This is a genomic window from Leeuwenhoekiella nanhaiensis, from assembly GCF_002744755.1.
Classification (GTDB): domain Bacteria; phylum Bacteroidota; class Bacteroidia; order Flavobacteriales; family Flavobacteriaceae; genus Leeuwenhoekiella; species Leeuwenhoekiella nanhaiensis.
The window spans coordinates 57,672-113,454 of record NZ_KZ319295.1 but is presented as its reverse complement, the minus strand read 5'-3'; the positions used below and the strand labels follow the sequence as shown (position 1 = coordinate 113,454).

The window sequence follows — 55,783 nt, the reverse complement described above, 5'->3', positions numbered from 1 at the left end:
GGTCGTACCGACCGCACGAACGCTAGTTATTGTAAGCAGTTTTTATTCCTTATTGCTCAAAATGATTCTATTATTCGGAAGGACAGGAACCATTTGGACATGCCCTTTATCATTATATACAAATGTCAACAGTATGAACCAATTTTTTGGGTTGTCCAAATCCTTCTCATTAATTCTTTCATATTTTATTTCCGTTAATTTCAAATCCAATGCATTGAATCTAGTTTTCAAATGCTTTTTAGAATTATCTATTATTTTATTTACATCAATTTTATTTAAGTCAAATTCGGGCAGTTCCGTGTAATAATTTTTGTCGATACCATAAACTTCGTCTATTTCATTTTGAGTTCCAGAACTTAAGATTGTATAATAATTTCCCTTTTTATAGTCGCATTTATAATAAAAAGTCTTATCCGCCTGAATATAGGTAGGTAAAGAATTAGTTGCGAACAGAAATAGTATGATGATTATGTATTTCATTTCAAATTGGTGCCAACTTGTTATATCAAAACAAATATAGTCGTTTATAAAAGCGATTGGCGGGATATCAACACTTTTTTAGGTTGATTTTCAGTACTTTTTATCTCGTATACACGCACATCCGGTGGGTTTGTAACGCTCTTTTTAAAACACATGGCTAAATGCGTGCGTAACTAGTTGTTTAAGACCAAAAAAAAAGCCCTGAAATTTCTGTTAGAAAAACCGGGGCTTTACAAATACTGAAAATAGGGCAACAAATCAAACTCAAAAAACCGGAAGAAAACAGCCCAACTTAAGCAATACCCGCTCTCCAACGGGTCCACTCATTTTTCATTCCGGCTTAGAAATTACTGAAAGTCTTTTACCGCGTCGCCCAGATCGTAAACCCTAGCCTGTGGTAAGGCAGTCTCGAGAACGCTGCTACCGGCTGCGCTGCGGTATCCGCCCGCACAATGCACCACGATGGGTTTATCAGCAGGGACTTCGCCGCTGCGTTCCCGCAATTCGTGAAGGGGTATTGTGATCGCGTGGTCAAAGAATGTTCTGGCTTCGGTCTCGCTGCGGTTTCTGATGTCAACTACGGTATAAGCTTGTGGATTGGCTTTAAAGGCGTCTAAATTCAGTTTGGAAGAGCTTACTCCGGTAGGTTCCCGCAAGCTAATGACCCGCTTTACCTGTGTTTCATAACCTATTTTAGCAATTCGGTCTAAAACCTCGTGAGCTGCAGCCGCATTAGCAACCACCACGCTGAATTCTTCTTCAGGCTTTACAATGGCGCCAAGCCAGGTTTCAAACTTATGCGCTTCCTTGCCGGCCATAATATTGATGCTGTTGCGCTTGTGTCCTTTTTTGTAAACGGCTTCATCGCGCGTATCAACAACCAGAGCGTCACCGTTAACTTCAGTTTCAAACAAATTAAAGGGGATATCGGCTACAGCGCTTCTCAGGGTAGGGGCCCCTGTTTTGTTGAGATCTACGTTATAGCCGAAGTAATACGGGATGAAAGGTTGCGAATCAAGCAACTGATTGATAAATGCTTCTTCTTCGTGCATTTTGAACGCCCAGTTGGTTTCCCGCTGTTCCCTTAATGTACTGCTGGTTTGATCTGCACTCATGCCTTTGCCGCAAAGCGAGCCGGCACCGTGTGCGGGGTAAACCATCGCCCCATCGGGCAGATTCTTAAATTTTGTGGTTATGGTCTGAAACATCGCTCTAGCGAGATCCCGGCGTTTTGCGGTCTGGTTTCCGGCTTTTTCACGCAGGTCGGGACGGCCTACATCACCAATGAATAAGGTGTCACCGGTAAATAAAGCCGTTTCTTCTTCCGCTTTTGCGACAATCGTAATGCTGTCCGGGCTGTGTCCGGGAGTGTTTAAAGCGGTAAAGTCAATGCTTCCCATTTTGAAGTGATCGCCTTCGTCAAAATGCTGATGCGTATAACCTGCACCGGTCTTTTCGCTGTTATAAATCGTTGCACCGGTTTCTTTATGTATCTGCAAGTGACTGCTAATGAAATCGGCATGGGGATGGGTTTCAAAAACGGCTACGATCTCTGCACCGTGCTCTTCCGCAAAGGCATAGTATTGCGCGGGGTCACGCTCAGGGTCAACCAAAGCTACTTTTCCCTCGCTTAAAATAGCATAGGAAAAATGGGCTAGTGGTTTATATTCGAATTGTTTGATAAGCATAGCTGAAATTTTAAACGAAATTAAAAGCTTTAGTTAAAGATGGCTGTAACTTTTGATACAGAAGCGTGGCTTCAAGATATTTCGCTTCGCAGCAATCGGTTTGCGCCTTAAATTTCTAACTTTAATAGCTGTTCCGAAACTATAAACTAAAGGTTATGAGGTGTATTTGGGTTTGCTGTTTTACAATTTTAGTAGTCTTCACTTCCTGTAAAACCGGAAGCCCGTCTGTTTTTGAGCAAGCCTTGCAATCTTCAAACCCAAAGATCAAAAATGTGATGCAGTCCCCTGCAGGTCACGAAATCCAGATTCTGTACACCGAAATAAAACGGGATAGTCTCAACAGGCCCCAATTCACCGAATATGCATTCAATCTTGATGAGGACAATTATTTTTATCCCGCCAGTACCGTTAAATTACCCGTTTTGCTCCTGGCACTTGAAAAATTGAGTACAGATCCCTTGCTACGGGATCAGGTGGATTTAAATACACCGTATAAAATCCCGGGTGACACAGTAGTTCATCAGCTTGCTACAGATTTGGTTGAAATCATAGCAGTTAGCGATAATGAGGCCTACAATCATTTGTTTGAATTTTTAGGTCGTGACAGTATCAATGCGCTCGTAGCCCGAAAGCGCCTGGGGCCTTTTCAAATCAATCACCGCCTGAGTACGCCTGACAGTGATGCCGCGCTAAGTCGCGGTCTGGTGTTTTATCCTCAAAATGCCGATTCGATTGTGGTTTCGGGTTATACTTCAAAGCCCATAAAAAAACTCAATCTCAAGAATCTCAGGAAAGGAAAGGCTTATATGCAGGGAGATAGTCTGGTAGAACAGGCATTTGATTTTTCGGCTAAAAATTATTTTCCGCTACGAACCCAGCAGGAAGTCCTAAAACGTTTACTGTTTGAGAACGCTTATACACCGGAAGAGCGTTTTCAAATCAAACCGGAGTATCGGGATTTTCTTTTAGAAACGATGCCAAAATATCCCCGTGAACTGGGTTATGATCCGGAGCAATTTCCCGATGGCTATGTGAAGTTTTTCGTCTATGGCGACACCGCAGCTAAATTGGATCATTCGGTTGCTATTTTCAACAAGGTAGGAGATGCCTACGGGACGCTTACAGACAACGCGTTTATTCAAACCAAAGATGGAGTTGAATTTTTGCTCTCTGCCACCTTGTTAGTCAACGAAAATGCTACTTTTAATGACGACACCTACGAATACGAAGAGCTTGGCCTTCCCTTTCTGGGTGAACTGGGCCGGGAGATTCTTCGGCTTAAACAATCTGAACAAGACTACTAAAATGAATTTAAAGCTTAAAAAATACAGCCTGCCTCTTAAACACACCTTTACCATCTCCCGCGAATCTCACGATTTTCAGGACAGTCTGGTGGTTTGTCTTTCGCAAGGCGGAAAGACCGGCTACGGGGAATCTACTTCCAACCCCTATTACCAGATCACTTTTGAAAGTATGCAGGCCGAAATAGAGGCGATTCGCACGGAAATTGAAGACTTTGTTTTGGAAACGCCGGAGGCCTTCCACAGATTTTTGGTGGAACGTAAACTGAGCAATTTTGCCATTTGCGCCCTGGACCTTGCAGCTCACGATCTGTACGGAAAGCTTCACCACAAACCGCTTTTTGAATTGTGGGGAACTTCTAATCAAAATTACCCCATAACCAACTATACCATTGGCCTGGCTTCCATAGAGAAGATGCTCGAGAAAATGCGGGAAATGCCCTGGCCCATTTATAAAATCAAACTGGGAACGCCCGAAGACGTGCAAATCGTAAGCGAACTCCGTAAACATACCGATGCGGTTTTTCGGGTAGATGCCAACTGTGCCTGGGATGCGGCTACGGCAATCAAAAACGCCAAAGCCCTTAAAGAACTTGGGGTTGAATTTTTGGAGCAACCCTTAAAAGCAGACGATTGGGACGGACTCAAAGCGCTCAAGGCTGAAAGCGTTTTGCCCATTATCGCTGACGAAAGCTGTATCGTTGAGGAAGATGTAAAACGTTGCGCCGGTTATTTTGATGGCATCAACATCAAACTTACCAAGTGCGGTGGACTTACCCCGGCACTCCGAATGATCAAAGAAGCCAAAAGTCTGGGCCTTAAAGTGATGGTGGGCTGTATGACCGAATCTACCGTGGGGATTTCGGCAATTGCTCAATTACTGCCCCAACTGGATTATGTAGATATGGATGGCGCGATGCTGCTTAAGGAAGATATCGCTACGGGTGTTCAAATTCTGGAAGGCGGAAAGGTAATTTTCCCAACAACCGGTGGCAGCGGAGTTGAATTGTTATAAAGCATTTAGGAAAATTGAGGCCACTAACACAAGACTATAATTTATTCAAAGAGGCAATTCTCGCCTATAATCGAAATACAGCTACAAGTAAAAATGGATTCATAAAAAAACATAATACAAGTTCTGAGAAAAGGTTATACGGCTATTTACTTATAGAATTTGATTTATATGAAGACCTACAATTTTCCGACTTCACCATTTTAAAATCAATTTCTGTTGATTTAGGAATTCAAAATTCAATCGGTCAAAAGTTAAGAAAAGCTTTTATTTGCCCAGTATTGATGCCTTCTTATGTAAATTATCATCATTCACATCTTTTTACTCTCGCTTTAAGTGCAATATGCTCATTTGCTTTTGAAAGACCGGTGTTTTCGACATCAGATGATTTTTACAATGGCTTTAAAATAGTATCTGAGCCTGAGTTGAAAAAAATTGGAAGTGAATTTCCTCAAACAGTGTTAGGCAGTTCGCGATCTACATATAAACCACATAATGAGATTCTCAGGTTATGGAAGGATCGATTTGATGAAATAATCAAATTAATAAATTTTTCAATTGACCATGGTGAAATACTAGATTATCAGAGCTTATTTCAATCAATGCGTATAATACAGCTTGGACATCAGAATAAAAAAAATGATTTTGATCTAGCTTTTTCTCTACTAATTGCAGGAATAGAATCTATCAGTCAATTAGCTATTCCCCAAATATACTTTAGTAAGCAACATGAGAAATATAAAGAGTGGAAAAAGGAGACACAAAAATCTGAATCCCTTAAATTACTATTAAGCGAATATCGCAAGTTTAAGGAATATTTAGATAATAACATAAAACACAGGGATTTAACAAAAAGATTCGTCGAGTTTATTCTTACTTATTGTCCAACAGATAAATGGTCAGAGGTACTTTATATGGATTTAATAATTGAAGGGTTAGAGGTTAGAAAAAATTATGAAGATGAAATTAGTTCTTTTCCAGAAATGGTTCCTGAAAATTTAACACGTGAAGAATTGATTAAAATAATAAAGCAGACTTATCAATTTCGTTCAAAATTCCTGCATACAGGAAAACCTACGCCTCACACATTTCCGAATAATTCATTAAATGAACGATACTTTCAAGTAATAGATAATCCTGAAAGGAGAAACAAACTACTTGAAAAAATGGAAAGGGAAAATAGAAATAAATTACCATATTCTGAGTGGAGCAAAACTCAAGATATTTTAATAAAGTTCGAATTAATGTCAACTATCGCAAGGGTATCAATCACCGAGTATGCTAAAAATCAATACAAAACATATCTAGCGAATTGAGCGTTGGGTGATTCTTTAATTACATTTAAACTAAATAAAGTTTTTTAATCAAATTTGAATGTTTAGAGGTATTACCACAGTTGCAACATACAAAATGCTATGAGTTTTCTACTAAATCACAATCCCAGCGGCGCATTTACTCACGATGGTGCGGAGTACCGCTATTTTGGCGGAACTTCCTACTTGGGCTTGCAAACACATCCTGATTTTCTGAAGACATTGGCTGAAAACATCCTGCATTACGGAAGCAGTCACGGTGCTTCCCGCAACAGCAATGTACAGCTCGGGATTTATGAAGAAACCGAAAAAGTCCTTGCCCAATTTACCGGTGCCGAAGCCTGTTTGATCACATCATCGGGGTTTATGGCAGGCCAGATTTTAAGGGAATATCTGGGGAGTGCGGGTTATGATTTATTTCATTACCCCGGAAGTCACGCGGCGCTACGAATAGCTTCCGATTTTCAGTTTGAAACCCCTGAAGATTTACGGTTTTCCATTCTCAATTACCTCAAAAAGAAGAAATCAAAACCGCCGGTTTTATTTTTTGACAGCATCAGCTTTTCACCAGATCATTTTCCCGATTATGGGTTTCTAAAAAGTCTGCCTTTAGATCAAATTATTTTGGTTGCAGATGATTCCCACGGCATAGGTGTGGTGGGCGAGGAGGGAAGCGGCTGCTATGCAAGTTTAAAGGCTTTAGAAGCGAAAGATTTGCTGGTTTGTGGTTCGCTGGCTAAGGCTCTGGCAACTCCCGCAGGATTTATTCTGGGCAGTTCTGCTCGTATGGAGGCGATCAGACAACGCCCGGTTTTTGCAGGAGCGAGTCCGGCCAGTCCTGCTGCGATTGCAACTTTAGGAAGTGCTGTAAAACACATTAGCCTTCAGCATCAAAAGCTAAAGGCTAACGTATCTTATTTTCTAAAAAATCTGAAAAACCCGGAGTTTTTTCAATTCAATCCGGGGCATGCCGGTTTCAATTTCGGCGACAGGCGTCTGGCTAATTACTTAAAAGATCATCAGATCATTGTTACCGATTTTGAGTATGCGGGCGGCAGTGCTAACCGGCTCACCCGCATTGTGATTACTGCGCTTCACACCCGTGACGATTTAGATCATCTGTTGGAGGTATTGAAGCGTTATTTCAGCATTTAATCTCTGTCCCACCAAACCCCGGTATCAATGGTCTGCATCACTCTGGCGACTTCATCTCCGTTTCGGGTCTGCTCAGATGACGGGTACTGAGCGCGACGCACCCAGCGCCCGGCAATATCAGGATTTTGATCTACCGGAAGGCTTAGCCCGGGAAAAACAGCCGTACTAAAATCATAACGACGCAAATCAACAAACGATTCGGGATTGAGGAAGGTGGCGATAAACTTTTCACGCATAATCAGGGCTAAAGTTAAATTCGAAGCTCCCACTGCTACCGAAGCATCTGCGAGGTAAGCAGCCTTATCGGCCGCTGAAACGCCTACTTTATCCATATTGGCAGCGATACCCGCTAAATAAGCGTTATAGGCTGCCGTAGTACTTCCGGTTGAGGTAGGTGTTCCACCATTTTGTAAAAAGCGTGCTTCGGCCTCTATAAACTTAAGTTCGCTGTAACTTCCCAAAATAATCGGAGCTGTTTGTGCCGAATAAAAATCATCAGCAGCCAGATCTGCAGTTGCCGAAATACGCGGGTCTACCTGATAGGCACCACCGGTACCGCTTATGGCACCCAGAAAGTCGTCATCGTTTTCACCAATACTTGAAATCAACGGAATGCGCGGATCTTCATCTATTGTCGCAAATGGGAATTGGGTCCCATCCATTGCGCTGATAAGCTGATCATTCAGCAAAACCGAAAAGTTACCGGTATTGTTTGGTAAAACTACGCCTGCATACCAGGGATTGAAGTTTCGGGTATTGTATTCGAGTTCGTAATCATCTTCATTTGAAGTAAAAGAAGAAGAGATGGCGCTGAGTGCACCACTTACTGCTGAAGCCTGATCTACTTCAGTAAGGTGCAGGCTGTATTTGGCTTTAAGAAAGTATGCTGTTTTTAGCCATTTACTCAGATCACCGTTATAAATCAAATCATGGCTGCCTACCGAACTATCGCTTTGCCCCAGCAGTACAATCGCTTCATCAAGCAGGGAATTAATCTGCTCGTAAACAGCTTCCTGAGCATCAAAAGCCGGAGAGAAATCGCCTTCACCTAAAGTTGCCTGTGAGGCGGGTACATCGCCCCAGTTATCTGTTGCCAGACCCAGGTTTGTAGCCTGAAGTACTTTGGCAATTCCCTGATAACCGGTGAGATTTTGACTTTCGGCAAGCTCAAGCATAGTCTGAATATCGGGAAGGGCTTGCAGGTAAATATTAGACCAGCCGCCTGCAAGCTGGGTTTCTTCCTGCGCATCGGTATTTTGTTGAAAATACGTTGCCAGTTGTTGTGAATACTGGCACATGCCCAGAGCAATACTGTAATGCGCGGAGCTCGTGTAGTAAATAGAGGTAGGCATTAAATCCCGGGGTGCCAGTTCTTCAAGTCCAGATTTATTGGGGTCAATATTGTCTCCCAGGAACTCGTCGCAACCGGTGAGCGAAAGCGCCGTTGCAAATACCAGGGTATATCTTGTGAATGTTTTCATCGTTTAGAAATTAAGATTTACAGAAAAGAGATAGGATCTCGTGTTTGGGATGTTGAGCCCGGCAAAGCCATAGGCATTGGTTCCGGCACTAAACTGGGAGCCTTCGGGATCATAACCTCTGTAGTCAGTAGTTAGAATCAGATTGGTTCCGGTAGCGCTAAAACTTACCCGGTCAAAGGGAAGCTTATCGGTAATTTTGGAACCTAATTCATAACTGAGCGTGATATTGCGTAAACGCCACCAGGACGCATCCTGTACCATAAGCTCAGGAGCACGGTTAAAAGCGCTCGAGTTTCGGTAATAGTTTTGATCTGCCAACACCGGAATGTTATTAGGAGTACCATCTGCCAAAACTCCATCGATTATAATATCCTGATAACGGGTTTCGGTAACTGCCAGTATACCATTACGAATGCTGTTACGCTGGCTGCTGTCGTATAAATCGCCTCCCTGTTTGCGCTCAAGCAATAAGGAAAGTGAAAGCCCTTTATATCGGAATGTGTGCTGAATACTACCCAACCAGTCTGGCATAGCATTACCCAGAATTACGCGTTCACCGGTGTTTAAGCTGGGCAGACCATTAGAGCCTATAAGACGTTCCCCGTTTTCATTTCGATTCCAGTCGTAACCATACAGATCACCAATAGAGCCTCCTTTTTCCAATTTTGAAATAACTCCTGCAAAACCCGAGTCGGCAAAGATGATTTCATCAATACCGTCAGGAAGTGATAAAACTTCGGTATCTACGGTAGAAAAGTTTACAGTGATATCCCAGTTGAAATTTTTGGTCTTAACCGGAGTAATGGTTACCAAAGCTTCAAAGCCATTGGTTTCGATCTCACCGGCATTAAGTACAAAGCCATTAAAGCCTGATGATTGTGCTACGGGTACGGGTAAGATTTGATTGTCACTTGTTTGTTTGTAAAATGCTAGATCAAAGCCCAGTCGATTGTCAAAAAAGCGCAATTCGGCACCTATCTCTTTACCCACCGTACTTTCCGGAACCAGATTATTAGAAGCTCCTGTGCTTTCACGGGAAACCCCGTCAACCGTGCCAAAAGGGAAATTGGTAGGTTGATCGTAGTACACTCCTGTATAGGGTTGTGCATCTTTACCTACTTCGGCATACGAAGCCCTGAATTTAGCATAACTGATGAAGTCTGGCAGGCTGCCCGCATCTTTAAGGGTTTGTGATAGTATATAGCTTAAACTTACGGAAGGATAAAAGAAACTTCGGTTTGCTTTAGGTAAAGTTGAAGACCAGTCGTTTCGCCCGGTTATGTTAAGAAAAATACTGTTTTTGTAATCCAGGCGCAGATCTCCAAAAAGCCCCACGATCTTACGCTCGCTACCGGTTTGGTCCTGAAAAAAGTTAGTAGCTGCAAAATAGTTGTTGAGTCGTCCACCTTCCGCAAGACCCTCGCCACGTTTGGTATTTCGTGCGATATCAATGCTTGAAATTTGATTACCCAGCAATAAACTGGCATTAAAGTCTTCGCCTAGCTTTTTTGTGAAGTTGGCATATAAATTTGAAGTAATTTCATTATAATTGATGCCCTCGCGTACTATAAATCCATTGGTGGCACTACCCACGTCTACGTCTCCCGGTACGTACCGATAGCGCTTGTCGTAGTAATTATCAACCCCCAACTGATACGAGACGTTAAACCAGTCTGAAAATTCATAAGCCAGTTTCGCGTTAGCCAGTATGCGGTTCAGTTCGCTGTTGAGGTAACTTTTTTCGGCGAAGTAACGCGGGTTATCGGTAATACCATTGGTATAGTTTTTTTCTTCACCATTAGGTAAGAGATAGTCGTTTACATCAATTGTGGGAGTCCAGTAAGACAGGGCGCTCATAACCGATTTATCACCGCCATTCGCGAGATTTCCTCCGGCATTGATATAGGTTATAGAAGGCTGAATGTTGAATTTATCGGTAATGTTGATGTTTCCGTTTAGCTTGATGTTCTTCCGCTCATAATCGGTATTGGGTACGATCCCTTCTTCCTTAGAGTAACCTACAGAACCGTAAAGCGAAGCGTTTTCGCCCCCGGCGTTAATTCCTATGGTATTTTGAGAAACAAAACCTTTTCGGAACATATTTCTGAAGTTATCGTAATTGCGATCTCCCGGTCCGTATTCGGGTCCAAAACTCCAGAAACCGAACGTATATCCATCGGCATACGTATAGCCTGTGGGAGCATTTAAATTTTCGGTAGAAACAACTTCCTGAAAATAACCTTCGCGGTATTTATCCTGAGATTCGGGAGTTTTACCTACCTCATTAAATCCTACTGTCGATTTTACGTCAAAACGCAAGCCGTTTTGCGAACCTCGTTTTGTGGTGATCACGACCACGCCGTTAGCTCCACGTAAACCATAAAGCGCGGTTGCAGCCGGACCTTTAAGTATACTTACACTTTCAACGTTTTGTGGATTAATGTCAGACACCCGGTTTGTAAACGAAAACTGCTCAGAACTGGAAGGCGCATTAGATCCCGTACTGGGTAGTATGCTTCCGGTAGGCGCGTCATTACTAATGGGAATTCCATCTACTACAAATAAAGGTTGGTTATTAGCACTTGGATTTAGAGAGGTAATACCCCTGATGATGATGTTAGAACCGCCTCCGGCAGCACCACTGGTGTTAGTTATATTGACCCCGGCAACCTTACCTTGTAGTCCGCCAAGCACCTCATTATTACTGTTACGGGTAAGTTCTTCACTGTTAATCTCCTGCACGGCGTAACCTATGGCGCGCTTCTCTTTTTTAATACCCAAAGCGTTAACAATGACCTCATTAAGCTGCTCGGTGTCTTCCTGTAGTTGAACATCAATAACCGTATCACTGCCTACGGTGATGTTTTGGGTTTGCATGCCCAAATACGAAAATCGGAGTACAGCGCCTTCTGTGGCGTTAATGCTGTACTTTCCGTCAAAGTCTGTTGTGGTTCCTTTGTTGGTGTTGGCAATTACGACCGAAACACCCGGAAAGGGATTGCCGTAACTATCTGTCACGGTACCCGTAATGGTCTGTGCCTGGACCATCGCGATTGAGAACAGGAATACTATTCCCAGCATTAGTTGTTTCATAAGATATTTTGTTTAGTTATACTAAAGTTCTTAAAAAAATACTAATACTGAAGCGTTTTAATACAGTTTGTAATGAAACTGGATAAAATAAAACTGATTATGGTTAAAATAGTAACTAGTCTAAAGTGGGCTCTTAAGTCTGAGAATTAGAGCTTGAAGAAGAAAACGGATATTTAACCTGCCCGGCAAAATCTTCCGGAAACTGCTCATCCCCGTGAAAACCGATTTCGATGTCTTTTCCGCTATGCGGAACATAAGCGGTTTTAAATAGGTAATCCCAGATGCTGAGCGTAAGACCAAAATTCATCCCATAACGATGCTGCGCAGGCAGCTCTTTGGCGTGATGCCAGATATGCATTCGCGGATTGTTGAAAATATAGCCCAGTTTGCCGTAACTCCAGTCCAGATTGGCGTGATTGAGATGCCCCACAAATACAGCAAACATATGCACCACAAAAAACTGTTCGATCCCAAAGCCTATCATCGCCAGCGGAATGTATTGTATACTTTTATAGACTAAAGTTTCCACAAAGTGGAAGCGAAACTGCGCAGCAAAACCCATTTCCTTCACGCTGTGATGCACCTGGTGAAATTTCCACAACCAGGGCACCCGGTGTAAGAGTCGGTGCACATTCCATTGTATAAAATCGGCGATCACAAACATCAGCAGCAATTGCGCCCATACCGGAAGCGTGTTTACCTCAATAGCTACGATATTTGTGATGCCAAAAAGACCCAGAAAATCATTGAACAGGGCCACACCCACGTTTGAAAGCGCATTGTAGCCAATAAGCGAAAACAGGAAAAAATTGAATACCACATAAAAGGCGTCAAGCCAAAATCCTTTTCTTAAAACGGCCTGCTTCTTCCGCCAGGGAATAAGCACTTCTAAGGTAAAAACCAATAGCGAAAGCCCCAGCAACCAGTAGAAATAATTGGTCCATCCCGGATTGGTGATTTCATCAACCAGATATTTGAAGTAACCGGTAAACGAATCGCTGATGATTTTTAAGTAGTCATTCATAAAACAAAGGTCGTAAGCATTTCAAAAGAATTACGTAACTAGCGTTACAAATTGAATGTTGCTTTTGAAGCATTTGTGAAATGTGTTATTGTGTCCCTATTTTAGATTGCCGTAATGAACCTTAACCAAAGGATATTTTTCATTGCGGTCCTGCTTTTGAATTTTGCGATAAAAGCTCAGGAAACCCCGGGTTATCGTTACGAAATCCTACTGGGTCACGATAATGATTTTACCGTTTTTGGGGCACGTACAGACTGGCATTATACCTACGGCATTCACGCCGCGTTCAATTGGAAGCCCTTTAACGAAAATTTCCTTTCGAAAGTTTTTCCACAGAAAACAGCCTTCAGTCACGGGATAGGCGCTCACGTACAGGCCTACACGCCAGATTATGCCAGGACGTTTCAAATTGTACGAACCAGGCAGCCCTATGCCGGCTGGGGTTATTTTGATTTTGCGACCAATTATGCGTTTGAAAAGTCTTACGTGCAGTTTAAGCTTGATCTGGGTATTTTGGGTCCGGCGGTACAGGCCGGGGAAATTCAGAATTTTATACACGAGTATTTTTCGAAAGACATTTTTGTAGACAACTGGGAGAATCAGATTCCCAATACCTTTGGGATTAATATCCGGGCAGAATATGCTCAGGATTTAATAACTCAGGATTGGTTTAGTCTCTACGCACTGGGACGCGCTTCGGCAGGGACGATCTTTAATTTTGCTGAAGCCGGACTTAATTTTCGTATCGGTAAATTTTTGCCCATTTCCCAATCTGTTGCCCGACAGCAAAGTTTGTTTGGCAGAGGAGAAACCGAATTTTTCCTTGAAGCCGGGGTAAATATGCATTTTTCAGCCTATAATGCCACCATAGAAAAGGCCGATGCAAACGGGGTTAAAGTAGTACCTCAAGACCTTGTGAATCACAGTATTTTTAACGGAAATATCGGACTCTTTTTTGCCAGCAAACGCTATACGCTGGGGATGAAATGGAATTATACCGAAGGCGAAATCGAAGGTAACAAACCACATCGCTTTATCATCGTCGCGGGGACGTATAAGTTTAATTGAGAGTTCGGAGTTCCGTTTACAGTTTTCAGTCTCAGTGGGCAGCTTTTTCAAAATCAGAAAACAGAAAACTTTTAATAGAACGTAAGAGGTGAGTGGTAAGAGGTAAGAGGTAAGAAGTGTTTGAATACTACGATTCAACGGTTAAACTTTTACACGATTAAACCTTTTTCTCACAGCTTAAGAAAACCGAAAACCGAAAACCGAAAACCGAAAACTGAAACTCAAAATGACTGCCGCGATACCCGATCTTCAATCTCAGTGCGTGGGTGAATGCCATCAATAAACTCTACCGCTTCAACTACACGAACAAACAGATTTTCAGGACCCAGCATTTCGGTCACTCCGGTTTTAAAGAGAATATCCCGTGTTGGGCCTGTTGCGGCCGCAATCATCAATAGGATATCTTTTTCGCGAAGCTCTAAAATCAAATGCTTCAGAATATAAATCGCACTGCTGTCGATATAATTGATGGCTTCGGCATTGATGATTACGGTTTTTAGCTGAGGCCCCTTGCTCATAATGTGCTTATTGAGCTCGCTGTAGAAATAATCTTTATTGCCGAAAAATAACTGGGCATCAAAACGTACCACCAGAATATCCTTGCGCTCAATAATGTCAGTTGCAAAACGGTTTACGTTTTTAAAATAGGTGGTGCCTTTAATCTGCCCCAAAACTGCCATATGCGGCTTTGAAGTTCGGTACACCATAAGCAGCAGGGAGAAGAGCACGCCCAGAATAATTCCTTCCTGAATGCCCACAAATAGTGTAATTAAGAAGGTTACGATAAGTAGGGCGAACTCATCTTTTTGATTTTTGTACAATTCTTTCGGGTATTTTAAATCGATCAGACTGGTGATCGCCAGCATAATAATTGAAGCCAAGATGGCATTAGGCAAATAGTAAAAAACCGGAGTTAGAAAGAGTAGGGTAAGCCCCACCAAAGCCGCACTGATTAATGCCGCCACGCCAGTTTTGGCCCCTGCCTGAAAATTAACCGCGGTACGGCTAAATCCCGCCGTGGTTGGATAGCATTGAAAAAACGAGCCTACGATATTGCCGGTACCCAATGCAATAAGCTCCTGATTTGGAACAAGCCTGCTGGTTTTTACCTTTTCTTCCAATGCTTTACCTATGGAAACCACTTCCATAAAAGCGATGAGCGCCATAGCCAGCGCCAGGGTGAAGAGTTGGCCCAGCTCAGACCAGGGGATTTCAGGCACCTTAAACCCGGGAAGCCCTTCAGGGATTTTACCCACCAATTGCAGACCATAATCGGTGATGGGCGTGAAGTATGCCATAGCAATCCCCAGTATAACCACCACAATCGCTGTGGGAATCTGACTGTGTATGCGTTTGAGCAGAAGCATAATTCCAATTCCGCTGAGACCCACCACCACTGCCAGCGGATTGATCTGGTCTAGCTGCGAAAAAGTCTGTTTCAGAATAGGCAGGGTTTTGTTACTGCTTATGGAAATGCCCAGCAAATGCTTCAGCTGGCTGATCCCGATGATCAGTGCTGCGGCCGAGGTAAAGCCGCTGATTACGGGACGAGACAGAAAATTGACCAGAAACCCCATTTTCAGGAAACCCAGTAAAATCTGAATCGTTCCAATAAATAAGGATAGGAAAATCGCCATCGCGATGTAATTCTCAATCCCCGAGATGGAAAGCGCTCCCAGACCGGAAGCGATCAAAAGCGAGTCCATCGCAACCGGACCAATCGCGATTTGCCGCGAAGTTCCCATAATCGCATAGATGATTTGGGGAATCAGGGCAGCGTAAAGTCCGTAAACAGGAGGGAGGCCGGCGATCATCGCATAGGCCATTCCCTGTGGAATAAGCATAATACCTACCGTAAGCCCGGCAGAGATATCGCCGGAAAGATAGGTGCGTTTGTAGCGCGGCAGCCAGTTGAGTATGGGGAAGTAAGCTTTCAAATTTTGTTTTTTAAGACTGTAAAATTAACTGACGCCGGGTTGTTGACCGGTAACCTGAGTTACAAAGCTAAAAATAGCACTTTAGACTAAGAGCGCATAAATCCCAATTGCTAAATAAAAGTGCACCCGGCTAAAATTGTATATTTGGGGTCCATGAAAAAAGCTTTTGCCACGCTTATTGATTCCACGTTTTCGTTTTTGAAAGACAAACCCGTTTTGGTGGCGGTTAGTGGTGGTCTGGACAGTGCGGTGCTTGCGCATTTGTGTCAGGAAACCGGGCTTGATTTTACCCTTGCGCATTGCAATTTTAAGCTGCGCGGAAGCGAAAGCGATGCCGATGCGGTTTTCGTCTCGGAGTTGGCTTTCGGCTTCTCCAAACCTGTTTTTAGTCAGGCGTTTGATACCGAAGCTTTCGCGGCTGCGGAAAAGATTTCCATACAAATGGCTGCGCGCGAACTGCGCTATTCCTGGTTTGAAGAGCTCTGCAACCTGCACGGCTTTGAATACATCCTGACGGCGCATCATGCGCAGGACGATCTGGAAACCTTCCTCATCAATCTGGGCAGGGGAACGGGCATCGACGGCCTAACCGGAATTCCCGAAACCAACAGGCGGGTAGTGCGGCCGCTTTTAAACTTTTCGCGTGAGCAAATTAAAACCTATGCGGAAGAGCAGGGCATAAGCTGGCGCGAAGACAGCAGCAATGCTTCAGACAAGTACCTGCGCAATCACCTGCGGCATCACGCCATTCCGGCATTGACCGATGCCAATGCTAATTTTTTAAACGGATTTCAAAACACCCTGGCGCATCTTCAGGAAACTCAGGATTTACTTGAAGATTACACAGCCTTTTTATATTCAAAAATTGTAAATCAGTCTTTTAAAGGTTATGACCTGAGCATAACCGAATTGAAGAAAGTGCCGCATACCAAAGCAGTTTTGTATCAATTGCTGAAGGATTTCGGCTTTACCGCCTGGGATGATATTTACGCACTGCTAGACGCGCAGTCCGGTAAATATGTGAGTTCGGGCGATTACCGGCTGATCAAGGATCGTGATGTTTTAATTCTTACCGAACTTAAAGCCGAAACGCAGCAGGTTTATAAATTAGATTCTGAAGACAGCCGCTTAACTCTGCCCGGTTTGACGCTGTTGCAGCAAAAGCCTGAAAATTTTGAGGATTGTAGCCCAAACGAGGCTATTTTTGACGCTAGCTTACTTCACTATCCGCTTCTCGTGCGAAAATGGCAGGAAGGCGATGCGTTTTATCCCTTTGGGATGCAGGGCAAAAAGAAGAAGCTTAGTAAACTATTTAAAGATTTAAAATACTCTGCGGTTCAGAAAGAAGCCGTTTGGGTGGTGTGTTCCGGCGATGATATCATCTGGGTTGTGAATGTACGCAGCGACGACCGTTATAAAGTAACACCGGCTACCACCCGTTTTGTAAAATTGACTGCTCATTATGATTAAGCACATCACGTATCTTATAGCATTTTTTTCTGTTTTTGCCATACAGGCTCAGGGTTTTGTACCCGGGACAGCTACTCAGAACCCTGCCACCTGGAAGGCTGAGGTAGAACAACAGGATGCCACGCATTACCAATTGATTCTGGAAGCGCAGATAGAACCCGAATGGCACATCTACTCCCAATTTACCGATCCTGCCGGGCCAATACCGTTAGCGCTCGAGTTTCCTAAGGCCGGTGAAGATTTTACATTAGACGGTCCCGCTAAGGAAAGCGAAACCGAAGTGGTGTACAGCGATATTTTTGAGGTTGATGAAACCTTTTGGTCTGATACGGCTACAATAACTCAGGACATCACGCTTACCAATGAAAAAATCAAATTGGTCAAACTCATTCTGACCTATCAGGTGTGTAATGAAGTATGCATCAACGAGGAGAAATACATCGTTTTTGATCTCGATAACAAGAAAGGCACGGTGGTAGCCGATTTTAATGCTTTTGAGTCTTTTGGCACCGCCAGCGAAGTTGAAAAGGAAGTAGACCAGATTGAGCCGGTTGAAAAAGTAGTTAAACAGGAAGAGCAAAAAGACCTGTGGACGCTGTTTTTTGTAGCATTTGCTTCGGGTTTTCTGGCGTTACTAACGCCCTGCGTCTTCCCGATGATCCCAATGACGGTAAGCTTTTTTACCAAGCAAAGTAAAAATCTGGCCGTTGGTCGCCGCAATGCTATTTTATACGGAATCTTTATCGTGGTAATCTATGTTTTGCTGGGCACCATCGTTACCGCGATTTTTGGCGCAGATGCCCTCAATGCCTTATCTACAAACGTCTGGTTTAACCTGATCTTTTTTGTATTGCTGGTGGTTTTTGCCATTTCTTTTTTCGGTGCTTTTGAGATTATGCTGCCCAACTCCTGGGCAAATGCCGTTGACCGTAAAGCAGATCGCGGCGGAATCATCGGTATATTTTTTATGGCACTGGCCCTGGCTATCGTTTCCTTCAGTTGCACGGGACCTATAGTGGGTACCCTGCTGGTTCAGGCTGCCGCAGAGGGTGGTTTAGCGCCCATTATGGGTATGCTGGGCTTTTCGCTGGCTATTGCGATTCCGTTTGCGTTATTTGCCCTGTTTCCCGGTTTGTTGAATTCGCTTCCCAAGTCCGGCGGATGGCTCAACTCGGTTAAAGTGGTTTTAGGCTTTTTGGAACTGGCGCTGGCTTTTAAATTTCTGTCGAATGCCGATTTGGTTTTACAGGCGCATATTCTGGAAAGGGAAGTATTTCTGGCGATCTGGATTGCTCTGGGACTAGGATTGAGCCTGTATTTGTTTGGAAAACTTACCACAGCTCACGATTCACCATTACCTCATATTTCAACCGGAAGACTGCTTCTGGGACTTTTTGCATTGACGTTTACGATTTATTTAGTTCCGGGTCTTTGGGGAGCTCCTTTAAAACTCATCAGCGGCTTTCCGCCACCTATGAATTACAGTGAGTCGCCTTACGGCGTGGGGTATACCAAAGGAGGATCAGCCCTTCCCGATGGCGAGTTGCCTGAAGAGGCCGAGTTAGGACCTTATCAGCTTGTAACCTTTACCGATTATGAAGCCGGTTTGGCTTTCGCGAAAGCGGAGAATAAACCCGTACTACTCGATTTTACGGGAAAGGCCTGCGTTAACTGCCGAAAGATGGAAGAGCGGGTTTGGGGTGAGCCCCAGATTTTAGGGAAATTGCAACAGGATGTGGTGCTGATTTCGCTTTTTGTAGATCTGAAGGAAAAATTACCAGAAGACGAACAGTATGTTAGTGAAACCACCGGAAAACGCATTCAAACAATAGGCAATAAATGGAGTGATTTCCAAATTAGAAAATACCAGATCAACGCGCAGCCGTATTACGTGTTGCTTGATCCAAATACCGAAACCGAACTGAATAAACCGGTGGGTTACACCCCCGATGTTGACGAATTTGAAGCCTGGCTTGAAGAGGGCATAGGTGCTTACACGAATTAATTTAAATAGAAAATTTATGAATCATTTGCGATGTTTACTGGCTTTAGGCCTGCTTTTAGTAACAGGATCCCTGTTTGCCCAAACTCCCGAATATGTAAAAGAACATTACGACAAACAGGAAGTCAGGATAAAAATGCGCGATGGTATCCTACTGCATACCACCATATATTCACCAAAGGATAAATCTCAGGAATATCCCATCCTGATGATGCGTACGCCATACAGCTGCGCACCCTATGGAGAAGATGTTTTTAAAGGCCGAATAGGCCCCAATAAATATCTGGTCGAGGAAGGAAATATTTTTGTGCATCAGGATGTGCGCGGCCGCTGGAACAGCGAGGGCGTTTACGACAATATGCGCGCTTTTATCCCCAATAAAACCGGGGATCAGATAGATGAGGCCAGCGATACCTACGATACGATAGAATGGCTGGTGAATAATGTGGCAAACAACAACGGCAATGTGGGAACCTGGGGAATTTCGTATCCCGGTTTTTATGCGACCTATTCGCTATTGAGTGGCCATCCGGCGCTTAAAGCAGCTTCTCCACAGGCCTGTATTGGCGATTTCTTTTTTGATGATTTTCACCACAACGGAGCCTTTTTAGAAAGTTACTGGCGTGCGATTTCGGTGTTTGGTTATATGAAAACCGAACCTACAACAGAGGCCTGGTATCAATTTCCCGAGTTGCCTTCTGAAGATCAGTATCAGTTTTTTCTGGATACAGGTCCGCTTACCAATCTCGATGAATACTACAAGGAAGACAACGTATTCTGGCAGCAGATTAAAGACCATCCTAATTATGATGAGTTTTGGCGCAGTCGCGGAATCATTCAGCATCTAAAGGACATCAAACCTGCGGTAATGGTAGTGGGTGGTTTGTTTGATGCCGAAGATTTATACGGGCCCTTCAACACCTACCGAATGATTGAAGAAACCGGTGACAATTACAATATTATGGTTTTTGGTCCGTGGAGTCACGGCGACTGGAGCCGTACCAATGAACGTCAGGCTATTGGTAACGTCTATTTTGGAGATGGAATTTCAGACGATTTTCAGAAGAATTACGAGACCCGCTTTTTCAATCATTTCTTAAAGAATGATGGTAAAGGCGATTTAGATCTACCCGAAGCTTCTATGTACGATACCGGTGCCCGCGAATGGGATAGCTATACCGAATGGCCTGCAGCAACTACTGAAAAAGTGAGTTACTTTTTAGGCGAAAACCAAACGCTGACGCAAACGGCCAATCCGGCTTTTGCCAATTCGTTTGTAAGCGATCCGTCAAAACCGGTTCCCTATTCCGAAGATATCAAAATGGTATTCACTCCCAGAAAATACATGACCGATGATCAGCGCTTTGCCGCCCGAAGACCTGATGTTTTGATATTTGAAACTCCGGTTTTAACTGAGGATATGACTTTAAGCGGCGAGATTCTGGCAAAACTGCAGGTAGCCACTACCGGTTCTTCAGCAGACTGGGTTGTTAAGGTAATCGACGTATATCCGTCAGACGCCCCTGATTATCCCGAAACTCAGAAGTATCTTAAGATGGCCAACTATCATATGATGGTGCGCAGTGAGGTGATGCGCGGGCGTTTTCGCGAAAGCTTCAGCGATCCCAAAGCTTTTGAACCGAATCAAAAAACTCCTGTTAATCTGACACTACAAGGTATTAACCATACGTTCTTAAAAGGGCATAAGCTGCAAATACAGATACAAAGTACCTGGTTTCCGCTTATAGACCGCAATCCACAACAGTATGTCCCTAATATTTATAAGGCTGAAGCTAAAGATTTCAGCAAGGAGACCCATACCGTTTTTGGAGATTCAGAAATTGAGTTTAGCGTATTAAAATCTTAACATGAAACACTGTCTTTTTTATTTACTGTTCAGTTTTACCCTGATTTTTTCGTCCTGTAAAAACGAGCAGACCGATAATCTTACACCGGAAACCATTGCGCAGAATAGCCGGGAGCTTAATGCCTGGTTTGATGCGCAGTTTGATGCCGATGTTGCACAATCCCCACAATGGCAGACAGACCTGGGAATGAAAACCAACTACGGCCAGTGGGATGATATTTCGTCAAAACAAACCAGTGAAGAACTCGAGCGCGCTAAAGAGCGTCTGAAATACCTGGAAAATGAGGTAGATCCCGAAGCTTTAGACTCGGCAACGGCTTTGAGTTATGAACTCTATAAGCGCAATATGCAGCAGATTGTTGATGAGTATGAGTATCGTTTTTACAATTACCCGGTAAACCAGATGTACGGTCTTCACGCTGAGGTTCCTGCTTTTCTGATCAACAAACACCGCATAGACAGCATCGCAGATGCGGAAGCCTACATCAGCCGGATTAAAAATGTAAAACCCCTGTTTACCGAATTGCGCAATCAATTGGGCATACGGGAGAGCAATCTTATTGTACCGCCCAAATTTGTGCTGGATCACGTGCTTGAAGCCAGCAATAACCTGTTGAAGGGAAGACCATTTGAAAAATCTTCAGATCAGATGCCGCTTTTGGCAGATTTTGAATCAAAAATTGATAAACTCGATATAGCGAAAGAGGAAAAGGAACGTTTGATGCAGGAGGCAACCGCAGCATTGGTAGACAGTCTGCAGCCCGCATATACCGAACTGATTGCTTTTGTTGACAACCAAAAGCAACGAGCGACTACAGATGACGGAGCATGGAAATTTCCGCGTGGCGACAAGTTTTACCAGATTGCTTTAAACCGGGCTACCACGACCAGTATGACTGCTGAAGAAATTCACGAACTGGGACTGAACGAGGTTGCGCGCATTCATGGGGAGATGAAGGCGATTATGGAACAAACCGGTTTTGAGGGTACGCTGCAGGAGTTTTTTGAGTTTATGCGCAATGACGAGCGGTTTTACTACGAAGATTCAGATGCCGGGCGTGAAGCCTATATGCAGAAGGCCAAAGCCATCATAGACCAGATGCGGGGGAGGCTTGACGAACTTTTCATCACAAAACCTGAGGCAGAGATTGTCGTAAAGCGGGTTGAACCCTTCAGAGAAAAAAGCGCCGGTAAGGCTTTTTACAATTCGCCTGCACCAGATGGTTCACGTCCCGGGATTTACTATGCCAATCTTTATGATATCAAGGCAATGCCGAAATATCAAATGCAGGCATTGGCCTATCACGAGGGAATTCCCGGGCATCATATGCAACTCGCCATCGCGCAGGAGTTGGACAGTCTGCCCAAGTTTCGGAAATTTGGTGGTTATACCGCATATATAGAGGGATGGGGCTTATATTGTGAATATGTACCCAAAGAAATGGGGATGTATAACGATCCGTATTCTGATTTTGGACGCCTTGCAATGGAATTGTGGAGAGCCTGTCGTTTGGTAGTGGATACCGGTATTCACGATAAAAAATGGACCCGTGAAGAAGGCATTGCCTATTACAAAGAAAACACGCCAAATGCAGAAAGCGATTGCATTAAAATGGTAGAGCGGCATATCGTAATGCCCGGTCAGGCCACGGCGTACAAAGTAGGGATGAATAAAATACTCGAACTGCGTACCAAGGCTGAAGCTGAATTGGGAGAAGAGTTTGATATTCGGAAATTCCACGAAGTAGTGTTGGCCAATGGGGCAGTACCGCTTTCGGTTTTAGAAGACCTGGTGATCGAGTATATCGGAACGAAAAAAAAGGAATAAAAAACCATACGTTTTAAAACGTTTAGGAGCAGGTCATTTTGACCTGCTTTTTTTATGCTTTAAAAAGAGTTCAAACCCCCTTGCGTAACTCGTTAAAAGGCAGTTACTTGTAAAGAATTGATTTGCAGTCCTAAACCTTAAAACCAACTGATTTATGAAATGCTTTTATTCTTTAATTTTTCTGGCATTTTGGAGTCAGATTTATGGACAAACCTTTTTTACTACAGACTATATCGCTTTGGCCGTACCGCAGCATTACGACGGGGATATTTATTTTATGAATTTAGAGACCCTGACTCAGGAAGTAAGGCCTATGTCTACCATACCCAATAACAGTGAGTTGTTATCCTCCTTTCCCAATCTGGTTTCAAACGTGACCGTGTATCAGGTTGAAAAAGACGGCGGCCTCACGATTGGCGGAATAGGAATTTCTGCAAAAAACGAAATTTACCAGGTGATTTATGATTTTTCGCAAACCCAGACTTTGGTTTCCGAAGAGGACGGGAAGCCCAAATCGGTATTGATTGGAGTAGGAGTGCGTATGGTTGCCAAGGTCAAAACCCGAAAAGCAGGGATCAATCTTACCAACCCGTTTAGTTTGGTGGCCAATTCAAAAAACATAAGCGGTTCGCTTGAAGTGCGCGTGATTGGCCTTGCTTCTTCCAAGATCAATGATTTGATCCCTACCACGACCGATTTATCGCCGGCCTCCATTTCGGTGGCGCTGCAATCTATTGCTACCATCAAGACCCAGATGTATGGTGAAGAAACGATAGTCACTCCACAGTATATAGCCTTTAATATGGGGGATGAAGCCTTGAAAAGAAACAATTTGGAAATCAATAAGCTCAATACGTTTGAACCTGAAGAAGAATCTTCCTCTAGAAAGGGAAATTGATTTACAATCGCATTGCGCCAAAGAACCGGCTAAAATCTGTAGTTTTGAGGATCAAAATCCCAAAGACCTGAATCTGGTTTGATCTATATTAGAATTTTATTTGTGTTACTGGTGCTCATAGAGTTGCGGTATAAAAAATTTAAATCTCAACGGGATTTGGTCTTTTGGATTGCGCTCGTAGCCATTTTTAGCTGGTTTGGATATCTCATTTTTCTGATTTTTAGAAAGCGCATTCTGGTAAGACGTGATCGGTTTAATTTGGAGTTTCCAAAACCGGGAAAGGATAAGATAGAATAAAAATAGAATCCTTTTTATAGAACCCCGGCCAAATAATTGCTCAGGGTTTATTGTCGGAATAATTTGCTGATTTTGGTAAACCAATTAGTCCAAAAGATTAATTTACACTGTTAACTTTGGCATTACGAAATCAATATTTTTAGGTACACAGTACAGCAGATAGCTGTCCTTATAAAAATAATTCTTGAAGCTCAATCTCAGAAATCCGGTAAAGCGTGCGGCATATAGAAAGCCCTTTCACAATGCTGATGCTGATAATTACAGGCTTTTAGTCCTGGCGTTTATGATAGGTTGTATTGTTGGAGTTCTGGGATCAGTCTTTAGACTTATTTTGGAAATCCTTGATAAATATCGAAAGGTATTACAACAAGCTGCTCATTCCGGAAGCATGCTACATAGTGTTTTTATTGTATTGGGCTCAGTATGCGCAATTGCTCTATCGCTTTATTTAATCAGAAAATACGCTCCGGAAGCATCGGGCAGTGGCGTACAGGAAATAGAAGGAGCACTTGACGGTGTGCGTCCGATGCGCTGGAAATGCGTAATTCCTGTAAAATTTATAGCTTCTTTACTCAGTTTAGGTAGCGGTTTGGTGTTGGGAAGGGAAGGACCTACTATACAAATAGGTGCTAATGTAGGGAGAATGCTCAAAGACCTTACAAAACAACCGGATATTGAAGATAATTCTCTTATTTCAGCCGGAGCTTCGGCCGGACTTGCCGTGGCCTTCAATGCACCCCTATCAGGTATTGTATTTGTTATCGAAGAAATGCACGAACATTTTAAATTCACGTTTTTTTCGCTTGCAACTATAATGATTGGGGCAGGGACGGGTGACTTTGTTAGTCGGTTAATTTTGGGAAATACGCCGGAATTTATGCTTCAGACCTTTGCAGCACCGGCTTTAAAGGAGTACTGGTTGTTTAGTGCCTTAGGTGTTGCCTTTGGAGCTTTTGGTTTGATTTTTAATAAATTACTTCTCTCAGGAATTGACTTTGTACAAGCTTATTTAAAAGCACATATTTTACCTATCGCTTTTCTTTCAGGAATACTAGTTTCAGGTTTGGGTATTTTCTATCCGCAGGTATTAGGAGGTGGCTACGATCTCATCAATTCCATTTTTGCGGATCGTCCTGCGTTGGTTGTTTTGATCTTCCTCTTTGGCTTGCGGTTTTTACTGTCGGTTTTAAGTTACAGCACGGGGACTGCAGGAGGTATTTTTCTTCCCTTGCTCACACTGGGTGTTTTGTTAGGAATAATTTGCGGTATCGGTTTTGATGCTCTTTTTGCGGAGCTGGATATTAATCCCTTAAATTTTGGGATTGCGGGTATGGTAGCTGTTTTCGCAGCAACCATACGTGCCCCATTAACCGGTCTGGTCCTGTCTTTAGAAATGACCGGAAATTATGGGATGATGCTACCACTTTTAATAACGAGCGTTACTGCTTCAGTAATTACTGTTTTGCTAGGAAATGAGCCCATCTATGCCACCTTCTTACGAAGAATTCTAAAAAAACAAACAGAAGCATAAACCTGAAGAAATCTTTTGGAATAGGCCTAAAAAAGAAAAACACCTTGCTTTCGCAAAGTGCCTTTCACCCCTAAATTGTCAATGACAGTGTAAATATATCAAATAAAGTTTTTATCATTTTAGTCTAAATCCTACTAAATCGATTAATTTTAAGGTATTTTAATGTAGATACTCTAGAATTAGGGAAGTAAAAATTTTTTAAGAAAGTTGGGTTAAAAATTTACAATATGTCTAAAAAAGAAAAACACCTTGCTTTCGCAAAGTGCCTTTCACCCCTAAATCATTAATCATTTAAAATCTAACTCCCCTATTAGTCAGATTAAAAATGGTATTAATTGTTTGATTAATACAAAGTAAAAGTAGCTAATAGGTCTGCATAAGAAAAGGGGGAAATCCCCCCTTTTTTAGGCTCAGTTTAACAGCTAAATCGATTAATTTTTAGTTCACTATCAATTTGGAGGTCATTTCAATGCCATCACGCTCTGCCTTAACGAGATATAATCCACTTTGCAAATCAGAAACATCAATAACCTGTGATACTCCTGAATCAAATGATTCGTCTTTAAGCAGCGAGCCGTGAATCGTGTAGATACGTACGCGTTCTACCTCCTGAGAAATTTGGAAACTGGAATTCGCAGGGTTGGGATAAACCCTTAAATTTTGTTCTTTTTGAGCAACAGAAGTACTCAGGTTCGCCGTTTTATTACCGTAAATACGATATTCTCCGGGTTGCAGGGTGATTGCAGCTGTGGTGTTAGTAACCTCATATTCTGCATTAGTCATTAAGTCGTACCATGTACCGGTTTCCTGAAAATCAGGTGTAATAGTTTGGTTGGTGACATTCAGATTAGCCAAAACCACCACATAATTGGGTTCGTCTGTGCCGGCCTGAGTCGTACTTAGCAATACTTTTTTGGTAAGATTAGAGGCACTTCCCTGAAGGGTAAAGTTTGAAGTTTCAAATACAGCCAGTTGTTTTTTGAGTAAGATCATACGCTGCCAGTTGTCACGCAATGCAACACGCTGAGCATTGTCCAGATAATCCCAGCCATCGGGTTTAGGACTTAGCTTACAACTGTCATTATCTGGTACACTCCCGTCTTCACAGGTAAAAATACTGATGTCATAACCCAGTTCTCCAAATTGCCAGATCATTTTGGGTCCCGGAATAGTAAAGAATACTGCTCCTGCGGCTTCCATCCGTTTAAGGGAAGTGTTTATATTTGTTATGTCATAGCTTCCAGAGCTGTTACCAAAGGCTAAATTTTTATACATCAATCGCTCTTCATCGTGACTTTCCATATAAGTAACCGCAGCGGGATTGCTAAAGCCTTTCTGTTTATAGGAAGCACCATTGATATTGGAGTTTTCGGCATAGCCCATCGTAGATTGATTGTAAGGATCGGTTTGCTTATTCCAAAGCATAATCCCTTTTCCTTCAGACAAGCGGTAATCTGCCCATTGTTTTTCTTCGGTTGTACCACCTAAATGCTCAAAAATGATGATAAAATCTTCATCTTTTTCCCATTGCATATCGGCATAGGTTTTTAATACGTCTACGCGATCCTGCTGAAATGCATTGGTACAGCTTTCATCTGAAGCCGAACAGTTTTGGGTAAATCCTTTAGTCAAATCCCAGCGATAACCGTCTATTTTAAATTCCTCAATCCAATACTGAGCCGTACGCTTTACATAACTGCGGGTAGCTTCTTTGCTGTGGTTAAAATCATTAAAAACACTATAGGAATGTGTTGCCGTTTGATTAAAAAACGGACTATCGGCACTGGGCTGGCCACCCGTACCTCCATTACTGGTGTTATACATTCTGAAATAGGGATTTTGACCGGTGGCGTGATTGTAAACCACGTCAATGATTACAGCCATTCCCTTTTCGTGGGCGGCATCTACAAGAGTTTTTAGCGCATTTCGTGTCCCGTAATACTTATCTAATGCCATATGAAAAGCAGGGTTGTAACCCCAACTGTTATTGCCGTCGAATTCCTGAACAGGCATCAGTTCAATAGCGTTGATTCCCAGATTTTCGAGATAATCAAGACGATCTATAAGGCTTTGAAAGCTGTGAGCATCATCAAAATCCCGTAAAAGAACCTCATAGATTACCAGGTCTTCGCGTTTTGCCGGTGTAAAATCAGTGATTTTCCAGTCGTAAACAGCTTCATCACGTTCTATGTATGAAACAGGATTCGAAGTTTTACCCACAGGATAAGCCGGAATATCCGGGAACACCGATGCCTCGATAAACTGATCGTTAAATTCATCGAGAATAAGGGTAGAGTAGGGATCAGCTACGCTAATGGCATATTCAACCACATACTGATACAGTAAATCCTGCGGGGTAGCCGAATCAAAATTCAGTTTGATCCAATGCCGGTCTGCTGCGGCATCATAGTTCAAAAGGTAAGTATTGTCTAGCGACCAGTCATTGCCGTTAAAATTACCTTTGACGTGTATAAACTCCTTGCCCGGGGCGTAAAAGACCAGCGTGGCTTCGTCGGGTTTTGAAGGATCAAAATTAAAACCGTCCTTCAATCCGGCTGGTACAGCGGCAGCGGTAGGAGTGGGCTTTACCAGAGTTCTGAAGCTGCGTACGACAAGATTTGAAGTCCCGGTTTGGGTTACTTCAAGCCGGTAATCGGTGTTGATGTTGGGCGTTGTGGTAAAGGTGTACGAGGTCGTCGCGTTTTGGGTATTAACGGGTGTATCGTTTGCCAGAAGCCTGAAATCTGCAGTCACCCCTGCGGTAGCCGTAATGCTGAATGAAGTGCCTCCTTCAATACTGGTTGTGGTGTTTGCAGGAGCGGTAAGGTTGACACTAAATGCACCTACATTTTTAATGATATCTGTGCCCTGTTGGGAGCCATTCTGATTTTTTACCAAATAGGCAATTCGGGTTATTCCTGTGTTATTATAAAACTCAGTAGGTGTTAGGGTATAGGAATAAGTTCCATCCCCATTATCAGTGAAACGGGCTGTTTCAGGTGAATTGTTGAAGTTAGTACCCGTGGCATCGGGATTGTTGATTTGCTTTCCGGTAGAATCAAAATGCCAGGCCCAGAGATACACACCTCCCGTCCACGGAATATTTGAAGCGGTTAGGGTAATTTGCTCAGTTTCTGCAAAAGGATCAGGGCTTATGGTTACCGTCTGGGCGAGTAACCCCAGCGGTAAACAGCCTAAAAGGAAGAGGAGTAGTTTTGTTTTCATAGTGTGGTTATTAGATGAAAAAAGGCCGTACGAGACGGCCTTTTATATAAAGTGGTTGTTAGTTTTTGGGTATAAAAATATAGCCGCCTGTGAGGTCACTAAACCAAATATCATAGGTACCGGCAGAAACCGGAATATTAGGACCGTTATTTGAAGTTGCAAAGCCGCTCACTGCGGTATTGGCTCCCCAACTAACATCCCAGGCGTTGTTAGCCCGAATTTTCACTTCTCCGTTGAATAAGGTGACATTATTCAAATACCACAGATGCGGATCAAACGTGGACTGTGTAAAATCGGTGTCATCACCTCCCCAGCCAGTGTCATCACCTGTACGACCAGAACCTATTAGACCCATAGCGCCATAGGTGGTTGCACCGGCGGCATCATATGGAGTAATGCTGTAGGTTCCTGTTTTGGTATTAACATCCAGGGTATAGTAACCGGTTGTTGAAACACTCAAAACATCGGGGTCATAACCCAGCGTTTCACTACTTACAAAATTGCCATTATTCAATCCCCATTGCGGTTGCCATTGACCACGTACCTCAAGTAATTTGAAGGCATCCCCGTTAAACTTGCCGGTAAAACGATAGGCGTTTTTATTATCAGGAAGTCTTACAATCGCCGGGTTATTGTTGTTGTTATCCCATCCCGGTGCAGTTGCAGCACCTACCAAAAAGAGATCAGTTACTGCCGTACTGTAAGTTGTTACCGTAAAAGGTACAGCTTCTGATGTACGCATATTCTCACCGGTATCACTGGTAATGGTCGCAACAATTCGGGTTTCTAAATCAAAATCTGCGGCTTCTTCTGCTCCCAGGTTGAGTGCAATACTGTTTAATTGCGAGTTCGAAAGATTGTACTCACCACCATTTGTAACTTCTCCAATTACCGTAAGCGGTTCAAAATCGCTTCCTGCAGCAGCAATTTGCAATTCATAAATTACAGAAACTTCGGTTCCTTCCCGTGAAAAATCGGTCCAGGTAACACTTAGAGCCTGCGCATCCGGATTTTCACCATCTAAAACAATAGTGGCATCGGCTTCAGGACTTGTGACTACAGGAGCATCAACAGCATAAGGAGTTATGTTATAGGTAAGGGCTGAAGTAGTTTCACCGCCATTATTGATACGTACATAAACCGGACTTGCCTTGTAAGGCTCTAAACCTGCATCGAGTAGCATTTGGTTTAACTCCGAAACGCTTATTGTGAAATTGGTCTTGTCTGTTGAGCCCAGACTTACTTCGTTAGTAAATTCGGCATCAGTAGCCATAACCACCTCATAGGTAGCACCCACATTTTCAGCGTCATTCCAGCTGATAGTTACCGCCGGATTATCAGGAAAAGATGGATTTAATACCAGATTTGCAAAATTTGTTGAATTGATATCAAATGTAGCTTCCTGCTCGGTTAGAACCAGGTCTTCAGTATTGTCGCAGGCCGTGAGTGCGGTTGCTGCGAAAGCAATAAGGAAGGCATATTTTAAAACTGTTTTCATACTTCTTATTTAGAAAAGTTAAGAGGAATCATTGCATATTCTCCGGTAATATCATTAAACCAGATCTCGTAGTCATCTTTAACGGGTACCGGAATGTTTCCGCCATCAACAGTTGCAGTACCTGAAAATTCAGTCTCTCCTCCATAAGTCATGCCGTTAGCTGAAAAGGTGATCGAACCACTTTCTAATGGAGTGGAGCGTACGTACCAGATGTGAGGATCAAAAGCAAGTGCAGTTAATGATACATCTCCTCCTGCATTTCCGGTTACAGTAACAGAACTGAAGGCTTCGGGAACCGTTTCAACTTCCTCAAACGAGTACGTATTGTTTGCCAGGTTGATTGAAAGGGTGCGATAACCGGAAACAGTAGATTCAATTGCCGGTGGGTCCGGTTGATCTTCAGTAGCTCTGAGTTTCAGATTACCACCTTCTACGCCGTATTGAGGCGCCCATTGCCCGCGTTGAGCAAGGATTTTAAAGAAGTCCTGATTAAACTTTCCGGTATAGCTGTATTGATTTTCGTTAAAGGGATTGCGGAAAAGAAGCGGATTATTATTGTCATTACTCCATCCCGGTGCTGTAGCCGCTCCTACCAGATAATAATCGTCATACGGATAGGAGAAATAGGGGTAGAGCATAACCTCTATAGGCTCAGAGTACTGAATCTGAGAGTCAGTTGTACCTATAGAAGCTTTAACCCTGATGTAGGCCTGTTGCCACTCAAAGGGAACAAAGCCCAGAGCATTGGCCGAATTATTTACAGCGCTCATAGCCAGGGTTACCTCTGTATTTGTGGTGTTTGCAGCGTTTACCGGATTTTCAAAATCGGTAGTATTAGCAAATTGTACCACATAACTTATAGGTGTGGGTATGCTGTATTCTGCTTCAGACCAGCTAACGGTAACCGCGGGATTTCCGGGGTTGGTCTGATCTAAGGAAATACGGTCTATGTCAAGATTAGCAACCAAAGCGGCTTCTTCTGCATCAACCGTAAGTTTCTCGTCTTCTTCACTACAGGATGCCAGTAGCACCAGTGCGCTCAGGAAGAGACTTTTTTTCAATAATGCGATCATAGTTTTCAATTTTTAATATTCTAGTACCCTGTGTTTTGGGTTAGGTTTGAATTGGAAGACAAACTTTGGTTAGGAACCGGGAACAATTTACGGAAATCGGGTATAGCCGTTCCTGATTGGGGTCCGCCTTTATAAGACCACAGATAGCTGCTACCGGTATACAGACCAAAACGGATTAAATCCTGTCTGCGGTGGCTTTCCCAGTACAATTCGCGGGAACGCTCATCTAAGATGAAATCAAGTGTTAACTGAGCCTGTGTGATGTTTCCGGAAGTATCCCCGAAAGCACGCTCGCGCAGGTCGTTAACATATTCCAGAGCCAGGCTTTCTGAACCGCCACCTCCGCGTAGTACGGCTTCCGCATACATTAAAAGTACATCTGCATAACGGAAAAGCGGATAATCGGTATCAGTAAAGGTACGGTCACTACCAAAACCACCTGTAGAGGTTCGGTTTGAAAATTTGGTAATCAAATATCCCTGAGCCGTATTGCCGATGTTGTCAATTTCTATAGGACGATCTTGTGTAATCAGTGTGTTACGCGCATCACTTTGATACAATGGATTTTCGGTAAACAACCTTGCAAATTCAGGTCTTACACGAAATAAACCACCAAAACCACCCGGATTTACCCCAAGGCTTTCCCCGTTGTTTTCAGGAATTCCCACCTCACCCTGAATGATGATTGTGGTACCGCCAAAGTTTTGTGTATTGGCTCCGTCGTTAGTAATTGGGAAAATGATTTCATTCTGTGCACCGTTAGAATTGTTATCTGCCATAAAGTTGAACAGATAGTTTGGTGTTAGACTGTAGCCACTGCCTATAAGGGTTTCACAAACTTCAATACAATCCGCATAACGTGCAGTACCGGTATATACTTCGGCATTTAAGTAGAGTTTAGCCAAAAGCATATTGGCAACACCCTGATCAACGCGGGCATATTCATTTTGACGTGCAGCAACCAGATCGGGTAGAGCTTCGGTCAATTCAGTTTCGATATAGGTAAACAGATCAGCACCCACAATTTCAGGTACCTGATCAAATCCCACATCATCATTTTCAGTCACAAAGGGAGCCTTCCCAAACATATCAAGCAGGTGATAGTTAGCCAAAGCTCTCAAAACACGAGCCTCTGCACGGTAAACCTGAATGTCTCCAACCAGAGTTCCGCTAACACCTCTGCTGCTTAGTTTTTCGGAAGTAGTTTGTCTTAGAAATTCATTAGCCAGCGCTATTTCATAAGAAGCACGTGCAAAAACACCTAAGATTAACGGGTTGTCAGAACTCCAGGTATTGCGCTGCATACCGCGTAATCCCGGGTCGTTCTCATAGGTCCAGATCACTTCATCTGTAGAGAGGTTTTCCAGATTAAACAAACCACGAATGTATTGACCGGTACCCGCGTCAAGACCGGCAATGTTAGAACCTCCCGGATCATTGATGCTGGTTAAACTGAGGTTTGCATAAACGCCTGCAAGCGCTTGTTTATAGGCTCCTTCGGTCTCAAAGAAACCATCAGCAAGCAGCTCATCGTCATCCTGAGGAGTAACGTCTAAGTCCGATTCGCACGAAAGGAATGCACCTCCCAGGAGAAGCATACAGGCGAATGTTTTTAATTTGAGCATATTTTTTAGTTTAAAATCCATAATTCAATCCAAATAAGAAGGTGCGACCTCTTGGGAAGATGGTATTGTCTACACCGTTGTTAGTTATTTCAGGGTCAAGACCTGAATAGTCCGTAATTACAAAAACATTTTGAACCCCTGTCCACAGGCGTAAACTTCCTTTGCCGATTTTATCTTCGTCAAAAGTATAACCCAGAGTGATGTTATCCATTCTAAGGAAATCTGCATCTTCTAAATAATAATCAGAAAGAATCACATCTGGAGTATTCACAAAATCAGATTCCAATACCTGAGTAGGAACGTTGTTTAATACCGTTCTAAACACATTACCATACTGTGCATTACCTGAATTTACGTTATTGTAAATATCATTTCCAAAACTGGCGCGCATGTTAAAGCTGAAATCCCAATTCTTATAATTCATAGAAGATTGAAAGCCCATCGTAACATCTGCACGGCCATTGCCGGCGATGTATTTATCATCATCGTTTAGGATGCCATCGCCGTTTACATCAACATAAGCACCTTCTATAGGCTGGCCAGCTGTATCGTAGAGCTGACGGTAAACGAAGAAGGAGTTAGGAGCAAAACCCTGACGCTGAACCTGTATGGTGTTACCGGTACCTCCGGCAATACCCTGTACCAGAATGTCCTGACCAAAAGCAAGACGATCTATCTCACGGTCTATATAGGTTACGTTATAATTGACATTCCAATTAAAATCTTCATTAGAGGCCAGGTTATAATCCACAACAAATTCAATACCCTGAGTGGTAAATTTTCCAATGTTCTGGAAGCCCTGGTTAGAGAAGTTTACTCCATCAGGAACGGGAGCCTGTGAAAGCAGGTCATCAGATTCTTTTCGGAAGAAATCAAGAGAACCGCTTAGTTTACCGTTTAAGAAGCCATAATCCAGACCCAGGTTATATTCGGTTATTTCTTCCCACTTAATACCGGCGTTACGGTAAAAGGGCTGACCAATTGTGTAAAATTGATCTCCAAACTGATACTGTGAAATGGTATTACCCAGACCATAGCGAGCAAGGTAATCATAGGCAGAACCAATATCCTGCTGCCCGGTGATACCATAACCGGCTCTCAGTTTCAAAAGACTAACCGTATTAGAATCTTTTAAGAAATCTTCATCAGATAGTTGCCACGCACCTGAGATTGCAGGGAAATACCCAAAGCGCTCATCCTCACCAAATCTTGAAGTACCATCGCGGCGTATCGAAGCGCTTAGGAAATACTTCTGTTTGTAGTTAAAATTACCACGGGCGAAATAAGCCAGCAAAACCACATCCGGATCTAAAGTAAGCTCCGGTGGAGCGGCATTTGGGTCTCTTACGTTACCTGTTGTAAAGTTTTCGTTTTCAAAAATCTGATAAGAGTAACCGGCAGTTATTTCGGTATTGAAATCTCCAAAAGCCTTGGTATGCACCAAATAGGCATCTAACAAGCGGTTGGACGATTTAAAGTCGGTATCTGAACGTACTCCCAATTCTTCACCTTCAAGAGCATTTGTTCCTAAAGCACTGTTACGGTCTATCTCAAAAAAGCGGTCAGACTCACTGTTGTCAATCCCCAGGTTTACCACAGCTCGTAAAGGCTCATAAAACGGAAGCTTATAGTCAACCTTAAAATTTCCATAGTAGCGGCGTACGCTGGCAATATCCTGAGTTTGCATCAATTGGGCAACCGGGTTACGCGGTACGTTACCTAAAGCGAGTCCGTTCTCATTGGTGTACTCGTAATAGCCGCCGTATCTTGAATTGGGATCGTAAATAGGTTGCGTAGGATTGAATTGAAAGGCGCTACCTTCTACACCCGGTGCAAAGCGGTTGCGCTCCCAGCTTAAGTTAGCATTAAAATCAATTTTTAAAGCCCCGTCAAAAAAACGTGGGTTAAGAGAAAGCGATGTAGTGGTACGCTCAAAAGAAGACGTTTTGCGCAAACCTTCCTGATCTGCCCTGCTAACCGATAGTCTCGTAGGCAAAATGTCTGCGATATTACCACTTACTGAAAGGTTATGCTGAGAGGAAAATGCATCCTGATAGATGGCATCCTGCCAGTCTGTATTGGCATTGCCTAAAAATCCGGTTTGATCCGGAAAACGCTCATTAATTAGGCTTCGGTAGTCATTGGCGTTAAAAATGTCAATCTTGTCAGTAAGACGGGCAACACTAGCCTGGCTGTCAAAATTCACTTTTAAACCTTGTTTACCTTTTTTAGTTGTTATGATAATAACCCCGTTAGCACCCCGGTTCCCATAAATCGCGGCAGCTGACGCATCTTTTAAAACCGAAAACGACTCAATGTCGGCCGGGTTTATTGAAGAAAGAACCGAGCGACCACCACTGGCTACGTTATTAATAGGAAGACCGTCAATTACAATTAACGGACTGTTTGATGCATTAAGAGAGGCTCCTCCACGTATTCTGATTTCAGAACTTGCACCGGGAGATCCGCCGGTGTTGATGGTAAGACCGGCAACACGACCGTTCAAAAGATTTTCTGCGGTTACGTTATTCCCTTTATTGAAGTCTTTTTCCCCGACAAGAGAAACAGATCCGGTCAAATCTTTCTTAGTAGTTGTACCATAACCTACAACGACCACAGCATCCAGTTCCGCGGCATCTTCGGTAAGGGTAACATCCAGGTTTGACTGGCCCGTAAACGGAATCGTTTGAGTTCTAAAACCCAAATACGAAAAACTGATCGTAGCCCCTTCATTTACGCCGCTAAGTGTGTAATTACCATCAAAGTCTGTGGTCGTACCATTTGTTGTGCCTTCAACAAGAACATTTACCCCGGGAATAGGCATTTGCCCGGTAGCATCAACTACTGTTCCGCTTACTGTTGACTGCGCAATCGATGTAATCGGCAGAGAAAGCAAGAGGAAGAGTATTCCTTTTAATAAAATTTTCATAAAATTGTTTGAATTGAACTGCGTTTTTGTGTTAGTTTATTCTAATTTTTCACTTCACATTGCGAATTTAGCAAATGAGGTTGTTAATATTGTATAGGTTAAGGTTCTACAACTAACTCTAACGTTAGAGTGTTGAAAAGTTTTAAACCTGATACAATAGATTCCAAATGCATCTGTTCGTATTTAAATTTTTTCAGTCTTCACTATAAGCTATGAAACGAAAAATCACCTTAAAGGATATTGCCAAAGAACTGGATGTGTCTATTTCTACGGTTTCCAAGTCCTTAAAAAACAATCCAGAGATTGGCGAGGATACCCGCCAAAAAGTTCAGGCGTTTGCCAAGCTTTACAACTATAAGCCCAATAACATAGCGGTAAGCCTGCTTAACCAGCGCACGAAGCATATTGCGCTGATCATTCCCGAAATTACTCACGATTTTTTTACCACCGTGCTTAAGGGAGTTGAAGAAGTAGCTCATCATAAAGGATATAACGTGTTGGTATGTGTTTCCAACGAATCTTTTGAAAAAGAGGTTTTGAGTATAGAAATGTTTGCGCAGGGCGGAATCGTTGACGGATTTATCATTTCACTTTCCAAAGAAACGCAGTTAAAGGAGGATTATAAACACCTTATAGAAGTCGAAAATCAGGGAATGCCTCTGGTTATGATTGATCGGGTAACCGATAAGGTAATCAGTGACAAGGTCATTGTTGACGATATGCGGGGAGCTTACACCGGAGTTAGTCATTTCATAGAGCGAGGGTGCAGACGTATCGCCCTAATAACCACACAAGACCATATCAGCGTAGGTTATTTACGTAAAGAAGGGTATAAAAAGGCTTTGGCAGATCACGTTCTTCCCGTAGAAGAACAACTCATGGTCGCAATAGATCAGGTTGATACTGCTGAAGATCAAATCGCCGATCTTGTAAATAATCAGGAATTTGATGCCGTTCTGGGGGTTAATGAATATTTTTCGGTCATTGCGATGAAACTGCTTCAGGAGCAAGGCAAGCGCATACCTCAGGATGTGGCAATCATAGGGTTTTCTGACGGAAAGTTGCTTAAATATGCGACGCCTTCCATTACTGCAGTAGATCAGCACGGGGATGAAATAGGCCGTGCTGCGGCCGGTATGCTTATCGAACGTCTGGAATCATCAAAACAGGACGAAAATTACCGCACCACAGTAATCCCTACGTCACTTATTGAGCGGGAATCTACGCTTGGAAAGCAGGATTAGTTTGCCATTTTGCAAACAGCCCCGACTCAAATCTAAATACCTCTCCTTGCATAGGCTTTAGGTAATTTATTTATATTTACCATCACTTTTCATTTCACACACGATTTTTAGTCTAAACCCTACTGGGGTAAAACGGTGTATATGAAAAACTTTTCTTTAGGTATTCTCTTAGTATTTTCGGTAATGGCTCAGGCTCAGATAGCACGTGTTGAACCGCCCTTCTGGTGGGAAGGTATGCAACGCGACAGTTTGCAGCTTTTGGTATACGGCAAGGACATCGCTTCGTATGAGGTAGATGCTTCGGCAGAAATGCCCATTCTTGAAGTGACCAAAACCGAAAATCCCAATTATCTTTTTGTAACCATAAACACGGCTTCGGTAGCAGCAGGCGATTATGAGCTTCGCTTTCAAAAGGAGGGAAGCCCACAAATTAAACAATCCTATTCGTTTAAAGAGCGCCGGGAACATTCCGCTTTGCGAAAGGGTTTTGACAATGCAGACCTGATCTATTTGCTTATGCCCGATCGGTTTGCAAACGGAAATCCGGCAGGCGACTCACATCCTAAAATGGCTGAAAAGGCAGATCGCACCAAACCCGGCGGCCGTCACGGTGGCGACATCAAAGGGATCATAGACCATCTTGATTATTTAAAAGATCTGGGTGCAACTGCTATCTGGAGTACGCCGCTTTGCGAAGATGATGACAAGACTTATTCCTATCACGGCTATGCCCAAAGCGATGTGTATAACATAGACCCGCGTTACGGCAGCAATGAAGACTATGTGCAGCTGTCTGCCGAATTGCACAAGCGCGGTATGAAACTCATTCACGATTATGTGACCAATCATTGGGGCTTGCAGCACTGGATTATTCAGGATTTACCTACACGAGACTGGATTCACCAGTTTGATGCGTTTACCAATACCAACCATCGTATGACCACACAATTTGATCCTTACGCGGCTCAAATTGATCAAAAAATCTACGAAGAAGGCTGGTTTGTCCCCACAATGCCCGATTTGAACCAAAGCAATCCGCTGGTGCTCAACTACCTCATTCAGAACGCGATTTGGTGGGTTGAGTATGCTGATTTAGATGGCTTGCGGGTAGATACCTACAGCTACAATCACAAGCAGGGCATCGCCAAATGGACCAAAGCTTTGATGGATGAGTACCCCAATTTCAATATCGTAGGAGAGGTCTGGCTGCACGATTCCGCTCAAATCGCCTATTGGCAAAAAGACAGCAAAATAGGGGCCTTACAGGATTACAACACCCATTTACCTACGGTGATGGATTTTACCCTGCACGACGCGCTAGACAAGATATTTGTGGAAGAGGAACAGTGGGATCAGGGCGTCACCCGCGTGTATGAGAATTTTGTAAACGATTTCTTTTATCCAAATCCCAACAACATTCTGGTCTTTGCCGAAAATCACGACACCCAGCGCTTCAATACCCGCGTAAAGGGCGCTTTTGAAGATTATAAACTGGCGATGAGCCTCATCTGTACCACCCGTGGGATTCCGCAGGTGTATTACGGCAGTGAGATTGGGATGCAGGGGGACAAGAATAAAGGCGATGGCGATATACGTCACGATTTTCCGGGAGGCTGGCCTGCAGACAAGCAAAACGCCTTTCTTCCGCAAAGCGAAAAAAACGGCCGTAATGCCTATCAGGAACAGTATTTCAACTTTTCGAAGAAGTTGTTTAACTGGCGAAAAGCCAATCCTGTGGTACATAGCGGTAAACTGCTGCAGTATGTTCCCGATAAAAATCTTTATGTTTATTTCCGTTACAATGCGGAAGGAGACCGGGTGATGGTGATCTTAAACCTGAATAGAAAAAAGCAAACGCTCGATTTAAAGCGTTTTACCGAAGGATTGGCAGGGCATAAGCAGGGTCTTGAGCTGCTTACCGGAAAAGCGCTTCAGCTGACCGATACGCTTCCGGTGATGCCGCGAACTTCCATGATCATCAATTTAACGCGCTAGTTCTATGAAAAAACACCTGCTTCTGGTTGCTTTTGCTGTATTTTTCAGCTGCAAAAACCAAAATCAAACCGACACTACAGAACCTAAACCCACTATGAAAACTGAAAATGCACCCAAAAAGGAAGTCGTTTATCACGTGTTTACCCGTCTTTTCGGAAATACCAATACGACCAATAAACCCTGGGGAACCCTTGAAGAAAATGGGGTAGGAAAGTTTAACGATTTTACTCCCGAAGCTTTACAGGCGATCAAAGAGCTGGGTACAACCTACATCTGGTACACCGGCGTGCCGCACCACGCGGTGATAACCGATTATACCGAATATGGAATTTCAAACGACGATCCCGATGTGGTTAAAGGCCGCGCAGGTTCGCCTTACGCGGTTAAAGATTATTATCAGGTTGATCCCGATATGGCGGTTGATCCTGCAAAACGCATGGAAGAATTTGAGGCCCTCATCAAACGTACCCACGATGCGGGAATGAAGGTCATTATTGACATCGTGCCCAATCACGTAGCCCGCAAATACGAGAGCCTCAATACGCCTAAAGGTCGCGTACCTTTTGGAGCGCAGGATGATAACACTGTGGCTTACGCCAAAAACAACAATTTTTACTACATCCCCGGTGAGGATTTTGAGGTGCCGGTATGGCAAAACGGCTATCAGCCATTGGGAGGGGAACAAAACGCTTTAGCTGAAGGAAGCTTTAAGGAATCTCCGGCAAAATGGACAGGCAACGGTTCGCGGGCGGCTCAGCCTGATCAGAACGACTGGTACGAAACGGTAAAAATAAACTACGGCGTGAGTCCCGATGGACATAAGGATTTTGATGAATTGCCCGAAGACAGCGGTAAATGGGATTACACCAAACACGCGGCCTTCTGGAAGGATAAAGAAATACCGGCTTCCTGGAAGCAGTTTAAGGACATCGCCCTGTTTTGGACCGAAAAAGGAGTTGATGGTTTCCGCTTTGATATGGCCGAAATGGTTCCGGTGGAGTTTTGGAGCTTTATGAATTCTGCCATAAAAACCGAAAACCCGGATGCGTTTTTACTCGCCGAAGTTTACAATCCTTCCATGTACCGCGATTATATTTTTAAAGGTAAGATGGATTACCTCTATGACAAGGTAGAGCTTTACGATACCATCAAACACGTGATGCAGGGTCAGGGCAGCACCGATCATATCGCGCCTATAATCGATCATCAAAAAGATATCGAAATCAATATGCTGCATTTTCTGGAAAACCACGACGAGCAACGCATTGCCAGTCCTGATTTTGCCGGCAGTGCCGAAAAAGGAAAACCTGCGATGGTCGTTTCAGCCCTCATCAGTACTTCACCTACGATGATTTATTTTGGACAGGAGCTTGGAGAACCGGCCGAAGAAGATCTCGGTTTTGGTGATCCTACGCGCACCTCCATTTTTGATTACGGCAGTGTGCCATCGGTAGTGCGCTGGGTAAATGATAAGAAGTTTGACGGCGGAAAGTCTACTCAGGCGGAGCTCGAATTGCGTGATTTTTACAAGCGCGTTTTGAATTTTAGTACAGAAAGTCCGGCCATTATGGGCGAGTATGCAGACATTCACTGGCATAACCGTCAAAATACCGAGTGGTACAATGATAGGGTGTACAGTTTTGTGCGCTGGTCTGGTGATGACAAGCTGGTTATCGTAAGCAATTTTGATGCTAATGATACCTTTGGTTTTGAGCTGCAAATTCCGGAGCATATTATCGAAGTCTGGCAGCTTAAGGATGGTGATTACACCATGACCGATCAGCTCTACGGAAAAACCTCAGGAAATCTCAAGGTTGAAAACGGTTTGGGTAACATGCGTGTAGATGTAAAACCTTTAGAGTCTTTTGTTTTTAAATTAGACTGAAAACCTATAGCCTAAATCGTATCTGACCCGTCTTTACGTAAGGCGGGTGCCACGATACGGTCAAAAAAGAGAGCAGCTGTTACCGCGCCCAGAAAAGGTCCGCAGATATACACCCAAAAGAATCCCCCTGAATTATCAGGGAATGCGGCATCGCCCCAGCCCATCATCCAGGCGACCATACGTGGACCAAAATCGCGTGCAGGATTGATTCCGCATTGCGTTAGGGGAGCAATCAGACAAATGATTATGGTAACCGCGATACCTATAAAAACCGGCGCCATCGTGTCGTGAGGGCGGCCTACGTTTGCATCTTCGGTAAAGCCCAGCACAAACAACAACAGTAAAAAAGTCCCAAATGCTTCCGCGATTATCGCCAGCGGGAGATTGACCACTGCGGTGTTTCCCGGCATTATATAGAATTCCCCAAACATCTTTGCGGTGGTGATGCTTTCGTAGGTACCCCTCACGATGCCTTCACTTTCTTCAAATGCCTGTATAGACGGTCCAAATAAAAAATACAGCATCAGGCCGCCCAAAAAGGCACCCAAAACCTGAGCAAACCAATAGGGAATAAGCTTTTTTGCTGGCATTCGCCCGCTCATCACCATAGCCAGAGTAACGGCCGGGTTGATGTGTGCGTTAGAGAGATGACGGGTAAGGTAAACGGCCAGCATCACCGCGATTCCCCAGGCAATCCCTATTTGCATAATACTTTGGTACCCGCCAAATAGAATGGCGACAGCACCGGCACTCAGACCAAAAATAATCAGGATAAAGGTGCCCAGTGTTTCACCAATAAATTCACGGCTGGTAATCATAAGAAAGCATACTTTAGAAACGATCTCGGCGACCGCTGTTTTACGCTTTTAAAGATACAGTTTCTGGCAAAAGATTTAGATTTAAGACAAGCTTATGACTAGAAATGTACGGCTTTAAGAGGGAGTCGTAACTTTGCAAGCAGCCGTAAATCGCCATATCCGTTGGCCTGAACCCGTATTTATGACCAAAAAAAATCAAAGCATTGCTATTGTTGGGGTGGGACCTCGCGGTCTCGCCGCGCTTGAAGCCCTCTTTTTGGCATTACAGGATGCTACTGTATCAGAAATCCCTAAGGTCCTGCTTTTTGAAGCTTCACCACATTTTGGTGCGGGTCAGATTTGGTCACCGGCGCAGGTAGCCACAAACCTTTCGAATATTCACGAGCGGCATCTGGCAAACGGACTCGCCGGCAGGCCTGAAATCAGGATTGATGATCTATTTATTCCGGCTTTTGCTTCCTACCGCGAATGGATCAACTATCCTGAAAATCACGATCCACAGGAAAAAGATCACTTTCCGTCCCGGTCTAAAATAGGAGCTTATTTAAACGCACGTTTTGAAAGCATTGCCCATGTTTTGGCAGATGCCGGTTTGGCGGAATGTCTGCAAAAGGCAATCGTTTTGGTGGAAACAACGGCAACAGGCTGTATGCTAACAGATGCCGAGGGTATAGAATATGAGGTAGCCGAAACCGTTCTGACCATAGGACATCAGCCGGTTTACGATTCTGATCAACTACAGAGTTGGGAAGCGCATGCCCGCGAGCAAAAGCTTATGTTGTACAAAGATCCCTATCCTGTTGGTGCTTTGGAAACCGAAGCCATTACCCCCGATACCGTGATCGCGATGCGGGGTTTTGGCCTGTCTATGGTAGACCAGATGCGGGCCCTGACGCTAGGTTTTGGAGGAAGCTTTACCGAAATTCCCGATACGGACCGTTTTCAGTATTCTGCCTCAGAACAGGAGCCCAGGACTTTAATTGCGTTTTCGCTGGACGGCTTGCCGCCGGCACCAAAGCCTAAAAATGCAAAAATTGATGCCTGGTTTGAACCTTCAGCGGAAAGTATGCTTCATTTTAAAACCCAAATTGAGGAGGCAAACCAACATCCGGATCAAATCAAGGACGCCTCCTTTTTAATCGAAGCTTTGGGCGAAATGACCGCTTCGGTTTATCTGGATTTAAAGACTAAAGCCAGACCCACAACTTTAGACAGGCACGAGCTTGCTAAACTCACCGAAAGTCTCCTTCGGCAACCGAAAAAGCTTCAGCACGAATTGCTTTTAAGTCACGACATACCGGCGATTGAAGCTTTAAATGCCCTGCTCGATATGGCCTGTGGCCGCGAGAAAATCAGTCTTGATTACTGTTTGGGTCAGGTATGGCGCTATGCGCTGGGGGTGTTGTATCACGAGTTTACGCATTTCGATTTTAAGGATGCGGCGATGATTGATCTGGTGAAGTATATTGAAGCCAGTAAACGCTATTCGTACGGACCTCCCATTGCCAGTGTGCAGCAATTGATCGCTTTGGTGGAAGCCGGAGTGCTCCATCTTGATTTTGTGGATAATCCGCAGATTGAAGAGGTCCCATCAGGCTGGAAACTGCGTAAAAATGGAAAATCGGTTACCGCAGATGTTATGGTTAATTCGGTTGTAGACCCGCCACAACTGCTGAAGGTGAGCAGTCCCCTGATTCAAAACCTGATTGCCGATAAGAAAGTGAGTCCGGTAAATTACAAACTCGGTTTACATACGCTTGAAGATGGCCGTATCATCAGTAAAGCCGGCAATACGCATCAGCCCATAGCCTTATTGGGCCGTTTGGCAAAAGGCAGTGTAATTGGCGTAGACGATCTGATTGAGTGTTTCGGTAAACCCGCAAACAAATGGGCCGCAGGCGTACTTTCGCGAATGCGTGATTAAGCCAGCTCCTGCAATAAATTGTTCAGGTCGAGTCTGCGGGTGTACATTTCGATTTCTCCGGCTTCATCACGAGGCCAGTCTTCCCGGGGACGATCCCAGTACAATTCCACCCCATTTTCATCGGGATCATTTAGATACAATGCTTCAGAAACCCCGTGATCTGCCGCGCCGGTTAATTGTATTCCATTTTCCAGAAGACGTTTTAAAATTTTTGCCAAATCCTTGCGGGTAGGATATACGATTGCGGTATGAAACAAACCGGTTGTGTTCTGCGGCGGAGCACTTCCGCCTTTACTTTGCCAGGTGTTGAGACCTATATGATGATGATAACCTCCTGCCGAAATAAAGGCAGCTTCATCACCCAAACGCTGTATGATTTCAAAACCCAGAATTTCATTATAAAAACGCAGGGCACGTTCCAGATCAGAAACTTTTAGATGCACGTGACCAATGCGGGTCGATGTCGGGATGGAGTAGGAGTCAGCCATAACTAAATTTTTGTCAAAAATACACTAATGCAGGTTTAATCTAAATAAAATGTTAAACAATACTTGTGATTCTCTTTTATATGTGCTGTTTTTCCGTTAATTTCCTACCCAGATAAAAAGCCAAAGGCCCTACCCGGATGGCGAACTAACGGATCATTATGCTTACAAAAGTGTATGGCTCGGCTGTTTTTGGGGTAGAGGCAACCACGATCACCGTTGAGGTCAATATTGATAAGGGAATAGGCTATCACCTCGTGGGTTTGCCCGATAATGCTATTAAAGAAAGCAATTACCGCATTGCGGCGGCCCTTCAAAACAACGGTTATAAAATTCCGGGTAAAAAAATTACGCTCAATATGGCTCCGGCCGATATGCGCAAGGAAGGTAGCGCTTACGATCTTACCCTCGCCATCGGGATTCTGGTTGCTAGTGATCAAATCAAAGCCGAACATTTAGACGAATACATTATCATGGGCGAGCTTTCGCTCGACGGAAGCCTGCAACCCATACGTGGCGCTTTGCCTATTGCTATAAAAGCTCAGGAAGAAGGTTTTAAAAAGTTTTTATTACCCAGCCAAAACGCCAAAGAAGCAGCGATTGTAAAAGACCTTGAAGTGTATGGAATCGACTCCATCGCGCAGGTGATTAATCATTTTGATACCGGTGCTCCGCTTGAGCGTACTATTGTAGATACCCGAAGCGAATTCTTCAACGCCCTGGAGCATCCCGATTTTGACTTCGCCGATGTAAAAGGGCAGGAGTCTATCAAACGCTGTATGGAAATCGCTGCCGCCGGTGGCCATAACATCATTTTAATAGGTCCGCCGGGAGCCGGTAAAACCATGCTGGCCAAACGCCTGCCTTCCATTTTGCCGCCTATGACTTTGCGCGAGGCGCTTGAGACCACCAAGATTCACAGTGTTTCGGGGCGTATGCGCGAAAACGTGGGCCTGATGGCACACCGGCCGTTTAGGAGTCCGCATCACACCATTAGCGACGTCGCCCTTGTAGGCGGTGGGGCATACCCGCAGCCGGGGGAGATTTCTCTGGCGCATAATGGCGTGTTGTTTTTAGATGAGTTGCCCGAGTTTAAACGCACCGTGCTTGAGGTGATGCGGCAGCCGCTGGAAGACCGCGAAGTGACCATATCCCGGGCCAAATTTACCGTGACTTATCCCAGCAGTTTTATGCTGGTAGCCAGTATGAACCCCAGTCCGGGCGGCTATTTTAACGATCCCGGCGCGCCGGTGACCAGCACTCCGGCAGAGATGCAGCGCTATCTGAGCAAGGTAAGCGGACCGCTTTTAGACCGAATTGATATTCATATTGAAGTGACGCCGGTTCCTTTTGATAAACTTTCAGACGAGCGCAAGGCCGAAAGCAGCATAGACATACGCAAGCGGGTGACTGAAGCCCGTAAACTGCAAACGGAACGTTTTCGCGAAAGCGAAAGCATACACTACAACGCCCAGATGAGCGTGAAGCAGATTAGGAAATACTGCGCGCTCGATGAATATTCTAAAACACTGCTTAAAAACGCGATGGAAAAACTTAACCTATCTGCCCGCGCTTACGACCGTATTTTAAAAGTGGCCCGCACCATTGCCGATCTGGAAGCCGTCGAAAACATCGCCGGGCATCATATCAGCGAAGCCATACAATACCGAAGTCTGGATCGGGATGGCTGGTTGGGATAACAAACAAATGAAGAATTATTAATTATTTTATACTATATCAATGACACGTGATGCACAATTGGCGTTTTGCAAGAAATGCACCAACCGAAAAATGGATTTACAAACCGGTATTTTATGCAGCCTTACCGATCAAAAAGCAGATTTTGAAGGGACCTGCGGGGATTTTCAGGAAGACCCGGAGGTTCAGGCTCTGGCTCATCAATCTGAAGCCTTAACTGTAGATCAAATACATCAGAAACTTTCAGAGAGCGATTTAAAAGGACTCAAAGAAGAGGAGAATCTGATTCCGGCGATTGTTATGGGTGCCACGGTTGGTTTGGTTGGCGCTATTCTCTGGGGAACTATTAGTGTGATGACCGGTTTTCAGATAGGTTATATGGCTGTAGCCATTGGCGCGGCGGTGGGATACACCATTCGTCTGGTGGGTAAAGGAATCAGTCAGATTTTCGGATATTGGGGCGGAGCGCTTGCATTTTTATCGGTTTTACTGGGAAATATTCTGAGTATTTTGGGGTTTGTTGCCAATGAAATGGATGTAAGTCTAGTGAATGCAATCCTGTATTTTGACTACAGTTATTTGCCGGAGCTTATGGGCGAAACCTTTAGTCCCATAGACCTGCTGTTTTACGGTCTGGCGATTTTTGAAGGGTACAAGTTCTCCTTTAGAGTAGTTTCGCAGGAAGACTTAGACCGTATACATACTAAGGCCTGATTCATTTTTTGAATTTCAGTCGATAGAAGACTGAAACGCAATCTTACAATTTATAATTACCCCGGTTAGCAAGCATCTTGTTGACCGGGGTAAATTATATACACGACTCAAGTCCATTATCGAAGGATTTAGCTATATTTAGATGCCCCTGTACGCATACACCCCTGAAAATAAAATTTGTAAAGTTGTTTTCATTTAATATCAGGGCTTATGTTTCGTTCAAAAATTGACCATTCCAAATACCTTCATACTAACTTTGAATTCTTTTTTGAGCAGGAAGGATTTCCGTTCTCGAGGGTAAACTTCATAGACCCTTCAGAATCTGATACTGAAGAGCAAATACTGGTAATTTTACACGGAAAGCGACCGTTTTTGCTGGTGCTAACCACTAAGCGCATTCTTCATTTCAAACTACCCATGCGCCAGTCGCTTCTTAGACGTGTAGCGGACGAAGGAGTAGGTGAAGTTGTGGGTTTAATCCCCGGTGTAGGCGAGGTTATGGACGGTATTGATAATTTTAAAGAACTCAGAAAAGGCGCTACAGGTATTGGCGGCTGGATTTCGGGAAGTAAACGTAAAGAACGTAAACTCCGGGAATCTCTGGGATTACCTGAGAAAAAAGATTATAAAGATTTAAAATACAGTCTTAAAAAGCCGGAAGAGCTTGCCCTTATTTCCGGGTATAGCGATCACATTATTCTGGCAAATGGTTTTGAATGGAAGTGTCAAAATGAGCTGCTAATTGACCATGAACAAACTCCTGTTCACGTAACGACTACAGATAAGGAGTGGACATTTAAACAGGTAAAGAAAAGCGTTTCGTTTAATCTGGCACTTTATGACGATCAAACCAAAAATGCCACTTCAAAAGCCTTTGATTGCTATCGTGACTTTTCGAATAAGATGCGATTAAATGTTCAATTTCTCTCTTAATCTCATTGAATTATGGATATTCTATTATTTTTTAAACTTTTGGATATAAACGAAATAGCTTTTATTTTTAGAGGGCCTCTAATAGAATAACCCTCTTGATCGAACCAACAGACATAAACCAAGACGCCCAACGTGAAATTATTTATCAGTTATTCCCGAGCCCAGGTTGAAGAGGTTAAAGATATCAGCGAATTTTTAGGTTATCTCGATTACAAGTGTTGGTTTGACCACAAGTTGGGCGCCGGTACCGAGTGGTGGAATGAAATCCTCAAACAAATACGCAAATGCGATATCTTTTTATTTGTACTCTCTAAAGAATCTAACCGATCACAGGCCTGTATGGCCGAGCTTACGTATGCGGAAGGTCTTGGTAAATATATGATGGGTTTACGGGTAGACGATTTGAGTTCAAGCTTTATGCCGCCGGCATTAAAAGATAACAATCTAACTTCTTACCGTCCCGATGATCCCAAGCGCAAGAATCTTTTGGTCAAGAGTCTTCGGGAATTGGAACAGACTAAACCCTATTTGCACGATAAAAGTCACTACGATCAGGTACCCAAACCGCCAATGCCCATTTCCGGATTGAGCAAATTGCATTCTATGGTGCGTAAGAGGGATAGTCTGACGATGGAAGAACAGAAAGAATTACTTTTTGAGATTGAATTGCTTTTAGATCGCAAAAGCGAAAAGCCAGACGATATCGACATCATCCTAACCGATTTTTTAAGCCGAAATGATGTAAATCACTATATAGGCCGGCGCATCGATGCGTTACGCGATAAATTGAATGAACAACAGGGAGAAGAACCAAAGCCCGAAGCTCAAAATATCAACAATTCAGGCGGTTTCTCAGGTTATGATGCGATGCTTGAAGATATTATCATACGATTGACTCCCTTTGAGTCCAACCCTAACGCGCTTTATGCGTATCGCAGCCAGTTTCACAATCCGCAGCAGTTGTATGGCAAGTGGCATTTGGAAATGGTTGTAGAGCACGGTTCTAAAATACCGTTAAGTGAATCATTCGATCTGGCTTTTGGTTCTAATCAGCTTGTGCAATACTGGCAAAATGGGCAACAAACACAAACCGCAGGTTTCTATTTTAATGCTGAATACCTGACGATTCAATATATGAATGGAGGGCAGTATATAGTTGGCTTTCGCTGCTATGGAAACCGACTTTTTCTTACGGTTTACGCCAATTACATCATGTTTAAAATTGAAGTGTACAGCCGGGTCTAGGCAAAAAACGGGACATTTAGTAAACTTTCAAGATAAACAACTATCTTTAAAAAATACTCTGAATCAGTATTTTAGCTTTCACCCCTCAACGTTTAACGAGTAACTTCAACACAGGGTGATATGCGCAGTTTCCATACTTTTTTAATTTACAATCAGGAAGTAGCCGAATCTTCGGTTTCAGATTCCAGTCTAAACACCGCGTTGATTGTCGGGATTATTTTAGCCGTTACTATTGCTTACAGCCGGTATGCAATACGCAAAAAGGTGACTAAAATGATGATGATCCCGTCTGCAGCAGATCAGCAGGAACGGCCGGTGGAAGAAAAATCAGAAATCGCGGCGCGATCAAACGTGCAATTTGACTGGGTTAGCTGTGAAACTCCGCAGCCCGAAGCACAGGCCCTGCGCGAATCCCTTATTAAGCGCGCTAAAAAGGAATTCAGGCTTCAGTATGCCTATTGTTTACTCATCGCATTAGGATACCTGATTCTGACTATGGGTGACGCCGTTTTTCTGGTTATTCCCTATGCGGCTTTTGCAACCTATCGCATTTTGGGCTTTCGGGATCAATTCCGTGCGCATAAAACCGGTTTTACAGGCTTTCTGGCTCCTTTTAAGCAAACCTTCCTGGCCATTGCAGACCCGGTTAGAGCGCATTACCTGGATGCGGTATTAATTGGGGTGGCGCTCTCTCAGTTTGTATTTATGATTCCGTATATTGATTTGCAGGAGATCGGCTACCTTGCCGCTGTTGTAGTACACATCGGTCTTTTGAAACACCTGCAGTATCGACTGGCCAAAGTGCCTAATCTTAAGCTTTTGGTACTTCGTGTTTTTGGGATTAACGAAACGGCCTTATTTACCTTTGAAGGGCTGCTTAAATTCTGGAAGTATTTCGGCTCGTTTTTTACGGTAGTAGATCCTTCGTTTATGCGTAGCAGCTTCAGGCAGAAAAGCGAAACCATCCCCATTGTTGCGCTGTCTTTTTTCCTCTTAATTATTATTGAGGTAGAGCTTGAGGCGGCTTCCTTCGATACCCGCTGGGTTAATTATTTTGTGATCATCCCACTTACGGTGCTGGGCTGTATTGCCCTGGTGCGGTATAACTTAAATCAGGTTTCCAAAAGCTTTATCAAAAACCAGGAGCATCTGAATAACCGCCTTGAAAAACTGAAAGAGGTCCCGCGGAAATTAGACCATACTTATAAAAGTATGCCTACCATGTGCTACGACAATACCTGGAAACTTGCCGTTGCGACCTACACCCAACTTGCCGATGTTGTGTTGATGGATTTACGCGGATTCTCGGAAGAACGTAAGGGCTGTGCCTATGAGGTCGATTTCTTATTCGATACCGTGCCGGTAGGAAAGGTAGTTTTTCTCATTCAGCCTGAAACCGCTGAACTTGTTACCCGGCTCATTGAAGAACGCTGGGAATATCTTAAGGTAAACTCGCCCAATCTGGAATTGCAAAATCCCGTGGTCACTATTTATGTTGCTAATACCGAGAACAGTAAAGATATTCAGAGTATTCAGGATTTATTACTGAGTAAAACCAATCTGGAGTTTACCGAAAACCGCGTTTTGCAGCCGGCTAAAATGACCTAAAGCCGATTTTGCACTTCAATTTTAACAGTATGCATTCCGCTTATAAGATTGCGATTTATTCAAGGATTCTGCGAAAACACCTTAAATAATTAATTAAATTCTGTAACACGGGTTTGTTTTTTGCGTCATTTAGGCTGAAAACATTTCTGTATATTTAAACTTTACTAATTAAAATTAACATTTCTATGATTAGAACTAAATGGACACCGATGGCAGTGATGCTGTCGTTTTTTGTGGCCACCTTTGTTTCCTGCGATAAACAGGCAGATTCAGATGGTGATGTTGCAGAAGCCAAATTATCAATCGATTACGAAAAGTATGAGCTGGAAAACGGCTTAAACGTTGTTCTTCATCAGGACAAAAGTGACCCCATTGTGTCTGTTGCGATACAATATGGCGTAGGATCTAACCGCGAGAAAAAGGGACGTACCGGTTTTGCCCACCTTTTTGAGCATATGTTGTTTCAGGAATCTGAAAACGTGCCGCAGGATCAATTCTTCAAAACCATTCAGGATGCCGGTGGTACGCTTAACGGGGGTACCTGGCAGGATGGAACCGTGTATTATGAGGTAGTGCCAAACAACGCGCTAGAAACCGTATTGTGGCTGGAGTCTGACCGTATGGGCTTTCTCATCAACACGGTAACCGAATCTGCATTTGCCAATCAGCAGGAAGTGGTTCAAAACGAAAAGCGCCAGCGTGTAGACAACAATCCGTATGGTCACACCAGCTGGGTGATTGACAAAAACCTGTTTCCTGACGGACACCCGTACAGCTGGCAGGTGATTGGAGAGCTTGAAGATCTTCAAAATGCAACGGTAGAAGACGTAAAGGAGTTTTACGACAAGTTCTACGGCCCTAACAACGCTACGCTGGTAATCGCTGGGGATTTTGATGAGGCCAAAACCAAAGAACTGGTTGAAAAGTATTTCGGCGAAATCAAAAAGCGTCAGGAAGTGGAGCCTTTAGAAGTACAGAATGTGACTCTCGATGAGACCAAAAGATTGTATCACGAAGATAACTTCGCTACCGCTCCTCAATTAAACATGGTTTGGCCAACGGTTGAGCAGTATACCGATGACGCGTATGCGCTTGACTTTTTAGGCCAACTCCTTTCAGACGGAAAGAAAGCGCCTTTATACCGTGTTTTGACTGAAGATATGGAAGTGACTTCGCGACCTTACGCGTTTAATAGTTCAGACCAGATTGCCGGTAAATTCCGTATTTCGGTAACTGCAAATGCCGGGGTTGATCTGGATAGTGTAGAAACCGGTATCAACAAAGCTTTCGCGCTTTTTGAAAAAGAAGGCATTAAGGCTGAAGATATTGAGCGTATTAAAGCCGGTCTCGAAACTGATTTTTATAACGGAATCAGCAGTGTTTTAGGTAAATCCTTTCAGTTAGCACAATACGATGTGTTTGCCGGAGATCCCGGTTTTATTGAAAAAGACATCGAAAACATCAAAGCGGTAACGGCTGATGATGTGATGCGCGTTTATGATAAATACATCAAAGGAAAACCTTTTGTATTGACCAGCTTTGTACCTAAGGGACAAATGGAACTTATCGCTGAGAATTCGGAGAAAGCTGAAGTTGTTGAGGAAGAAATCACTGAAAACGTACAAACTGAGGTTGTAGATGCCGAAAAAGAGATCGAAAAAACACCTTCCAGTTTTGACCGTTCGGTTCCTCCTGCAATGGGAGAGAGCCCTAAACTGAATATCCCGGAATCGTGGACGGCTGAATTGCCAAACGAAATGGAGGTATATGGTATCGTTCAGGATGAGTTGCCTTTGGTAAACTTCAGTCTGGTACTAGATGGCGGCCACCTGCTTGATGATTTAAGCAAAAACGGTGTGGCAAACCTCATGACCGATGTAATGATGGAAGGTACTGCAAACAAGACTCCCCTTGAGCTGGAAGAAGCCATTGACCGTCTGGGTGCCAGTATCAATATGTACACTACTGATGAGTCTATTGTGATACGAGGGAATACACTGGCCCGTAATTTTGATGAGACTATGGCTTTGGTAGAAGAAATCTTACTGCAACCGCGTTGGGATGAGAAGGAATTTGCCCGTATCAAAACCAGCACCATCAACTCGATTAAGCGCTCTGACGCAAACCCGAATGTGATTGCAAACCGGGTGTACAACAAGGTATTGTACGGTGAAAACCATCCTTTGGCACATCCTGTCAGCGGTACGGTAGAGTCTGTAGAGGCGATTACCATTCAGGATTTAAAAGACTACTACAACAACTATTTTTCACCTTCTGTAAGCCGTTTCCACGTAGTGGGTGACGTGTCTAAAGACAAGGCGCTTGCAGCACTTGAAGGTTTAAAAACCAAATGGGAAGCTAAAGAAGTGACGATTCCTGAATTCCCGGTTGCAAATAACCGTGATAAAGCTTCTCTATATTTTGTAGATATCCCAAATGCGAAACAGTCGGTTATCAATATCGGGTATATCGCGATGCCACGTACCGATAAGGATTTCTATCCTGCAGAAGTGATGAACTACAAATTAGGAGGTTCATTTAGCGGAAATGTAAACCTGGTTTTACGTGAAGAAAAGGGGTATACCTACGGGGCACGTTCAGGCTTTAGCGGAACCAAAATTCCGGGAACCTTTACCGCATCTTCAAGCGTACGTACCAATACTACCGGTGAGTCGGTTGAAATCTTTAGAGATGAAATCGCCAAGTACAAAGAAGGTATCACACCTGAAGATTTAGAATTCACCAAGAATGCGTTGATCAAATCAAACGCACGTCGTTTTGAAACTCAGGGTTCTTTGTTAGGAATGCTTCAGGAGCGCAGTTCGTATGATTTAGACCCTAATTACATCGAGAAAGAGGAAGCCACGATTAACAATATGACCTTAGAGCAGCACAAAGAGCTGGCTAATAAATATCTGGACGAATCAAAAATGGCCTATCTGGTTGTGGGTGATGCGGCAACGCAGTACCAGCAATTCAAGAAGATGGGCTTTGACGAAGTCAAGTTATTAGATAAAGACGGAAACGAGGTAACACTCGAGGAAGTTAAAAAGTAGGTTTTTTTTGAAAGGTTGAACCGAAAAAACCCCAAAGTTCTGCGGAGCTTTGGGGTTTCTTTTTTTGGTGTGGTTTACCGTTTGCGGTTTTCTTTTTTTGTCACCTCGAGTAAAAGAAAACGGCTGCTAGAATGGTTTCAATTGTATCGGGAAGATGTTTCGGTTTACTGTTTGCGGTTTTCTGTTGAATTGAATTTCTTAAACAAGAAACCCGAAAGATTATTCCACACGTACATACTTATAACTGCAACCTTCGACACAGATAGGTCCGCTGGTAGGTGTGAGTATAAAATAAGTTGCAAACTGTTCAATGGAGTAGGTGATCAAACCCTCCTCGTTTTCAGTATTGGGATTAAAATCAGAACAGTCGTAGTTTAGGCTGAGGACATTTTCTTTTACTGTGAAATTACCCGTTGCGCATTCGGCATAGCGATCTGAAGAAAAGCTTCCGTTATTTTTAAAGGTAATGGTTTCGCCATTAGGCACATCAACCCAATATTGGGGACCTCCGGAACTGATGTAGGCTTCTGTGTTTTTCCATTTTCCGGAGATTAAAAGAGCCGTGGCATCCCTTGGTTCCTCAACTGCGGTATCCTCACAACCGATTAACACGATCAGGCAGAATAGCAGATTCAGTTTGGTTTTCATAATTAGCTTGTTTTGGTAAATAGATACCTCTCCGGCGAAAAAGTTGCGCCAAACTTGATAATTTTTATCTGCAACTTGCAACTAAATTTAGCTAGCAGTCTACGTTTTCAGGAATCAGCAACCAGGAACAAGAAATAACGAATAACAAATAACAAACCGTTTAACTGTTATCCCCCATCAGGGCTTCTCCTTTAACCAGCCAGCTAAAACCGAAGGCTTCCACGGCAACCGCTTCCATCCAAAAGGTCAGTCTGAGTTCATCGTAGGTAGTTTCAGGAATCACACCTGTCAGCCCCAAAACCACAACCAGCAGAGCAGCCAGCATCAGGGTACCACAAATACGGTAAATGCGATTGCGCATAATCTTTTTCGGACTGCGCTGTGCTTTGGGTTTGTCTGATTTCACAAAAAGAAACAGCGACATATAAGCCAGTGCGAGTAGAAATACCGCCGCAGCGATATAGTGAAACAGTGAGCGCCAACCTTCCTTCGACTCGTCAAAATAGGTCATTGCATACGGCATATCCAGATCGCAGCACATGGTAGCCAGATTGCTGCTAGGGAAAAAGGCCACACAAAGCGCAGCCACCCCCGCGATGTTCGAAACCCAGAAATCTGCCCGCTCTTCGCCGCTGTAAACAATCAGAAAGGTGCCAATGAGTCCCATACTACCCGTAAACAGGGTAGAAGCCCGTGTGAAATAGTAATGACTGATGGACTCCAGCGGTGCGTTGAGGTCAAAAAACGTAAGTGAAATAGCCAACAGCAGCACCGGCAAAAGCATTCCCAGCGTACCTACAATTTTGCGGAGGGTTTTGGCCTTTTGAAGCCAGATTCCGTGGTCTTCGGGATTGTTGAGGTTCGTTTTTTCGGTTTTTGACATAGCGTGCAGATTTCGGTCGTTTTAAAATTAACCTGTAAACCTTCGCGGAGCAAGCGCAGGAGGTATTCGATATGAAGAAATTTTAATGCTGAGGTGTGTTTTGGAGTATCATAACTTTCGGCATTGCCTTTAAAAGTAAGAGCGGCATCACTTTTCAAATGTGGTTTTCAGTGGCTTTCTTTATCTTTAACTCGATAAGCATTCCACAGAATTGTCTAAAACCCGCCTGAATGAAAAAATTCTATCTATTGATTTTCGCAGCCTGTACTAACTGCAATACCCAACCCGATCAAGATCAAAAAACTGCGGAAGCCGAAACGAAAACCGTGCAGCAAACCTATACCACCCCGCAACTCAACCTCGATCAGGCCAATAATCTGGCGCAGTTGCCGCTGGCCTGCGTTAATCAGGAGTATCCCAATAAACTGAGTCAGACGCTGGGTGAAGCCGGGGATTTAAAGGAACCTTCGGTTTTGCATCCCGCGTTTTACGGCTGTTTTGACTGGCATAGTGCCGTTCACGGGCATTGGAGTATGGTCTATCTTTTAAAGACCTTTCCCGATTTGGCAGAAGCCGAAACCTTAAAAACCTATTTAAAAGAACATCTGACAAAAGAAAACATAGAGGCGGAAGTGGCCTATTTTAATGGCGAACACAACAAATCCTACGAGCGTACTTACGGCTGGGCGTGGCTGCTGAAACTGGCGGAAGAACTCCATACCTGGGATGATCCCTTGGCTCGTGAACTGGAACAAAACCTGCAATCGCTTACCGATTTGCTGGTGGAGCGTTATGAGGAATTTTTGCCAAAACTGAATTACCCCATTCGTGTGGGCGAACATCCCAACACGG

General features: G+C 43.7%; 38 protein-coding genes (1 of these 38 running past the window's edge). 23 read left to right on the top strand and 15 right to left on the bottom strand.

Translation table 11 applies throughout. The features are described 5' to 3' along the window. Positions 1-42: 42 nt before the first annotated feature. Both CJ305_RS14800 and CJ305_RS14795 read right to left on the bottom strand, forming a co-directional pair. A complete protein-coding gene (locus CJ305_RS14800) occupies positions 43-480 on the bottom strand; it encodes a hypothetical protein (RefSeq protein ID WP_099647069.1) in 438 nt (145 codons plus the stop codon). A gap of 347 nt (positions 481-827) precedes the next feature. After that, on the bottom strand, positions 828-2,168 hold the full coding sequence (locus CJ305_RS14795) for an MBL fold metallo-hydrolase (RefSeq protein ID WP_099647068.1): 1,341 nt from the start codon (positions 2,166-2,168) through the stop codon (positions 828-830). 155 nt (positions 2,169-2,323) lie between these two features. On the opposite strand from CJ305_RS14795, the gene CJ305_RS14790 reads away from it, so the two are divergent. From CJ305_RS14790 to CJ305_RS14775, 4 genes are all read left to right on the top strand, one after another. After that, entirely contained in the window at positions 2,324-3,472 is a 1,149-nt protein-coding gene (locus CJ305_RS14790) for a serine hydrolase (RefSeq protein WP_099647067.1), read from the top strand. Position 3,473: 1 nt separating this feature from the next. Then, on the top strand, positions 3,474-4,484 hold the full coding sequence (locus tag CJ305_RS14785; protein WP_099647066.1) for a dipeptide epimerase: 1,011 nt from the start codon (positions 3,474-3,476) through the stop codon (positions 4,482-4,484). Between the two features lie 14 nt (positions 4,485-4,498). Continuing rightward, entirely contained in the window at positions 4,499-5,797 is a 1,299-nt protein-coding gene (locus tag CJ305_RS14780; RefSeq protein WP_099647065.1) for a hypothetical protein, read from the top strand. 99 nt (positions 5,798-5,896) lie between these two features. Then, positions 5,897-6,949, top strand: a complete 1,053-nt coding sequence (locus tag CJ305_RS14775; RefSeq protein ID WP_099647064.1) for an aminotransferase class I/II-fold pyridoxal phosphate-dependent enzyme — start codon at positions 5,897-5,899, stop codon at positions 6,947-6,949. Here the strand turns inward: CJ305_RS14775 and CJ305_RS14770 are convergent. The 3 genes from CJ305_RS14770 to CJ305_RS14760 form a co-directional block, all read right to left on the bottom strand. Next, the gene (locus CJ305_RS14770) at positions 6,946-8,430 is read right to left on the bottom strand and encodes a SusD/RagB family nutrient-binding outer membrane lipoprotein (protein ID WP_099647063.1); all 1,485 of its coding nucleotides are present in this window, start codon (positions 8,428-8,430) and stop codon (positions 6,946-6,948) included. The genes CJ305_RS14775 and CJ305_RS14770 overlap by 4 nt on opposite strands. Before the next feature lie 3 nt (positions 8,431-8,433). Beyond that, positions 8,434-11,523 carry a SusC/RagA family TonB-linked outer membrane protein gene (locus CJ305_RS14765; RefSeq protein ID WP_099647062.1) on the bottom strand — a complete coding sequence of 1,030 codons (3,090 nt, stop codon included), beginning with the start codon at positions 11,521-11,523 and terminating at the stop codon, positions 8,434-8,436. A gap of 133 nt (positions 11,524-11,656) precedes the next feature. Continuing rightward, a complete protein-coding gene (locus tag CJ305_RS14760) occupies positions 11,657-12,547 on the bottom strand; it encodes a sterol desaturase family protein (RefSeq protein WP_099647061.1) in 891 nt (296 codons plus the stop codon). Between the two features lie 114 nt (positions 12,548-12,661). Between CJ305_RS14760 and CJ305_RS14755 the strand changes: the two genes are divergently transcribed. Then, positions 12,662-13,615, top strand: coding sequence for a lipid A-modifier LpxR family protein (locus CJ305_RS14755; RefSeq protein ID WP_099647060.1), 954 nt, complete (start codon positions 12,662-12,664; stop codon positions 13,613-13,615). A 221-nt stretch (positions 13,616-13,836) separates the two neighbouring features. On the opposite strand, the gene CJ305_RS14750 is transcribed toward CJ305_RS14755, so the two are convergent. Further along, entirely contained in the window at positions 13,837-15,552 is a 1,716-nt protein-coding gene (locus CJ305_RS14750) for a SulP family inorganic anion transporter (RefSeq protein WP_189319463.1), read from the bottom strand. A gap of 153 nt (positions 15,553-15,705) precedes the next feature. On the opposite strand from CJ305_RS14750, the gene tilS reads away from it, so the two are divergent. The 7 genes from tilS (at position 15,706) to clcA (ending at position 25,445) form a co-directional block, all read left to right on the top strand. Then, the gene (tilS, locus tag CJ305_RS14745) at positions 15,706-17,022 is read left to right on the top strand and encodes a tRNA lysidine(34) synthetase TilS (RefSeq protein ID WP_099647059.1); all 1,317 of its coding nucleotides are present in this window, start codon (positions 15,706-15,708) and stop codon (positions 17,020-17,022) included. Next, positions 17,015-19,027, top strand: a complete 2,013-nt coding sequence (locus tag CJ305_RS14740; protein WP_189319462.1) for a protein-disulfide reductase DsbD family protein — start codon at positions 17,015-17,017, stop codon at positions 19,025-19,027. Before tilS ends, CJ305_RS14740 begins: the two co-directional genes overlap by 8 nt. A 16-nt stretch (positions 19,028-19,043) precedes the next feature. After that, complete coding sequence (locus CJ305_RS14735; RefSeq protein ID WP_099647058.1) at positions 19,044-20,891, top strand: CocE/NonD family hydrolase; 1,848 nt, start codon at positions 19,044-19,046, stop codon at positions 20,889-20,891. A 1-nt stretch (position 20,892) separates the two neighbouring features. Further along, positions 20,893-22,719: a DUF885 domain-containing protein gene (locus CJ305_RS14730; protein WP_099647057.1), complete on the top strand. Its 1,827-nt coding sequence runs from the start codon at positions 20,893-20,895 to the stop codon at positions 22,717-22,719. Between the two features lie 154 nt (positions 22,720-22,873). Further along, complete coding sequence (locus CJ305_RS14725; protein WP_099647056.1) at positions 22,874-23,617, top strand: hypothetical protein; 744 nt, start codon at positions 22,874-22,876, stop codon at positions 23,615-23,617. 78 nt (positions 23,618-23,695) lie between these two features. Further along, a complete protein-coding gene (locus CJ305_RS19635) occupies positions 23,696-23,914 on the top strand; it encodes a hypothetical protein (RefSeq protein WP_099647055.1) in 219 nt (72 codons plus the stop codon). A gap of 184 nt (positions 23,915-24,098) precedes the next feature. Further along, positions 24,099-25,445: a H(+)/Cl(-) exchange transporter ClcA gene (clcA, locus tag CJ305_RS14715; protein WP_099647054.1), complete on the top strand. Its 1,347-nt coding sequence runs from the start codon at positions 24,099-24,101 to the stop codon at positions 25,443-25,445. Positions 25,446-25,883: 438 nt separating this feature from the next. Here clcA and CJ305_RS14710 read toward each other — a convergent pair whose 3' ends face one another. Genes CJ305_RS14710 through CJ305_RS14690 form a run of 5 tightly spaced genes read right to left on the bottom strand, consistent with a single transcriptional unit; the run spans position 25,884 to position 35,795 of the window. Then, positions 25,884-28,670, bottom strand: a complete 2,787-nt coding sequence (locus CJ305_RS14710; protein ID WP_099647053.1) for an alpha-amylase family glycosyl hydrolase — start codon at positions 28,668-28,670, stop codon at positions 25,884-25,886. Positions 28,671-28,728: 58 nt separating this feature from the next. Next, the gene (locus CJ305_RS14705; RefSeq protein WP_099647052.1) at positions 28,729-30,168 is read right to left on the bottom strand and encodes a SusE domain-containing protein; all 1,440 of its coding nucleotides are present in this window, start codon (positions 30,166-30,168) and stop codon (positions 28,729-28,731) included. Positions 30,169-30,173: 5 nt separating this feature from the next. After that, entirely contained in the window at positions 30,174-31,241 is a 1,068-nt protein-coding gene (locus CJ305_RS14700; protein ID WP_099647051.1) for a SusE domain-containing protein, read from the bottom strand. A gap of 20 nt (positions 31,242-31,261) precedes the next feature. Beyond that, complete coding sequence (locus CJ305_RS14695) at positions 31,262-32,866, bottom strand: RagB/SusD family nutrient uptake outer membrane protein (protein ID WP_099647072.1); 1,605 nt, start codon at positions 32,864-32,866, stop codon at positions 31,262-31,264. Positions 32,867-32,876: 10 nt separating this feature from the next. Beyond that, positions 32,877-35,795: a SusC/RagA family TonB-linked outer membrane protein gene (locus tag CJ305_RS14690; RefSeq protein WP_099647050.1), complete on the bottom strand. Its 2,919-nt coding sequence runs from the start codon at positions 35,793-35,795 to the stop codon at positions 32,877-32,879. Positions 35,796-36,007: 212 nt separating this feature from the next. Here CJ305_RS14690 and CJ305_RS14685 point away from each other — a divergent pair, with 212 nt between their 5' ends. From CJ305_RS14685 to CJ305_RS14675, 3 genes are all read left to right on the top strand, one after another. After that, positions 36,008-37,039 (top strand): LacI family DNA-binding transcriptional regulator, encoded by a 1,032-nt coding sequence (locus CJ305_RS14685; protein WP_099647049.1) that lies wholly within the window; start codon positions 36,008-36,010, stop codon positions 37,037-37,039. Positions 37,040-37,180: 141 nt separating this feature from the next. Beyond that, complete coding sequence (locus CJ305_RS14680; protein WP_099647048.1) at positions 37,181-39,034, top strand: glycoside hydrolase family 13 protein; 1,854 nt, start codon at positions 37,181-37,183, stop codon at positions 39,032-39,034. A gap of 4 nt (positions 39,035-39,038) precedes the next feature. Continuing rightward, positions 39,039-40,919, top strand: a complete 1,881-nt coding sequence (locus CJ305_RS14675) for an alpha-amylase family glycosyl hydrolase (RefSeq protein WP_099647047.1) — start codon at positions 39,039-39,041, stop codon at positions 40,917-40,919. Positions 40,920-40,930: 11 nt separating this feature from the next. Here CJ305_RS14675 and CJ305_RS14670 read toward each other — a convergent pair whose 3' ends face one another. Then, positions 40,931-41,737, bottom strand: a complete 807-nt coding sequence (locus tag CJ305_RS14670; protein ID WP_099647046.1) for an MIP/aquaporin family protein — start codon at positions 41,735-41,737, stop codon at positions 40,931-40,933. A 181-nt stretch (positions 41,738-41,918) separates the two neighbouring features. On the opposite strand from CJ305_RS14670, the gene CJ305_RS14665 reads away from it, so the two are divergent. Next, positions 41,919-43,661, top strand: a complete 1,743-nt coding sequence (locus tag CJ305_RS14665; protein WP_099647045.1) for an FAD/NAD(P)-binding protein — start codon at positions 41,919-41,921, stop codon at positions 43,659-43,661. On the opposite strand, the gene CJ305_RS14660 is transcribed toward CJ305_RS14665, so the two are convergent. Then, entirely contained in the window at positions 43,658-44,149 is a 492-nt protein-coding gene (locus CJ305_RS14660; protein WP_099647044.1) for a VOC family protein, read from the bottom strand. The two genes, CJ305_RS14665 and CJ305_RS14660, sit on opposite strands and share 4 nt — an antisense overlap. Positions 44,150-44,307: 158 nt before the next feature. On the opposite strand from CJ305_RS14660, the gene CJ305_RS14655 reads away from it, so the two are divergent. The 6 genes from CJ305_RS14655 to CJ305_RS14630 all read left to right on the top strand — a co-directional run bounded on the left by CJ305_RS14655 (position 44,308) and on the right by CJ305_RS14630 (position 53,400). After that, entirely contained in the window at positions 44,308-45,846 is a 1,539-nt protein-coding gene (locus CJ305_RS14655) for a YifB family Mg chelatase-like AAA ATPase (RefSeq protein ID WP_099647043.1), read from the top strand. A gap of 40 nt (positions 45,847-45,886) precedes the next feature. Then, positions 45,887-46,558, top strand: coding sequence for a hypothetical protein (locus CJ305_RS14650; protein WP_099647042.1), 672 nt, complete (start codon positions 45,887-45,889; stop codon positions 46,556-46,558). 210 nt (positions 46,559-46,768) lie between these two features. Then, positions 46,769-47,491 (top strand): hypothetical protein, encoded by a 723-nt coding sequence (locus tag CJ305_RS14645; RefSeq protein WP_099647041.1) that lies wholly within the window; start codon positions 46,769-46,771, stop codon positions 47,489-47,491. 132 nt (positions 47,492-47,623) lie between these two features. Next, complete coding sequence (locus CJ305_RS14640) at positions 47,624-48,736, top strand: toll/interleukin-1 receptor domain-containing protein (protein WP_099647040.1); 1,113 nt, start codon at positions 47,624-47,626, stop codon at positions 48,734-48,736. Positions 48,737-48,856: 120 nt separating this feature from the next. Then, entirely contained in the window at positions 48,857-50,344 is a 1,488-nt protein-coding gene (locus CJ305_RS14635) for a hypothetical protein (RefSeq protein ID WP_099647039.1), read from the top strand. 185 nt (positions 50,345-50,529) lie between these two features. Continuing rightward, positions 50,530-53,400: a M16 family metallopeptidase gene (locus tag CJ305_RS14630; protein ID WP_099647038.1), complete on the top strand. Its 2,871-nt coding sequence runs from the start codon at positions 50,530-50,532 to the stop codon at positions 53,398-53,400. A 219-nt stretch (positions 53,401-53,619) separates the two neighbouring features. Here the strand turns inward: CJ305_RS14630 and CJ305_RS14625 are convergent, their stop codons facing one another. Together CJ305_RS14625 and CJ305_RS14620 are read right to left on the bottom strand one after the other, a co-directional pair. Further along, complete coding sequence (locus tag CJ305_RS14625) at positions 53,620-54,048, bottom strand: lipocalin family protein (protein ID WP_143469395.1); 429 nt, start codon at positions 54,046-54,048, stop codon at positions 53,620-53,622. A 160-nt stretch (positions 54,049-54,208) separates the two neighbouring features. Beyond that, positions 54,209-54,931: a hypothetical protein gene (locus CJ305_RS14620; RefSeq protein ID WP_099647036.1), complete on the bottom strand. Its 723-nt coding sequence runs from the start codon at positions 54,929-54,931 to the stop codon at positions 54,209-54,211. Between the two features lie 230 nt (positions 54,932-55,161). On the opposite strand from CJ305_RS14620, the gene CJ305_RS14615 reads away from it, so the two are divergent. Continuing rightward, positions 55,162-55,783, top strand: the 5' portion of a protein-coding gene (locus CJ305_RS14615) for a DUF2891 domain-containing protein (RefSeq protein WP_099647035.1). 497 nt of this gene lie beyond the right edge of the window; only the first 622 of its 1,119 coding nucleotides appear in the window; its start codon is at positions 55,162-55,164; its stop codon lies beyond the right edge, outside the window.

Coding starts and splice junctions, on each gene's coding strand:
- CJ305_RS14670 (WP_099647046.1), bottom strand. CDS start 41,737: ATGATTACCAGCCGTGAATTTATTGGTGAAACACTGGGCACCTTTATC.
- CJ305_RS14695 (WP_099647072.1), bottom strand. CDS start 32,866: ATGCTCAAATTAAAAACATTCGCCTGTATGCTTCTCCTGGGAGGTGCA.
- CJ305_RS14760 (WP_099647061.1), bottom strand. CDS start 12,547: ATGAATGACTACTTAAAAATCATCAGCGATTCGTTTACCGGTTACTTC.
- CJ305_RS14635 (WP_099647039.1), top strand. CDS start 48,857: ATGCGCAGTTTCCATACTTTTTTAATTTACAATCAGGAAGTAGCCGAA.
- CJ305_RS14630 (WP_099647038.1), top strand. CDS start 50,530: ATGATTAGAACTAAATGGACACCGATGGCAGTGATGCTGTCGTTTTTT.
- CJ305_RS14620 (WP_099647036.1), bottom strand. CDS start 54,931: ATGTCAAAAACCGAAAAAACGAACCTCAACAATCCCGAAGACCACGGA.
- CJ305_RS14730 (WP_099647057.1), top strand. CDS start 20,893: ATGAAACACTGTCTTTTTTATTTACTGTTCAGTTTTACCCTGATTTTT.
- CJ305_RS14775 (WP_099647064.1), top strand. CDS start 5,897: ATGAGTTTTCTACTAAATCACAATCCCAGCGGCGCATTTACTCACGAT.
- CJ305_RS14740 (WP_189319462.1), top strand. CDS start 17,015: ATGATTAAGCACATCACGTATCTTATAGCATTTTTTTCTGTTTTTGCC.
- CJ305_RS14755 (WP_099647060.1), top strand. CDS start 12,662: ATGAACCTTAACCAAAGGATATTTTTCATTGCGGTCCTGCTTTTGAAT.
- CJ305_RS14680 (WP_099647048.1), top strand. CDS start 37,181: ATGAAAAACTTTTCTTTAGGTATTCTCTTAGTATTTTCGGTAATGGCT.
- CJ305_RS14770 (WP_099647063.1), bottom strand. CDS start 8,430: ATGAAAACATTCACAAGATATACCCTGGTATTTGCAACGGCGCTTTCG.
- CJ305_RS14650 (WP_099647042.1), top strand. CDS start 45,887: ATGACACGTGATGCACAATTGGCGTTTTGCAAGAAATGCACCAACCGA.
- CJ305_RS14625 (WP_143469395.1), bottom strand. CDS start 54,048: ATGAAAACCAAACTGAATCTGCTATTCTGCCTGATCGTGTTAATCGGT.
- CJ305_RS14790 (WP_099647067.1), top strand. CDS start 2,324: ATGAGGTGTATTTGGGTTTGCTGTTTTACAATTTTAGTAGTCTTCACT.
- tilS (WP_099647059.1), top strand. CDS start 15,706: ATGAAAAAAGCTTTTGCCACGCTTATTGATTCCACGTTTTCGTTTTTG.
- CJ305_RS14660 (WP_099647044.1), bottom strand. CDS start 44,149: ATGGCTGACTCCTACTCCATCCCGACATCGACCCGCATTGGTCACGTG.
- CJ305_RS14700 (WP_099647051.1), bottom strand. CDS start 31,241: ATGATCGCATTATTGAAAAAAAGTCTCTTCCTGAGCGCACTGGTGCTA.
- CJ305_RS14765 (WP_099647062.1), bottom strand. CDS start 11,523: ATGAAACAACTAATGCTGGGAATAGTATTCCTGTTCTCAATCGCGATG.
- CJ305_RS14710 (WP_099647053.1), bottom strand. CDS start 28,670: ATGAAAACAAAACTACTCCTCTTCCTTTTAGGCTGTTTACCGCTGGGG.
- CJ305_RS14655 (WP_099647043.1), top strand. CDS start 44,308: ATGCTTACAAAAGTGTATGGCTCGGCTGTTTTTGGGGTAGAGGCAACC.
- CJ305_RS14645 (WP_099647041.1), top strand. CDS start 46,769: ATGTTTCGTTCAAAAATTGACCATTCCAAATACCTTCATACTAACTTT.
- CJ305_RS14800 (WP_099647069.1), bottom strand. CDS start 480: ATGAAATACATAATCATCATACTATTTCTGTTCGCAACTAATTCTTTA.
- CJ305_RS14675 (WP_099647047.1), top strand. CDS start 39,039: ATGAAAAAACACCTGCTTCTGGTTGCTTTTGCTGTATTTTTCAGCTGC.
- CJ305_RS14735 (WP_099647058.1), top strand. CDS start 19,044: ATGAATCATTTGCGATGTTTACTGGCTTTAGGCCTGCTTTTAGTAACA.
- CJ305_RS14705 (WP_099647052.1), bottom strand. CDS start 30,168: ATGAAAACAGTTTTAAAATATGCCTTCCTTATTGCTTTCGCAGCAACC.
- CJ305_RS14795 (WP_099647068.1), bottom strand. CDS start 2,168: ATGCTTATCAAACAATTCGAATATAAACCACTAGCCCATTTTTCCTAT.
- CJ305_RS14785 (WP_099647066.1), top strand. CDS start 3,474: ATGAATTTAAAGCTTAAAAAATACAGCCTGCCTCTTAAACACACCTTT.
- CJ305_RS14685 (WP_099647049.1), top strand. CDS start 36,008: ATGAAACGAAAAATCACCTTAAAGGATATTGCCAAAGAACTGGATGTG.
- CJ305_RS14665 (WP_099647045.1), top strand. CDS start 41,919: ATGACCAAAAAAAATCAAAGCATTGCTATTGTTGGGGTGGGACCTCGC.
- CJ305_RS14690 (WP_099647050.1), bottom strand. CDS start 35,795: ATGAAAATTTTATTAAAAGGAATACTCTTCCTCTTGCTTTCTCTGCCG.
- CJ305_RS14725 (WP_099647056.1), top strand. CDS start 22,874: ATGAAATGCTTTTATTCTTTAATTTTTCTGGCATTTTGGAGTCAGATT.